56 protein-coding genes and 1 pseudogene (1 of these 57 only partly in view) are annotated in these 57,183 nt (G+C 52.9%); 23 read left to right on the top strand and 34 right to left on the bottom strand.

Annotated elements, in window-relative coordinates; genetic code table 11:
- Positions 1-50, top strand: partial view of a PEP-CTERM sorting domain-containing protein gene (locus tag ONV78_RS15895; protein WP_279504497.1) — the end only. The gene continues 688 nt to the left of window position 1, outside the view; only the last 50 of its 738 coding nucleotides appear in the window; its start codon lies off the left edge, out of view; its stop codon occupies positions 48-50.
- A gap of 127 nt (positions 51-177) precedes the next feature.
- On the opposite strand, the gene ONV78_RS15890 is transcribed toward ONV78_RS15895, so the two are convergent.
- A complete protein-coding gene (locus ONV78_RS15890; protein WP_216740444.1) occupies positions 178-663 on the bottom strand; it encodes a hypothetical protein in 486 nt (161 codons plus the stop codon).
- A gap of 207 nt (positions 664-870) precedes the next feature.
- Between ONV78_RS15890 and ONV78_RS15885 the strand changes: the two genes are divergently transcribed.
- Both ONV78_RS15885 and ONV78_RS15880 read left to right on the top strand, forming a co-directional pair.
- On the top strand, positions 871-1,338 hold the full coding sequence (locus ONV78_RS15885) for a copper chaperone PCu(A)C (RefSeq protein WP_279504495.1): 468 nt from the start codon (positions 871-873) through the stop codon (positions 1,336-1,338).
- A gap of 86 nt (positions 1,339-1,424) precedes the next feature.
- Positions 1,425-1,955: a hypothetical protein gene (locus ONV78_RS15880; protein ID WP_279504492.1), complete on the top strand. Its 531-nt coding sequence runs from the start codon at positions 1,425-1,427 to the stop codon at positions 1,953-1,955.
- A 3-nt stretch (positions 1,956-1,958) separates the two neighbouring features.
- On the opposite strand, the gene ONV78_RS15875 is transcribed toward ONV78_RS15880, so the two are convergent.
- The 3 genes from ONV78_RS15875 to ONV78_RS15865 all read right to left on the bottom strand — a co-directional run bounded on the left by ONV78_RS15875 (position 1,959) and on the right by ONV78_RS15865 (position 6,723).
- Positions 1,959-2,666, bottom strand: coding sequence for a Crp/Fnr family transcriptional regulator (locus tag ONV78_RS15875; protein ID WP_279504490.1), 708 nt, complete (start codon positions 2,664-2,666; stop codon positions 1,959-1,961).
- Positions 2,667-2,865: 199 nt separating this feature from the next.
- Positions 2,866-4,965: a trypsin-like serine protease gene (locus ONV78_RS15870; RefSeq protein ID WP_279504488.1), complete on the bottom strand. Its 2,100-nt coding sequence runs from the start codon at positions 4,963-4,965 to the stop codon at positions 2,866-2,868.
- 477 nt (positions 4,966-5,442) lie between these two features.
- Positions 5,443-6,723, bottom strand: coding sequence for a YncE family protein (locus tag ONV78_RS15865; RefSeq protein ID WP_279504487.1), 1,281 nt, complete (start codon positions 6,721-6,723; stop codon positions 5,443-5,445).
- 743 nt (positions 6,724-7,466) lie between these two features.
- Between ONV78_RS15865 and ONV78_RS15860 the strand changes: the two genes are divergently transcribed.
- Positions 7,467-8,093, top strand: coding sequence for a response regulator transcription factor (locus tag ONV78_RS15860; RefSeq protein ID WP_279504486.1), 627 nt, complete (start codon positions 7,467-7,469; stop codon positions 8,091-8,093).
- A gap of 47 nt (positions 8,094-8,140) precedes the next feature.
- On the opposite strand, the gene ONV78_RS15855 is transcribed toward ONV78_RS15860, so the two are convergent.
- Both ONV78_RS15855 and ONV78_RS15850 read right to left on the bottom strand, forming a co-directional pair.
- Positions 8,141-8,560: a hypothetical protein gene (locus tag ONV78_RS15855; RefSeq protein WP_279504484.1), complete on the bottom strand. Its 420-nt coding sequence runs from the start codon at positions 8,558-8,560 to the stop codon at positions 8,141-8,143.
- Positions 8,561-8,832: 272 nt separating this feature from the next.
- Complete coding sequence (locus tag ONV78_RS15850) at positions 8,833-9,459, bottom strand: protein phosphatase 2C domain-containing protein (protein ID WP_279504482.1); 627 nt, start codon at positions 9,457-9,459, stop codon at positions 8,833-8,835.
- Positions 9,460-9,663: 204 nt separating this feature from the next.
- Between ONV78_RS15850 and ONV78_RS15845 the strand changes: the two genes are divergently transcribed.
- Positions 9,664-10,125, top strand: a complete 462-nt coding sequence (locus ONV78_RS15845; RefSeq protein WP_279504481.1) for a pyridoxamine 5'-phosphate oxidase family protein — start codon at positions 9,664-9,666, stop codon at positions 10,123-10,125.
- Positions 10,126-10,158: 33 nt separating this feature from the next.
- Here ONV78_RS15845 and ONV78_RS15840 read toward each other — a convergent pair whose 3' ends face one another.
- The 11 genes from ONV78_RS15840 to ONV78_RS15790 form a co-directional block, all read right to left on the bottom strand.
- A complete protein-coding gene (locus ONV78_RS15840) occupies positions 10,159-10,467 on the bottom strand; it encodes a hypothetical protein (RefSeq protein ID WP_279504479.1) in 309 nt (102 codons plus the stop codon).
- Positions 10,464-11,174 (bottom strand): lysozyme inhibitor LprI family protein, encoded by a 711-nt coding sequence (locus ONV78_RS15835; protein WP_279504478.1) that lies wholly within the window; start codon positions 11,172-11,174, stop codon positions 10,464-10,466. The genes ONV78_RS15840 and ONV78_RS15835 overlap by 4 nt, the downstream gene beginning before the upstream one ends.
- On the bottom strand, positions 11,158-11,685 hold the full coding sequence (locus tag ONV78_RS15830; protein WP_347815418.1) for an NUDIX hydrolase: 528 nt from the start codon (positions 11,683-11,685) through the stop codon (positions 11,158-11,160). Before ONV78_RS15830 ends, ONV78_RS15835 begins: the two co-directional genes overlap by 17 nt.
- A 773-nt stretch (positions 11,686-12,458) precedes the next feature.
- Entirely contained in the window at positions 12,459-12,887 is a 429-nt protein-coding gene (locus tag ONV78_RS15825; RefSeq protein ID WP_279504476.1) for a cytochrome c, read from the bottom strand.
- A gap of 66 nt (positions 12,888-12,953) precedes the next feature.
- On the bottom strand, positions 12,954-13,364 hold the full coding sequence (locus ONV78_RS15820) for a hypothetical protein (protein WP_279504474.1): 411 nt from the start codon (positions 13,362-13,364) through the stop codon (positions 12,954-12,956).
- Between the two features lie 133 nt (positions 13,365-13,497).
- Positions 13,498-13,974 (bottom strand): cupredoxin family protein, encoded by a 477-nt coding sequence (locus ONV78_RS15815; protein ID WP_279504472.1) that lies wholly within the window; start codon positions 13,972-13,974, stop codon positions 13,498-13,500.
- Positions 13,975-14,069: 95 nt separating this feature from the next.
- A complete protein-coding gene (locus ONV78_RS15810; protein ID WP_279504470.1) occupies positions 14,070-17,204 on the bottom strand; it encodes an efflux RND transporter permease subunit in 3,135 nt (1,044 codons plus the stop codon).
- Complete coding sequence (locus tag ONV78_RS15805) at positions 17,201-18,829, bottom strand: efflux RND transporter periplasmic adaptor subunit (protein ID WP_279504467.1); 1,629 nt, start codon at positions 18,827-18,829, stop codon at positions 17,201-17,203. The genes ONV78_RS15810 and ONV78_RS15805 overlap by 4 nt, the downstream gene beginning before the upstream one ends.
- Positions 18,830-18,832: 3 nt before the next feature.
- Positions 18,833-20,113, bottom strand: a complete 1,281-nt coding sequence (locus ONV78_RS15800; protein WP_279504465.1) for a TolC family protein — start codon at positions 20,111-20,113, stop codon at positions 18,833-18,835.
- A gap of 120 nt (positions 20,114-20,233) precedes the next feature.
- Complete coding sequence (locus ONV78_RS15795; protein ID WP_279504463.1) at positions 20,234-20,686, bottom strand: hypothetical protein; 453 nt, start codon at positions 20,684-20,686, stop codon at positions 20,234-20,236.
- 362 nt (positions 20,687-21,048) lie between these two features.
- Entirely contained in the window at positions 21,049-22,605 is a 1,557-nt protein-coding gene (locus ONV78_RS15790) for a M20/M25/M40 family metallo-hydrolase (protein WP_279504462.1), read from the bottom strand.
- 768 nt (positions 22,606-23,373) lie between these two features.
- Between ONV78_RS15790 and ONV78_RS15785 the strand changes: the two genes are divergently transcribed.
- From ONV78_RS15785 to ONV78_RS15750, 8 genes and pseudogenes are all read left to right on the top strand, one after another.
- Positions 23,374-25,062 carry a reverse transcriptase domain-containing protein gene (locus tag ONV78_RS15785; RefSeq protein WP_279504460.1) on the top strand — a complete coding sequence of 563 codons (1,689 nt, stop codon included), beginning with the start codon at positions 23,374-23,376 and terminating at the stop codon, positions 25,060-25,062.
- A 186-nt stretch (positions 25,063-25,248) separates the two neighbouring features.
- Positions 25,249-25,509, top strand: a complete 261-nt coding sequence (locus ONV78_RS15780; protein ID WP_279504458.1) for a SymE family type I addiction module toxin — start codon at positions 25,249-25,251, stop codon at positions 25,507-25,509.
- Between the two features lie 190 nt (positions 25,510-25,699).
- Complete coding sequence (locus ONV78_RS15775) at positions 25,700-26,044, top strand: hypothetical protein (RefSeq protein ID WP_279504456.1); 345 nt, start codon at positions 25,700-25,702, stop codon at positions 26,042-26,044.
- A gap of 63 nt (positions 26,045-26,107) precedes the next feature.
- Entirely contained in the window at positions 26,108-26,356 is a 249-nt protein-coding gene (locus ONV78_RS15770; RefSeq protein WP_216739265.1) for a hypothetical protein, read from the top strand.
- Between the two features lie 200 nt (positions 26,357-26,556).
- Positions 26,557-26,841, top strand: a pseudogene (locus ONV78_RS15765) (5-carboxymethyl-2-hydroxymuconate Delta-isomerase); the annotation flags it as partial.
- A gap of 313 nt (positions 26,842-27,154) precedes the next feature.
- Complete coding sequence (locus ONV78_RS15760) at positions 27,155-28,054, top strand: hypothetical protein (RefSeq protein WP_279504454.1); 900 nt, start codon at positions 27,155-27,157, stop codon at positions 28,052-28,054.
- A 156-nt stretch (positions 28,055-28,210) separates the two neighbouring features.
- The gene (locus tag ONV78_RS15755; RefSeq protein WP_216739268.1) at positions 28,211-28,603 is read left to right on the top strand and encodes a DUF2750 domain-containing protein; all 393 of its coding nucleotides are present in this window, start codon (positions 28,211-28,213) and stop codon (positions 28,601-28,603) included.
- 170 nt (positions 28,604-28,773) lie between these two features.
- Entirely contained in the window at positions 28,774-29,847 is a 1,074-nt protein-coding gene (locus ONV78_RS15750) for an alpha/beta fold hydrolase (protein ID WP_279504452.1), read from the top strand.
- 18 nt (positions 29,848-29,865) lie between these two features.
- Here ONV78_RS15750 and ONV78_RS15745 read toward each other — a convergent pair whose 3' ends face one another.
- The gene (locus ONV78_RS15745; RefSeq protein WP_279504451.1) at positions 29,866-30,978 is read right to left on the bottom strand and encodes an AraC family transcriptional regulator; all 1,113 of its coding nucleotides are present in this window, start codon (positions 30,976-30,978) and stop codon (positions 29,866-29,868) included.
- 240 nt (positions 30,979-31,218) lie between these two features.
- Here ONV78_RS15745 and ONV78_RS15740 point away from each other — a divergent pair, with 240 nt between their 5' ends.
- Positions 31,219-31,749, top strand: coding sequence for a hypothetical protein (locus tag ONV78_RS15740; protein ID WP_279504449.1), 531 nt, complete (start codon positions 31,219-31,221; stop codon positions 31,747-31,749).
- A gap of 83 nt (positions 31,750-31,832) precedes the next feature.
- On the opposite strand, the gene ONV78_RS15735 is transcribed toward ONV78_RS15740, so the two are convergent.
- Both ONV78_RS15735 and ONV78_RS15730 read right to left on the bottom strand, forming a co-directional pair.
- Complete coding sequence (locus ONV78_RS15735; protein WP_279504447.1) at positions 31,833-32,450, bottom strand: hypothetical protein; 618 nt, start codon at positions 32,448-32,450, stop codon at positions 31,833-31,835.
- Between the two features lie 62 nt (positions 32,451-32,512).
- Positions 32,513-33,121: a hypothetical protein gene (locus ONV78_RS15730; RefSeq protein ID WP_279504445.1), complete on the bottom strand. Its 609-nt coding sequence runs from the start codon at positions 33,119-33,121 to the stop codon at positions 32,513-32,515.
- Between the two features lie 221 nt (positions 33,122-33,342).
- Between ONV78_RS15730 and ONV78_RS15725 the strand changes: the two genes are divergently transcribed.
- Both ONV78_RS15725 and ONV78_RS15720 read left to right on the top strand, forming a co-directional pair.
- Positions 33,343-33,897, top strand: coding sequence for an alpha/beta hydrolase (locus ONV78_RS15725; RefSeq protein ID WP_279504443.1), 555 nt, complete (start codon positions 33,343-33,345; stop codon positions 33,895-33,897).
- A gap of 156 nt (positions 33,898-34,053) precedes the next feature.
- Positions 34,054-34,764: a DNA helicase gene (locus ONV78_RS15720; protein WP_279504441.1), complete on the top strand. Its 711-nt coding sequence runs from the start codon at positions 34,054-34,056 to the stop codon at positions 34,762-34,764.
- A 53-nt stretch (positions 34,765-34,817) separates the two neighbouring features.
- On the opposite strand, the gene ONV78_RS15715 is transcribed toward ONV78_RS15720, so the two are convergent.
- The 7 genes from ONV78_RS15715 to ONV78_RS15685 all read right to left on the bottom strand — a co-directional run bounded on the left by ONV78_RS15715 (position 34,818) and on the right by ONV78_RS15685 (position 38,884).
- On the bottom strand, positions 34,818-35,144 hold the full coding sequence (locus tag ONV78_RS15715; protein WP_279504440.1) for a hypothetical protein: 327 nt from the start codon (positions 35,142-35,144) through the stop codon (positions 34,818-34,820).
- A 64-nt stretch (positions 35,145-35,208) separates the two neighbouring features.
- A complete protein-coding gene (locus ONV78_RS15710) occupies positions 35,209-36,075 on the bottom strand; it encodes a M24 family metallopeptidase (protein WP_279504437.1) in 867 nt (288 codons plus the stop codon).
- Positions 36,076-36,193: 118 nt separating this feature from the next.
- Positions 36,194-36,583 carry a hypothetical protein gene (locus ONV78_RS15705; protein ID WP_279504435.1) on the bottom strand — a complete coding sequence of 130 codons (390 nt, stop codon included), beginning with the start codon at positions 36,581-36,583 and terminating at the stop codon, positions 36,194-36,196.
- A 42-nt stretch (positions 36,584-36,625) separates the two neighbouring features.
- Positions 36,626-36,988, bottom strand: a complete 363-nt coding sequence (locus ONV78_RS15700; protein WP_279504433.1) for a hypothetical protein — start codon at positions 36,986-36,988, stop codon at positions 36,626-36,628.
- Between the two features lie 198 nt (positions 36,989-37,186).
- Positions 37,187-37,654 (bottom strand): hypothetical protein, encoded by a 468-nt coding sequence (locus tag ONV78_RS15695; protein ID WP_279504431.1) that lies wholly within the window; start codon positions 37,652-37,654, stop codon positions 37,187-37,189.
- A gap of 85 nt (positions 37,655-37,739) precedes the next feature.
- A complete protein-coding gene (locus ONV78_RS15690) occupies positions 37,740-38,561 on the bottom strand; it encodes a helix-turn-helix domain-containing protein (RefSeq protein ID WP_279504430.1) in 822 nt (273 codons plus the stop codon).
- A 47-nt stretch (positions 38,562-38,608) separates the two neighbouring features.
- Positions 38,609-38,884, bottom strand: a complete 276-nt coding sequence (locus tag ONV78_RS15685; RefSeq protein WP_279504428.1) for a hypothetical protein — start codon at positions 38,882-38,884, stop codon at positions 38,609-38,611.
- A 188-nt stretch (positions 38,885-39,072) separates the two neighbouring features.
- On the opposite strand from ONV78_RS15685, the gene rimJ reads away from it, so the two are divergent.
- Positions 39,073-39,648, top strand: coding sequence for a ribosomal protein S5-alanine N-acetyltransferase (rimJ, locus tag ONV78_RS15680; protein ID WP_279504426.1), 576 nt, complete (start codon positions 39,073-39,075; stop codon positions 39,646-39,648).
- A gap of 45 nt (positions 39,649-39,693) precedes the next feature.
- On the opposite strand, the gene ONV78_RS15675 is transcribed toward rimJ, so the two are convergent.
- Positions 39,694-40,284 carry a hypothetical protein gene (locus tag ONV78_RS15675; protein ID WP_279504423.1) on the bottom strand — a complete coding sequence of 197 codons (591 nt, stop codon included), beginning with the start codon at positions 40,282-40,284 and terminating at the stop codon, positions 39,694-39,696.
- Between the two features lie 378 nt (positions 40,285-40,662).
- On the opposite strand from ONV78_RS15675, the gene ONV78_RS15670 reads away from it, so the two are divergent.
- Together ONV78_RS15670 and ONV78_RS15665 are read left to right on the top strand one after the other, a co-directional pair.
- On the top strand, positions 40,663-41,322 hold the full coding sequence (locus tag ONV78_RS15670) for an SH3 domain-containing protein (RefSeq protein ID WP_279504421.1): 660 nt from the start codon (positions 40,663-40,665) through the stop codon (positions 41,320-41,322).
- A 156-nt stretch (positions 41,323-41,478) separates the two neighbouring features.
- Positions 41,479-42,522 carry a methyltransferase domain-containing protein gene (locus tag ONV78_RS15665; RefSeq protein ID WP_279504419.1) on the top strand — a complete coding sequence of 348 codons (1,044 nt, stop codon included), beginning with the start codon at positions 41,479-41,481 and terminating at the stop codon, positions 42,520-42,522.
- Positions 42,523-42,572: 50 nt separating this feature from the next.
- Here the strand turns inward: ONV78_RS15665 and ONV78_RS15660 are convergent, their stop codons facing one another.
- Positions 42,573-43,943 (bottom strand): hypothetical protein, encoded by a 1,371-nt coding sequence (locus ONV78_RS15660; RefSeq protein WP_279504417.1) that lies wholly within the window; start codon positions 43,941-43,943, stop codon positions 42,573-42,575.
- Between the two features lie 334 nt (positions 43,944-44,277).
- Here ONV78_RS15660 and ONV78_RS15655 point away from each other — a divergent pair, with 334 nt between their 5' ends.
- Complete coding sequence (locus tag ONV78_RS15655; RefSeq protein ID WP_279504415.1) at positions 44,278-44,901, top strand: glutathione S-transferase; 624 nt, start codon at positions 44,278-44,280, stop codon at positions 44,899-44,901.
- A gap of 61 nt (positions 44,902-44,962) precedes the next feature.
- Here ONV78_RS15655 and ONV78_RS15650 read toward each other — a convergent pair whose 3' ends face one another.
- Positions 44,963-48,385, bottom strand: coding sequence for a carbohydrate-binding domain-containing protein (locus ONV78_RS15650; RefSeq protein ID WP_279504413.1), 3,423 nt, complete (start codon positions 48,383-48,385; stop codon positions 44,963-44,965).
- Positions 48,386-48,542: 157 nt separating this feature from the next.
- Complete coding sequence (locus ONV78_RS15645) at positions 48,543-49,094, bottom strand: Mpo1-like protein (protein WP_279504411.1); 552 nt, start codon at positions 49,092-49,094, stop codon at positions 48,543-48,545.
- 309 nt (positions 49,095-49,403) lie between these two features.
- Between ONV78_RS15645 and ONV78_RS15640 the strand changes: the two genes are divergently transcribed.
- Entirely contained in the window at positions 49,404-49,643 is a 240-nt protein-coding gene (locus ONV78_RS15640) for a hypothetical protein (RefSeq protein ID WP_279504410.1), read from the top strand.
- A 30-nt stretch (positions 49,644-49,673) separates the two neighbouring features.
- Here ONV78_RS15640 and ONV78_RS15635 read toward each other — a convergent pair whose 3' ends face one another.
- The 3 genes from ONV78_RS15635 to ONV78_RS15625 form a co-directional block, all read right to left on the bottom strand.
- Positions 49,674-52,019, bottom strand: a complete 2,346-nt coding sequence (locus ONV78_RS15635; protein ID WP_279504408.1) for a S8 family serine peptidase — start codon at positions 52,017-52,019, stop codon at positions 49,674-49,676.
- Positions 52,020-52,296: 277 nt separating this feature from the next.
- Entirely contained in the window at positions 52,297-53,511 is a 1,215-nt protein-coding gene (locus tag ONV78_RS15630) for an HDOD domain-containing protein (RefSeq protein ID WP_279504407.1), read from the bottom strand.
- Between the two features lie 128 nt (positions 53,512-53,639).
- A complete protein-coding gene (locus ONV78_RS15625; RefSeq protein WP_279504405.1) occupies positions 53,640-54,587 on the bottom strand; it encodes a hypothetical protein in 948 nt (315 codons plus the stop codon).
- A 332-nt stretch (positions 54,588-54,919) separates the two neighbouring features.
- Here ONV78_RS15625 and ONV78_RS15620 point away from each other — a divergent pair, with 332 nt between their 5' ends.
- Together ONV78_RS15620 and ONV78_RS15615 are read left to right on the top strand one after the other, a co-directional pair.
- Positions 54,920-55,972: a glycosyltransferase family 4 protein gene (locus ONV78_RS15620; protein ID WP_279504404.1), complete on the top strand. Its 1,053-nt coding sequence runs from the start codon at positions 54,920-54,922 to the stop codon at positions 55,970-55,972.
- Positions 55,973-56,016: 44 nt separating this feature from the next.
- Positions 56,017-56,976 carry a diguanylate cyclase gene (locus tag ONV78_RS15615; protein ID WP_279504403.1) on the top strand — a complete coding sequence of 320 codons (960 nt, stop codon included), beginning with the start codon at positions 56,017-56,019 and terminating at the stop codon, positions 56,974-56,976.
- Positions 56,977-57,183 lie beyond the last annotated feature (207 nt).

The following is a 57,183-nucleotide window of genomic DNA, read 5'->3' as shown; positions in this document are numbered from 1 at the left end:
TGGGATTGGGGCTTGTCAGCTTAAGCCTATCCCGTCGTAAAAAAGCCTGATTTTTGCAAACTAGTACTATAAGTCGATAAGAACAGGGTGACAGGTGTAAGGCGCAGCGGAGAGTGTAGAGTTTTTTTACACTCTTGTTACACCCCTCCCGACTACAACCGAACAGGGACGTTTTACTTACTCCGTGACAAACTCCGACACCAGCGCCAGCGTGTCGCTCTCTCTGCCGATGAAAATCGTCGCCTTCCATAGCATACGTCCGGTAATGCACACGGGCAGGTATCCTTCCCCTTGATATGATCCGTCAGCCATCCGCGTTAGTTTGGTCTGGTTAAGCCCCATGTACATATCGGCGCCCTCAAAGTCGACACGGACCCGTTCCGCCTCTATGCCGTGTAGTTGGAGACGAATCGGAAATGCGCGCGCGGGATGAATCGGCTCATCGCCAAATGAAAAGCTTACATTGCCTGCATCGACCGGAAGGCTACACTGACCTCGTCCAGGCGTGCATTCAGTGACTTTCAAATACTGGATATTCTTGAATTGGTCGATATCGAGAGCGCCTGAGCTGGGAAGCCATTGCCGCACCAGACCTAACGACGCCAGAAACAACACCAGGGCGAGCAATACTGCTCCCCTCACCCAATAACGCTTGAACTGCAACGTCAAAACCTCATTCGCGCTGAAGATGGGAAGGATATGGCCGCGCAGTGTGCCTTTCCGATCAGAAATTGTCCAGCGACAATTTGACGCATAACTCCGCGTTAACGCTACATTTTCTCAGTGTGCGCCCTGTGTTAGGCTTGGGCCCTGATTGAATCCCCTAATTAATAATCGCCCTAGCCCCGTAACCGCACCTGATATCTCTCAATGATGATGAAAAAAAGCCTGATCCAAGCCCTTCTCGCCACCACCCTGATGACCTCGCCAGCGCTCGTCTATGCGCAGAATGAAAGCGCGCAGGCGGTTGAAACCAGTAACGCCTGGATTCGTTTTACGCCGGGAACCATACCCATGGCGGGCTACTTCACGCTCAACAATTCGTCCGCCGAGACTATCACCATAACCAGCGCCGAGAGCGCGGACTTCGGGCATGTCATGATGCATCAGACCGTCAACGACAGCGGTCAAATGAGTATGCAGCACATGGGGGAAGGCCTTGCAGTGACGGCGGGAAGCCACATCTCATTCGCCCCCGGCGGCATGCATCTGATGTTGATGCAGCGTCAGCGTCCGCTGAATCCCGGCGACCATGTCAACGTCACCCTGAATCTTGCCGATGGCGGCGCGGTTTCTGTGGAGTTTGAAGTCAAACCTATTTCCTACGAAGGCCCCTGACGCAACTCTGTTCTCCCGCCTTTCGCGCAAGCGTATGGGCGCATCCTTGTCTACACTGGAAAGGAATGCGAACAAGGGAGTTGGACATGCAGCGCCTCGCCATATGGGTTTTCGCCCTCGCTCTGCCCGGCTGTGCGGGACAGGGATACTCCAATGCACACGGCCCCCAAGTGGATGTAGCGGTGCATCCCGCCTGGTACGACGGCGAGCGCGTCTACTACATCACCACAGACGTCTCCGATCGGGATATGGCGGCGATGATGCAGGCCAATTATGCGCCCCGCTTGAAAGATGCGATTCCAGATTATCCCAAGCCGCCACAGGTTCGTACTGTGCTGGAAAGGGTCTACCGGGTTCGTAATTTCGACCAGCCCAGCATATTTCCCTCCGCGCCAGAGCCGCCAGGTTCGAAAAGCGTCAACATTCAATACAGTCCTTTGTGGCTGATGTATGAGGTAGTTTGGAAAGCCGGCGTCGCGCCTGTAGAGCTTAAATCCGAGGAACAGGTTTTCGTAGCGGAGAGCCAGGGAAAGCTGGAGATTCATCGCACCGACATCGTGGTGAACTGCCCTGTGGTGCATTACGAAAGCGAACGCATCGATCGCTATGAGTGGTGATTGCTATTCCAGCATGCCTGCCTGTGACTTCAACGCATCCATGTCCAGGATCTGGATTTCACCATAGGACGTGGCGATAAGCCCTTTCTGCTCCAGCTCTTTCAATATCTGGTTAACCGTCTGCCTGGACACCCCCAGCATCATGCCCAGTTGCTCCTGCTGTATATGTATCGCCCGTCGCGCCTGTCCGCTGAAGTCGCCATAACCCTCCGCCATCACCACCAATCTGCGCGCCAATCGCAGAGGCGCAGGCAGCAGAGTGGCGTCCTCCACCGCGCGAAACGCCAAGCGCAGTTTAAAACAAAGCAGCACACCGAAGTCCCGCCAGAAATGCGGCTTCGCCGCCAGTAGCGTTTCCAGACCTTTTTGCGGTAAGTGCAACAAGGTTGTGGGAGTTTCCGCCAAGGCGCTATGAGTGCGGTCAAGCCTGTCAAACAAGGCGATTTCTCCGAACCAGTTGGGGGGCTCCACAAACGCGAGAATCGCCTCCTTGCCATTTTCGTTAACGCCAGTGACCCTCAACGATCCTTTCACAACGGCGTAAATACCTGCAGGCTTATCACCGCGTCGAAACAGAAACTCCCCCGTTCGAAGCGCTTTAATTTGCGCCAGATTCAGCAGGTCTGTCTTTAAGTCTTCAGGAATAGCGCGAAACCAGGCTCCGCGGTTTAGCAGGTCGTAATACTCGTGGGTGGACAGCTTGTCAGGCATGGCGCAGCGCTTATTATTTTGGGTTGATGGCAATGAAATTTTGCGCGATTCAGGCTCAAATCTTACAAAACTTCGTTATCAATTGCGCGCTTATCGTTGGAAAGACTGCTGCAAAGGGCGGGTATTCAGGAAAGGAAAGGGAACAAGTGAAAAAGACCGCGCCGCAGGAGGGTCCGGGCGGCGCGGTGTGAAGGCTGGATTATTCTCCGCCGAACACGGAGGTCCAGTAATGCGGATAACTGGCCGAGGACGTGCTCACTTTCTTCGCGCCCATTTCGGTGTACTCCGCTCCCATGATATTGGAACAATGACCCGGGCTCTTCAGCCACCCAGCCATAACCTGCTGTGTAGACTCATAACCCGCGGCGATGTTCTCGCCTACGCGCCAGGAGTTATAGCCTTCCGCGCGAGTGCGATCGCCAACCTGCGAACCATCGGAACCGGTATGACTGAAGAAGTTGTTGTTTACCATATCTTCAGTGTGCTTGGTCGCCGCAGCTCCCAGCTTACAGTTCCATACCAATGGCTCTGCGGCCGGGAAGTAGGCTGAACCACAGTTACGGCCCTCGCTACGCGCCTGGTTATGCGCTTCCAGCAGGGCTTTTTGTGATTCGGTCAGCTCGCAATCGTCTGGATTAGTAGGATCTGTGGGATCAGTTGGGTCCGTCGGATCTGTAGGGTCGGTCGGGTCCGTTGGATCGGTTGGCTCACCTGGCTCGTTAGGATCATTAGGGTCATTTGGATCTGTCGGAAATCCAGGATCGTCCGGATCGATTGGATCAGTTGGGTCGGTCGGATCAGTTGGGTCCGTTGGATCAGTTGGGTCCGTTGGATCAGTTGGGTCCGTTGGATCAGTTGGGTCGGTTGGATCGGTTGGATCGGTTGGGTCGGTTGGATCGGTTGGATCGGTTGGATCGGTTGGATCGGTTGGATCGGTTGGATCTGTTGGATCTGTTGGATCTGTTGGATCTGTTGGATCTGTTGGATCTGTTGGGTCCGTTGGATCTGTTGGATCTGTCGGATCAGTTGGATCGGTCGGATCAGTTGGGTCCGTTGGATCGGTCGGATCAGTTGGATCTGTCGGATCAGTTGGGTCCGTTGGATCGGTCGAATCATCGTCATAAGAGGCGGTCAACGTCACGCCGCTATAGCGCAAATAACCGTGCAGCATGATGTGATACACGCCAGGTCTCACGACCAAGTCGTCACAGACCTCTTCATTGCCATTTTTGTAGGGACGGCAATCGTATTCGGTTAGCGTCGGATCTTCTTCCGCTCTGACGTACAGATCGACATCTCCGCGACCGCCTTCGATCTTGACGGAGAGATGCTCAGCGCCTTCAGGCACTTCGATAGTGTAATAAACCTTGCTGTCGGAAACGCCGTTCAAATCCTCAATCGGCTTACCGTTGCCCAGCACGTTATCGTCGTCGCCATCGCCGTCATCGGGACCGTCTGGATCATCCGGATCGCCGGGATCAGGCGTGTCGCCGCCGACATAAGAGGTTACCCAGTCCTTGAAGCTGGGCACAGCAGTGTATACGCCGTATTTTCCTGGTCTTGCGCAACCATCGCCCCAGCTTACGATACCCAGCTGACGGAACTCGCCGGCCTGGTTAACAAACAAAGGACCGCCGGAGTCGCCCTGACAGGAGTCTTTCCCGCCCTGCTCCAGCCCCGCGCAAAGGCTATAGTCATAAATCGCGTCGTCGCCGTAGGCCATACGACACTCATCGAGAGACACGACCGGCACATCCACTTTCTGCAGGATATCCGGGGAGCCACCATTTTCACGTAACGCGCCCCAGCCGATAACTGTCACGTCGCTGCCGGGCATAATGTCACTGGGGTCGCCCAGAGTAATGCGGGTGTACTTCTCATCCACTTTTTCCGACAGCTTCAGCAAGGCGATGTCGTTCTCCAGAGTCTGTTCATTAAACTCTGGGTGATTGATCACTTCCACCACTTGGATTTTCTGTGCGTCGCGCATGTCGTTCTGGTCGTGCAGACCGATGACGGCTTTGAAGCTTTCGGCAGAAATGCCAGCGGTACAGTGCGCCGCAGTGAGCACATAATAATCATCTATTACCGACGCGCCGCACCACTGGCCGCCGTTGTATTGCAGATACACCATAAAGGGAAATTCGCCCTCGGCGGCGTCTTCACCGCCGACGATCTTGGGCGTCAAATTGCGATATACGCTTAGATCTTCCGGCGCGCTTGGGTTCGCGTAGCTCGCGCCGCTAAAGGTGAGGCCGGCAATCATCCCTGCCAGCAGGTTCTTTTGAAACGGTTTCATAGTTCTATCAGTTCATTGGCGATTGGTGTTAATAACATCAGGCAGCTTCTTCTAGATTATTCTGACAACTGCTACCTGCTTGATTCTGAACGCTAATTTCGGGACACAAAGACGCTCCCGCAACAGCAAACCAAATCGGCGCCCAGCCTGACCAAGCTAACACGCTCACAAAGTGGCCTACAATTCGGACAGATATGCTAGGAACCAGGGCCTACTCGCAGCGTTTGAGAGAATACCGCCAGGGCTAGAAACGACAGGGGGTTCAGCCAGGGTCGATACAAATGAGACTAGACTCTAATGCATCGAATAAGCGGCGAAATCCGCTAAGAAAAAGGGATATGCAACTATGTGATTGTGTCTCGGGTTTTCACCGATAGGTGTTTGATGAAAAAGAGAAAATTGCTCGTTACGAACAATTGCCAGGGGAATGTTTGTAAAGACGCCGCACTGATGGCGGCGTCTGGTATGGAAAGCGGATTATCCCTGTACGGAGTCCAAGCTGTTCAACACGGATTGCGGAGCTTTCCCCATCCGGGAGCGTTGCGGGAACTCGCCGACGGGAATGCGGGCGGCTTCCTGAGTGGTAGTGTAGTCAAACACGCCCACCGTGCCCTCCACGCTATTGGAAACGAAGCAGTAGGCGCCATCAGAGCTGGTCGTCGCCCAATACGGAAGATCATAGCCATCCATAATGCGATCAGTGGCGAGGGTTTCCGTGGAAATGATCGCAACATAGTTATCGATGGTTCCCGCCAGACAGAGTTTCTTGCCATCGCCGGACAGCGCCAGACCATGATGCGCCGAGTTCTTCGGGAAATCGTCATAATTGGGATAGTTGGCTTTGCCGAATTCGCTGGCGGGCAATTCCACCGTATGAGTAATAGCACCCTGCTCCAGATCCACTTTCACAAATCCACGCAGATAGGAAAGCTGGGCGTACAAGGTTTTCTCATCCGGCGTAAACACATTGGGACGCACTCCCTGGGGAAACTTGATGGTGCGCAACAACTGCAGGGATTCCGCATCGACAATGCGTAATGAGCGCTCGCCTTTCATAAAGTTCAAGGCGTGAGGCAGCAATACGTTGCCGATACTGGTGTTGTAGATGCGCTTGCCGTCCGGGGAGAAATCGTTTTGATGAGGAAAGTCTCCCGTAGCGAATTCGCCTGTGCGTCTGCCGGTGACGGCGTCTATCAGAAAGGCTTTCTTGGATGTGGAATCGGAAACCACCAGCGTCCCGCCATCGGGAGAAAGCGCCGCATGATCCGCATGAAATCCCGGCACGGGATGCCGCCACAGCATGCGATGTCCCGGCGCGGTAAGATCAAATGCGGCCACGTCTCCCAGATAGCCCCGGGAGACATACAACACCGTCCCGTCCGGCGACAGAAAAACGTCGTCAACATTGCGTTCGCCGCCGTTTTCATTAATAAACGCATCGTACAGCAGCTTCAGAATGCCCATCTCGCTGATGCGTTCCTCTTTATCTTCCGTCACATTCACTGACCCCAGATTGAGAAAGGTGTATGGATCGATAAAGCTGACAGTCCCGCTTTGCGCATTCCCCACCAACAGCACATCCCGCATTTCCGGAGCGGCCGCTGGCGCCTCCGCACTCGCTACGCCAGAAACGCCCAACGCCAGCGCGAGGGCCGTCACGCTTAACACCAGTTTCTTGAATCGCCGCTTCAGGCCAAAACCGCGGATATTCCCCTTGGCGCTTACCGCCCTCATCAGACCCGTTTTATTCTTGCGCATCGTTTCAGCTCCTTGATCTTGTATGCTTTATTAGGTCTTTTCTGGTACGGCTCACTTCTCCAGCAATGATTTAAAAGAGCTCTTTCCCTGTCAGCGAAAACAACCACCGCCTGATATGAACAGGGTTCAAATAAGCTCAACCCGACTAACACTAACTGCACTCAACAGAGCGATACTGTCGCCTTTCCGACTTTTCTGTAGAGGGATAAGGTTCAGAAGCAATTGGAGCCCGATTGGTGATAACCCTCCGTCAACTCCGTAGAGGATGACTATTTGGGTAATCTGGTGTTTGACTATTAACTCTTGTTAATTCATATTATTTCCGGGATTTCAATCAACAGTGTCATCATGTATGCGAAGGGAAACGCTATGCTAACACGTCGAAAAATTACTCCACGTCTTGTTTCATCATTCATCCGCGTCAGTAGTAGTCCGTGACAGTGCATCTCGGCCATATTCGAACCCGACAATAGTATTCCAAATATCAAAGAGCACACAAAGCAACATCTACAAAACGATCAGCCGCATTAACGCTTTCTCTAAATAACCAAGATCATTACTCATAGAAAAAGTTTCTTATTTAGAGTTGTACAGAAGACGGAGATCTAATGAAGCTATCGTGCTCCTGGAAAATACGCCTGTAGACTGATCTAAGGAGGCGCCTCAATATAGATTGGACTGAATGGACAAAGGCATAACGCCGAAACCTTTGATTAACTTTATTCAGCTAATTATTTAAAAACATGAAAAATATAAAAATTTTAATAGCCGATGATCATCAAGTATTTCGGCAGGGGCTAATTTCTCTTATTAGTAATAACTCAGAAATAGAGATAGCGCATGATTGTGATAACGGCACAGAGGCATTGACCTTTATTGAGAACCTTAAACCAGACATTGCCATATTGGATATTTCCATGCCTGGGATGAATGGCCTTGAAGTTATGTCACATGTTTTGGCGGTAGGACTCAACACCCGAATTATTTTTCTCACTATGCATAAAGAAATCAAGATCATCGATCACGCGATGGTTCAAGGAGCATCAGGCTATTTACTTAAAGACGAAGCGTTTGAGCATCTTCTAAGTGCTATCGGTCTGGTTTCGCAGGGCAAAATATACCTTTCTATAGAGCTGAATAGCGAACTGGCCACTTATCGATTAAACCGGTCCCATGAAGGCTTAACCACAAGAGAAACGGAGATAATTCACTATATTTCCAATGGACTTTCTAATAAAGAAATTGCCAAAGAGCTACATATTTCACCAAGAACAGTCGACACACACAGGACTCGTCTCATGAGAAAACTTGGGCTACATCGAGCTACTGATTTAGTGCGATATGCTATCAAAGAAGGATTAGATATATAGAGTACCAAAAAGAAGCAGCCTGATTTAGGCTGCTCTTTTTAAGGATTCTATTCGGACTCTGGCTCTAACTCCATGCCATTTACACTTCCAAGCCTAGATATATAAAAACAACCAGTGATACTACCCGCATCGTTTCCAGTATTTTGCATAACCCCAGTGAAATTATTTACACCTGTATTTTTAGCTGCATAGACCGTATTGTATGTATTATTACTCTTATATTGAAAAATAAGCACATGATCAAGTTTAACTTTCTTCTCCAAATACCGGCCTGATCCACCCCCTGAAGTTGTGAACACGCCTTTACTTTCAGAGGCGTCGCTGGATTCTTCCGTAAACGTTAAAACTGACGCCTTATTAGTGCCATCGCACCCGTAATCATAAGCCAAGGTCCATTTTCCAGACATGTCCGCCATCGCGGATGAAGACAAAAAAGTCATAGCAATCATTGCAAATAATTTTTTCATAAGAAACTACTCCTTTAGCAGTTAAAGTGGCGATCTAACATTTAATTCACTCCCTTTAAGCTACAAGTGCTTTTTGAATTAAATGGCGCGACTTGAACTTTACCCTGTGAGTCAGACCTTGTATTTCGAGTGAATACTGTATTTAGTGTAAGGAAGACGCTCTAAGTATTAATCAGATACGTAGCTTCTTCGGAGTAACTATCACTTTATTTGACCGCTTTTAAAGGCCCGCTGAGATAACGAATTGAGCCTGGTTTATAGAAGGCTGACATTTACGACTGGCGGATCACAATAATCGATAAATCATCCGCCAATGCCCCACTTTTATTACGCGCCAAATCAGCGAACTGCGACGCCGTCGCGTTACTGGCGAAGTTCGCCAACTGTTTGATTTGCGCCAGCGAGGCGTAATTGAAAAAACCGTCGCTACCGACGACTAATACTCCCTGGAGAATCATCGGACCAAAGCCGATAGGAACCGCTTCGCCACTTCCTAGTAAAGGCTTGCGATGTTGCAGTTGCGTCAATTCATACATAAAGTCCGGGTGGAACAGCCAACATTGAGAGTCGCCGACACTGGCGCCAATCACTTCGCCGTTGGTGACTTTACCAATCACCGCCGTCGTCTCACCTAAGAGGGACATAGCCGCGATTTCCTGATCCCAACGCCGTAAATGACGCTCAAATTCATCTGGCGAATTCAATTCTTCTTCAAGCAGCCGAGTGAATGCGTTAGCCACATAGTCTGAAGCTTCTTTACCTCCAGCCAGGCCACCTGCCCCATCAGCGATGCAGAACCAGATGCAACCGTCTTTTTCGTGTACAAACAGCGTATCCTCGCCGTGTGAGGAATGGGCTTCAAGGTAGTGGGACAAGTCGCAGGGCGAGAATACATCCATGATGTCGTTATACTCGGGAATATGGTTGAATTTTATCGTTTTTTCACAGTGATAGTATAATCGCCGCCTAACAGGCGTTTCTCTTAAAGCTTGGCAATATCACGAGAAGCACAGCCCGCTCCTTCACCTTTTTTGCCGGCGACTGTTTGACTGCCTGACTGGAAATGAACAGCCGTCATTCCACTAACTTATATGGACTAACTTATGAAACTGGATATTCAGGAATACGCCAATAAAAGCGTACTTTGCTGGCTGGCTACATCAAGTCGTGAAGGAGAACCCAATGTCTCGCCGAAAGAGATTTTCCTCGCCCTGAATCCCACGACATTATTAATCGCCAACATCGCCTCTCCCATCAGTGAACGCAATATCCGCGCTAATCCCAGAGTTTGCGTCAGCTATATCGATGTCTTTGAGCAAAGAGGCTGCAAAATAAAAGGCGATGCGCGGGTAATCGAGCCTGCTGCTCCAGAATGGAATGACTATCTGAACCAACTTAAAACCTTGTCGGGAGAGAACTTCCCCATCAAGAATATCTTTGAGATCAGCATATCCAAGTCCACCAACATTCTCGCCCCAAGCTACCTGCTTTTTCCTGAGATAAAAGTTGAACAGCAGGTTGAAAGCGCGATGAAGACTTATGGCGTTGAGGTGAAGACGGGGTGAGTATCGGCTATCGCCAGAGAGCTTAACGGAGCGTTAGGCTCTATCACTCACAATTTCCCACTCCTTTTCAAAGCCCTGGAGGGTCAAATAACCACTGATGATCGTCATCAGCCTTTCCACCCAAAATGGAACGTTAGCATCGTAGAGTTTTCCACTCTCACCATCAGCAATGGACTGGTCCAGCATCCACCAGAAGAACTCCGCCAGTTCAGTTGCCTGCTCCGGCGTCGCCACCGATGCGGCGTTTTGTGAAAGGCCAACGATAAAGGGGTCGCCGTATCGCTGAGCATAATGCGCCATGACTTCCTGAGCTGGTTCATCCCGACCACTGAAATCTATCATTTCTCACCACTCAAAACCTGTAACGCTTTCGGCGACTCAATAGAGAAACGATCTTTTGCAATAAAGCCTCTGGAGCCGCAGTAATAAGTCCGGCAGGCGCCGTCGACATCCTCGAACACCAAGGACTCATCTTCCAGATAAATGCGGAACACACATTGGCCCACATCCAGGTCACGATATTCGTACACGCCGCTTTTCGCCTGCAATGCTTCGCCTTCAACGTTACAACTGTGACCATTCGCATGATTGGATTCATAAGCGAATTGCAGCACTCCGCCGTTATCGCTACTGACTTCCAGATAGTCGGGAACCTGCGGCGCATCTACCTCGCCCACCCGTTGGCGCTCATATCTGGCGCGGAATAAACCCGGCATGCCGCCTAACTTGCCCAGCAGCTCAATGCGTCGCTCATAGGCGTTGCGCAGGCAGTCTGCGTCTACACACAGGTTGCGCGCCTCTTTCAACCACAATGTCTGGCTGAATTTTATCTCTTTACCGAACTGAGACTCTCTGGCCTGCTTGTATGCAGCAGCCAGCTGTTCATCCAGGTTAGACAGGTTTTCGTCTTCGCATATCAGCGTTTCAACGCTGGACGACGCTTGAGCGCAATCAAAACCGGCCGCGGCGCCTATCGCGCCGTTAAAAAGCAGGAATGCCGCGCTGACGGAGACAAGCCCGTATCTGCGCAGCCTAGAAATCAATTTCATGTAAGCTGAATTTACCTTTATCCAAATCTTCAAAAAACCGCATCAATCCATATTTCACGGTATAGAAGCCAACCTCATCCCAAGGCAGATCATCTTTATTAAACAATTGCGTCTCGGAGGTCTCAGGACCATGAGGGCCGGTATCCTTCAACTCCGCCAGATACAGCATATACACCTGATTGGCGTGCGGTAGATTGGCCACCAGAAACAGATCCTGCATCGCCACGATAGCGCCGGATTCCTCCATGGTCTCCCGCTTTGCCGCGTCCCGAGTGCTTTCACCATTCTCCATAAATCCCGCCGGCACGGTCCACATCCCTAACCGCGGCTCAATGGCCCGCTTGCATAACAGCACTTTGTCGCCCTGATACACCAGACAGCCCGTCACGACTTTGGGATTTTGATAATGAACATATCCGCACTGATCGCAGATATGACGGGAATGACTATCGCCGGCGGGTGTGGCCAGACTGACCGATCCTCCACATTGACTGCAGTACTTAATATCCACTGAACTACACCTCTTGAAATGACTATTAAGTCACTTGAGACTGATCAATCCGCACCCAAAAATCAATCATCAGAACAACGTCGTCTCCGATTTACCCTGGCGGACGGCATTGTAGCGAGTGGAGGTCCGGCAAGCCCGTAGTTTAAATATATGAGTTTTGGTGATTTGATTACGTAGTTTGATTGCTTAATGGGTCGCGTCATTTGAGGCGAGTCACCGCAGTAGATTCATGCGACGTCTGCACGCTCGGCGTCAACGAACTTAGGTAACGTTCCCTCTCATACGCAACCAATAGAGCCCATAAACGCCATAGACACATGCGACGCCTATCAGAGGCGCAAGAAGTACTTTCGGATTTGAAAAATCAGTTTGGACCCATTTAGTGACGATGGGGATTGCGAGCACGGCAAATACGGAAATGCCTAATATGTGCACAGACACTGGCGGCCGGGAGTTTTTAAAATACTTCATTCTGCGCAGTAAACTACCGGCGCTAATGGCGAATATTCCCCAAAATACGAATATCAGCCCTAAATAAAACGCTTCTCTGGTGCTGTTAAGTCCAAAAACCGCCCCCGCTAATCCCAATACACTTATGACAACAAAAAATACCGCTAAATACATGTGCTACCGACCCACTTTCCCTTATCACTGTCTTCAAATTCAGCCGTAGCGTTTCCAGTTCAATACATCACCGCGCCAAGCTGCTATGGGGGCGGCATTGTAGCGATTAGCGGCTTCATAATCCCGCTGTTTATAAGAATTCCTGGGACCTAAATACGGTCGTCGATTTCTCGCCATTGTTGGTAGATATCGTCCGGCCACAGGCTTTGGAAATAGGCGACCAACGCCAGCTTCTGCTCCTGATTGAACTTGTCGCCAAAGGCCGGCATTACGCCTCCTACCGGCGCGCCACCGTTTTCGATCGTCGCTAACAGCGTTTCCATGGGATGGTGCCACGCATGCGCTGTTCCGTTCAGCGGTGGGGGCGGATAATGTCCATTGGCGTCCGGCTTCTTCCAATTCTCCGCCAGCCCTTGGGCGCGACGCCCATGACACATGCCGCAATTCGCTTCAAATAAGGTTTTTCCTGTTTCAGCCTGAGCTTTTGTGTACCAACGGCCGGTGTCTGTTTGGGGTTGCGTGCAAGCGGTTAGTAACAACAAGGCTAATAGGCTGATGACTTTTATTGCTTTTTTCACACTTTTCCCCATCGCGCCATTGATATAGCCCCGTGCTCATTTTTAATAAACGGCCAACTCACAACCTCATCTCTTCGCATAAACCTGCAAGGCGGAGAGGTAAACTATCTTGTCGAAGTAGAAAGGACCGGTTCTATTCATCCAGTCATTCTGACTGAAGCCTTGCTTCCAGTTTGATTCCCACCCAATGTCGCTCCATTTTATCCGGTCACCCAGATCTTCTACCTTTACCGTTACTGCGCCGCAACCCAAGTCCGCACAACAACCGCACAAATAGAGGGGAACGCGTCCTGACGCCAGACATGAAGGCATTCTCAGTAGTAGCTGCTTCGCATAATCACGGTCAACTTCAATAGCGCTGAAGTCGTCATTTATCCCTAGATGTTTCGCCAATCTGATATTGCCGATCTTGTAGTCAGCAAAGGATCTGACCTTGTCTCTAGAACCTGGGGCGCTATATATTTCCAGTGTGTGCATGATATGTATGACGTTACAGTTTGCTCAAAAACAGGTGCTTTCAGCTTATCATTTTTCGCCGCACGAGACTCGACTACCAAGCGTTAAGCCACGCATCCCTGCGCAGCTTCTGGCGATGTTATCGCGACAGGGATTATTTCACCGTCATGTCGCCGTGCATGCCTGCTTCATAGTGGCCGGGTAAGTTGCAGGCCATTTCGAAGGTTCCGGCGCTGGCGAAGGTCCAGACGATTTCGCGGCTTTCGCCGGGTTCCAGGGAGACGGAGGCGCCATCGTCGTGTTTCATGTCCGGCATGGCGCGCATCATTTCGCCGTGGGCGCGGTGTTCTTCTTCCGTACCCAACGAGAATTCATGACGCACTTGGCCGGCGTTGGTAATCACCAGTTTCACAGTTTCTCCCGCTTTGACTTCGATCGCCCCCGGCTCGAATTTCATGGCGTCAGTGGCCTTTATTTCAATGGTGCGGCTTACTTTGGCGGCGTCGCCAGGAGCGCCAGCCGGGGACGCTTTCGACTCGTGATGGTGGGAATGGTCGTGGCCGCCGGAAGCAGCGACTGTCACACTGGCGCTCATCAACAGCGCGCCGATCATCCAGTTTTTTAATAACATCTTTTTCTCTTCTTGCTTCGTTTTACTTAAGGATTTGTTCACTGTATTACTCGATCCAGTCGTCCCTGCGGACATGACATCAGAGATGTTAAGACTCATGCCGATCTTCCCGTTGGAAGCCCCGTTCGCTTCCAAAGAAAATACAACGCGGGTATCACCAGTAGCGCTAACGCTAATGTGCTCAGCATGCCGCCTATCATGGGGCCTGCGATGCGCTGCATGACTTCGGAACCGGTTCCCTCACCCAGCATGATGGGAATCAGCCCCACCACGATCGCCGCAACGGTCATCATAATCGGCCTGACGCGCATCCCCGCTCCCTGCATTACTGCGTTCAGCAGGTCTTCACGATTCAACGCCCGCCCCTCTTCAATCGCCTTCTCCCGCATCGCCGCAAAAGACTGATTCAGGTACACCAGCATCAACACGCCAATCTCCACCGCCACCCCCGCCAGGGCGATAAAGCCCACGCCAACGGCCACGGACAGGTTGTAATTGAGCAGGTACAACAGCCAAACGCCGCCCACCAGCGCAAACGGCAGCGTGCCCATAATGATCAAAACCTCAATGAAGTTGCGGAAGTTCATGTACAGCAGCACCACGATGATCATCAAGGTCAGCGGCGCCACCAAGGTCAGTTTTTCTTTGGCCCGCAGCATGTACTCATACTGGCCTGACCAGGCGATGGAATAGCCCGGAGGGACTTCCACCTGCTCCGCGACGACTTTCTGCGCCTCCGCCACATAGGAGCCCAGGTCGCGACCTTCAATGTCCACCAGAGTCCATCCGTTCAGGCGGGCGTTTTCGCTCTTGATCGCCGGAGGGCCGTCATCGATGTAGATGTCCGCCACGTCCGCAAGGGCAATGCGCTGTCCTGAGGCGGTGACGACCGGCAGCAGCTTCAACTGCTCCACGGAATCCCGGTAGGCTTGCGGATAGCGAATATTTACGGGAAAACGCTCCAGCCCTTCCACCGTTTCCGTCACATTCATGCCACCTACCGCCGCGCTGGTGACATCCTGAATGTCCGCTACCGACAAGCCATAGCGCGCGGCGTCGGCACGGCGGATATCCACTTTGACGTAGCGCCCGCCCGCCACTCTTTCTGAGTACACCGAGGCCGTTCCCGCCACTTTCGGCAACACCTGCTCCAGGCGCTTGCCGATCTTCTCTATTTCCTTCAGGTCCGGGCCGGAGACTTTCACGCCCACCGGAGTTTTGATGCCCGTGGACAGCATATCGATACGCGTCTTGATCGGCATAACCCAGGCGTTGGTGAGGCCGGGCAACTTCACCAGTCTATCCATCTCTTTACGCAGGCTTTCCGGCGTCATGCCGGCGCGCCATTCCTCACGGGGTTTCAGTTGAATAAAGGTCTCGATCATGGTGAGCGGCGCAGGGTCCGTCGCGGTGTCCGCCCGACCGATCTTGCCGAACACGGAAACCACTTCCGGCACAGTGCGAATCAGCTTGTCCGTGCGCTGCAGCACTTCCCTCGCCTCTTCGATGGACACGCCGGCGTAGGTGGTGGGCATGTACATCAGATCGCCTTCATCCAGCGGCGGCATGAACTCTGCGCCCAGCTTGTTCACTGGCCACAGCCCCACCGCCAGGATCACGATACTGAACAAAATCACCAGCAACGGATGCTTCAGAACGCCTTTGATGACGGGACGATACATCGCCGTCAGCAGACGATTCAGGGGGTTTTTATGCTCAGGCGTCACCTTGCCACGGATAAAATACCCCATCAGCACAGGAACCAGAGTGATCGCCAGTCCGGCCGCCGCCGCCATGGCGTAGGTTTTGGTGAACGCCAGAGGGGCGAACAACTTGCCTTCCTGCGCCTCCAACGTGAATACCGGCAGAAAGCTCATGGTGATGATCAACAGGGAAAAGAACAGCGGCGGCCCCACTTCCGATGCCGCGTCCGCGATGACTCGCCAGCGGTTTTCAGCGGTCAGCGGCGTGCGCTCCATGTGTTTGTGCACGTTCTCCACCATGACAATAGCGCCGTCCACCATAGCGCCAATGGCGATGGCGATGCCGCCCAGGGACATGATATTGGCGTTGATGCCCTGATGCTGCATGACGATAAAGGCCACCAGTATCCCGATAGGCAGACTGACGATGATCACCAGTGACGAGCGCAGGTGGAACAAGAACACCGCACAGATCAGCGTCACCACGATAAACTCTTCCAGCAGTTTCTCGTACAGGTTGTGCACCGCTCTTTCGATCAGGTGGGAACGATCGTAGGTGGGAATGACTTCCACGCCCTCAGGCAGGCCCTTCTTGAGCTCTTCCAGCCGTTCTTTCACTCCTTCTATGGTCTTTTGCGCGTTCTCGCCGAAACGCATGACAATTACGCCGCCGACCACTTCGCCTTCGCCGTCCAGTTCAGCAATACCGCGACGCATCTGCGGGCCGATGACAATATCCGCCACGTCTTCCAGCAGTAACGGCGTGCCATTGACATTCAGGCCCAGGGGAATCTTTTTCAACTCGTCGATACCCTGGATATAGCCGGTTACCCGCACCATATATTCCGCTTCCGCCATCTCAATGACCGAGGCGCCGCTCTCCCGGTTGCCCTTCTGAATCGCCGCCTTGATGTGCGCCAGAGGCACGCCGTAGGCGCGCAGACGATTCGGATCCACCTGCACCTGATACTGTTTGACCATGCCGCCCACAGTCGCCACTTCCGACACGCCAGGCACTGTTTGCAGCTCGAATTTCAGGAACCAGTCCTGAATCGCGCGTAATTGCCCAAGGTCGTGGCCACCGCTGCGATCCGCCAGCGCATAGGCATATACCCAACCCACCCCAGTGGCGTCCGGCCCCAGTTGGGGTTTGGCGGCGGCGGGCAGTTGTCCGGACACCTGACTCAGATACTCCAGCACACGCGAACGCGCCCAGTACAAATCAGTTCCGTCTCCAAATATCACGTAGACGTAGGAGTCCCCGAAAAACGAAAAGCCCCTCACCGTCTGCGCTCCCGGCACCGACAGCATGGCGGTGGTCAGCGGATAGGTCACTTGATCCTGCACGACCTGCGGCGCCTGCCCCGGGTAGGAAGTCTTGATGATGACCTGCACGTCAGACAGATCGGGGATGGCGTCGATGGGGGTATTGCGCAGAGAATGCCATCCCCAGCCCACCAGAATAAAGGTCGCCAGCATCACGAAAAATCGGTTGGCGACCGACCAGCGTATGACGGCGGCGATCATTGCGCGCCCTCCGCCGGCATGGCGCCATCATGGTCCATGTCGTGGTCCATCTGCATGTCTGCTTCCATTTCCGCTTGCATCTCAGCGTCCTTGGCTGCGTCTTTTGTATTCATAGTCTGAGCGGCTGGAGCGGCGGCGATGATATCCAGCGCAGTCACCTGGAAATCCGAAGGACTGTTGCGGGTGATTTCAAAACGCACGCGCTGACCGGGTTCAACTCCATCCAGCGGCAATCCTGCGACCGTCGTGAAATCCATGTCCATAGAAGGCCAGCTCCAGGCCTTCACCGGGTCGTGGGAGATATTCAGCATGCCGTGGCCCGCCATCACGCTGTTGATGGTTCCTGTCGCCCACACCGTACTTGGCGCTGTATCTTGTTGCGTGCTTTGGCTGGAGGATTCCAGCGCCGCCAACGCGACGTCGACCTTGGACTCCGAGTCGATCAGGAACTGTCCCGAGATCACCACTTGATCTCCCGCCTTCAGTCCTTCCAGCACTTGCACGCGATCGTCCGCTTCCACCCCCAGTTTCACGAACGCGGGACGGTAACGGCCGTCGCCTGCCGCCAACACCACACGATCATGACTGCCGGTGCGTATGACCGCTTCCCGTGGCACGGACAAGGCTTGCTCATCAATCTTCGCGCGCAGGGTGAGATTGGCGAACATATTCGGTTTCAGGGTCAGATCCGGGTTTGCAAACCGCACTCGCACCCGTAGAGTGCGTGTTTTGGCGTCCAGCACCGGATACAGGTAGTCCACTTTGCCTTCCCAGTCGCGCCCTGGCGCCGCCGCGACCTGCATCGTCACCGGCTGCCCCGCTTTCACCCAACCAGCCTGGCGCTCGAATACTTCAGCAATCACCCACACCTGCCCCAGACCGCCGATAGACATCACCTCCGTGGCGGGTTTGATAAACATGCCTTCCCGCACCATCAGGCTATCCACCACGCCACTCTGTTCCGCATAGACACTGATGCGCTGATCTACGCTACGTCGTTTTTCCAGACGGCTGACCTGAGCGGCATTGAGCCCAAGCGCCAGCAAGCGTTCGCTGGAGGCTTTCAGCAAAAGACGATTATTGCTGCGTAGCGCCGCCAGATATTCCTCCTGCGCATTCACCAGAGCGGGAGAATAGATTTCATAAAGCTTCTGGCCTTTGCTGACCGGGTCGCCGCTGGATTTCACATTGAGCGCTTCAATCCAGCCTTCCACGCGGCTGTGCACATGGGTCAGACGGTCTTCGTCAAACGCCACATAACCCACGGTATGAATCGGTAACGTTAGTTGCCCCTGCTCCACCTTGGCGACGCGCACGCCCAGATTGTGCTCCATGGTGGGGTTGATGGTGACGCCGCCATCGTCATTCTTGCCCTGGGCGTCTTCTTCATAGACCGGCACTAGATCCATACCCATGGGGGACTTGCCGGGTTTATCGCGGCGGTAATTGGGGTCCATGGGGGCTACCCAGTACAACGGCTGCTTCTCCCCGCCTGACTCGGCGGCGGCCATATCCCCCATCGCCCCAATGTCTCCCATCAGCGCAGTCAGCGCCGGATGCCGGCTGACGAACAGGCCAGCGACAAAGGCGACGACGATAAAAATTAAACTGATCACTAAACGCATGGGTCACTCCTTGAAAGACAGGCTATCGATGGGGGATTCCGCGGCGAAGAAGTAATCGAGTCTCGCCAGCGCCGCGCGGCCGTCGATATCAATGCGTAGATGCTCCAGCCTGAGCCTCTGTACGGTCAGGTAGGCGCGCATCACTTCCGCAAAATCCGCCGTATCCGACTGATAGGAAGATAACGCCGATTCAGCCTGGCTTAGCGCCTGAGGCGTGATCTGCTCCTTGTACAACCGACCGCGTTCCTGAGCCTGCCGCCAGCGGCTGAAGGCCACTTGCGCCTCCGCATCCAACATGCGCAGCATTTCCAGACGTCGACTGCGACTCGCTTCCTGATTGCGGGCGGCGGCTGCGACGCGGCGGTCCTGTCGCTGTCCAGTGAATAAGGGAAGTTGCACGCTTACCGCAGCGGAGAAAAAGTCTGCGCGCGCGGAGCCGTCCATGTTCTCGCCGTCGCGCCAGGCATAGCCGACGTCCACGCCCCAGGACGGCTTGTGGGACTGCTCGGCCAGCGCCGCATTGGTGGCGGACATATCCACTTCCGCATCCAGGGCTTTTACCGCGGGGTGCGCCAGCAAAACGTTTTCCAACGCGCCAACGTGAGGCGCATTTAACTCCGGCAACGCCGTGTTCAACTCTCGGCTCATCACTTCCGGGCCAACCCAGCGAGCCAGCCGCGCCCGCGCTTCGTCTTCTTTCTGGCGAGCGTTGATCAAACGGTCGTTGAGCTGACTCAATTCCAGGTCAGCGCGCAATACGTCCTGCTGTTTGCTGCGGCCGACGCTATACAGCGATTGCGTGACTTCCTGCAGTTGCTGAAACAGTCCTTCATCCTGGCGATAAACTTCCTGGGCCTGCTTCCAATACAATGACTCCAACCAGGCCAGACGCACTTCGCGGCGCACTTGATGGGCGCGGTCCTGGGCCATCCAGCGTTGCGCGACGGCATTCTGCTCACCGCGACGGCGGGACAGGGCCAAGGTGTCCCCCGCCGGGAATTTCTGTCCCAGCCCGACGCGGAACTGCGTCATGGGTTCCTGGTCTGTGGCGAAGGTGTCGGTAGGCAGGTTCAAGGCGCCCAGAGACAGGCTTGGGTCCGGCAATTGTCCATCCGCCACCGCCATGTCTTCACTGGCCAGGGATAACTGTTGCAGACGCGCGATATCCGCGTCTCTTTGCACCGCCAGGGTTTCCGCCTGCGACAGAGTCAGGCTCTGCGCGGACGCGGCGATGCTCCAACCCAACAGCAGGCTGGATAGAAACAGATTTTGCAACGGCTTCATGGGAAGCTCCAATCTCAATGATCATGCCGTGCGACGCAGCGACAGCCGGTCGCAGTTCCAGAGCCGGCGCGCGCGTATGCGCGGAACGATGCCGACTACGAGCTCAATTGAGTATGGGTGCTATTTAAGATAGGTACAGTGGATGTCCTGCAGGGAGGGAGGCTTGGTGTCGAGCTTGTGTTCGCGGTAGCGTGCGCGACACACCCGCGCCACGCGTGCGATCAATACCAGCCAGAAAATGAAAATGGCCGACGCCAGAATCAACTTCAATATTTGTGAAGGCTGTGCGCCGGTAGTGGAGTCATGCTCATCGCAGCAGTCCATGGATGACGCCCCATCGGAGGCCTGAGCCATCTGCTGGCCGGCGATGTCTTTGCCGGTCATGTCTTTTCCAGATAACGGCATAGCGCCGCCATGATGCTCATGCCCGCTTTGCAGCTGCGGTGCACCCTGAGACGTTCCGGCCACCGGCGTCGACGCGCCAGCGCAGGCGACAAAGCTAGCGCAAAGCAGCCACAGGGCCAGCAATGGCTTTATCAACCAGCGATATTGTTGCGGGAAACGGCTCAGCATGGGGTAAGAATGGATCTCTTTCTACTTTCTACTTTCTACTTTCTACTAACACTTACTAGCTTCATTCTGAGAGTCACAGGGACAAACTGGGGCTAATGTTACTCTTTATATGCGCTCTTATGTCAACTTAAAAACTTGATATATGGAGCAAAATTAATAGTGATGTCATCAAGCTGAACCCAGTTCTCAATTTCCGACAGGGATATGATGTGCAGGAAGAGATAATAAGCGGGCTCGGCTGAGGCCGGGAGCGAAAAGGAGACGCAACGGGGAAGATAAAAAAAGACAATGGCGAACCAAAAAGTGACCGCGGAGAAACAGCGTCCGCGGTCAGACGGCATGGAGCCGTCGCTGGGGTCAGGTTACTTCAAAGGAGTATAGGTCACTTTCAGGTTGTAGTTGGAGGTGGCGCTGCTGTATCCGCGCACCATCACATAGGCCTCCTCTTTTCCTGCCGGAACCTTGAGATCGCAGGTTTCGTCAGAGCCGCCTTTGTAAGGACGACAGTCGTAGTTGCGAGTGGTCGGCGCTGCGCCGAAACGCACATACAGGTCAGCGTCGTTAGTACCGCTCATCGCCGCGCTGAAGTCCGTGCCCGGCTCCACTTTGAACGGCCCATGATTATCCGCCTGGCTACGGCCGACGCTGCCGCTGAACTCTTCAGTCACTGGATCTTCAGGATCTGGATCAGGGTCAGGTCCGGGGTCATCGCTGAAGTTACCCTTCGCCAGTTCCGCCACATAAGCCGCCGCCAGTTTGCCGAAGCCCACCGCGTGGTTGGCGTTACCGCCGCTCTTGTCCAGGGTGTCCTGAGCGGAGTGAATGTGAGGGTTGGAGCCGTTGAAAGTGGACTCAAACGGGAACGACGCCGCGTAGCCCTGGTTGGTCCAGGAGGCGTGGTCGGAACAACCGTAGCCGCACTCGCTGTATCCCACGGTGACGGTCGGCTGATAGGTGGTGACCAGATCCGCCAGGAAGTCGTTCTGACCGGAGTTGGTGTAGTCCTGCATGATATAAATATCGCCGCTGGAGCCTTTGTAGTTGGTCATGTCCAACTGCAACACGCCCACCACGTTCTTGCCCTGGCTGCTGTAGGACTGAGCGATCGCCTGGGAGCCGCGCAGACCCACTTCCTCCGCCGCGTAGGCCATGAACGACACCGTGCGGTCCGGCTTATAACCCGCTTCCATCGCCGCCTTGATGACGGAAGTCAGCGTCGCAATGCCGGAGGCGTCGTCGTCCGCGCCAGGAGCGCGAGTGCCCTCGCCAGTGCCGAAGCCTGCAGTAGAGTCTTGATGCCCGCCGAGCACCACGATTTCATTGGGTTTGGTTTTGCCCTGAATCGTCAGGATAACGGACGGCTGACGCCAGCTATGATTGAAAAACTCCACTGTGACATCGCTGCGCGAACCAGCCAGCGTCTGCCACTTGTCTTTGATCCACTGAGCGCCCTGCAGGCCGGTCTGGGTGGTGTAATAACGATTGGTGAAGTTGGCCAGGCTCTCGATGGTGGAGCGGATATCAGATTCCTTCACCCTGCCCTGCATGGCTGCGACCACTTCCGCGTTATCAATGCTGTAGTCTACTATCCGTGGCGCGATGGCGGGCGCCATTAACGAATCATACAACGCCGCGCTCTGCGCGGACTCCTGAGAAGCATGCGCGATGAAACCGCCACAACGATTCAGCTCGTGGTGCATCATCTGTGAAATTTCAGGAATCCGATCTTCGCTCACTAGAAACGCGGACACGCCATTAGCGGTAAAAGTTCTCGCCCGGTTCGCCTCGATCACCTCCGGAAAATGCCGCTTAATGGCTGCAAAGCCGTCGGCGTCCGTGGTAATCCATACATCATCAGCAAGAGCGAGTTGCGACGCCGCCAGCAAAGCCGGTACGGTCAGTCGTAGGTACTTGTTCATTAAGTATCTCCATTACTTAGAAGCCATTCCTACCACTACAGCCGGTCAACCACGGTCAGCGGCGCCGCCGCAAGGAAAAGCAAACGTTTTATTAGGCCTATTTAGTAGTTATAGAGCCCGGGTTGTGCCCGGTCGCTCACGCCAGTGACCTGCCAGCCGGTAAGCCTGCGATCACTGATCAAAAAACACTCTAGTAACGGATCGTCAGTTTCACAATAGTCCCTACAACCTAAATTCAAAATTTGAGTTAAGAAACATGGATTAAGCTGATAACTATGGGCTTGCAAGGGTGTGACAAAATGTCGCGGGAGGCTAAGGAGAAAATATAGAAGGTGTGGCGGGTATTGGGAAAAGTGAGTGATGCAGACTTGTGAATGGAGCATATTCAATCATGCAAAATACGGCTTCAGCCTTTTGAAATATGGGTGCTATAGGCTCATTTCAAAACGCCAAAAATTATCGGCCAATATTACTTGCATAGACTCTGCCTATTTTTCCCCGTTCGCCCTGAGCCTGTCGAAGGGCTCTTAGTTCCACTTCTTTAATTATATATCCTCTGAACGTCAGATTCAGATACAGCTCAAGAATTGACGAAAGAAGTCTAATAGTTTATAAAGCAGAAGCTCGCTCCGGAATTAATCTTGGCGGTGTTAAATGCTGCTTATCGACAATAATGTTACTATAAATCGCTTACTTTCCAGTGGACTGATAAGTTTCCATGAAGGTTTCAAATGCGAAATGTGAAATTCGGAGCGAGCCCCCCTTCTCATGATATCAAAGGATACAACCCCTAGAGACTTAGCCATTTTACTAGGCACGTCTCTATCAAGCCTAACCCACACAATATACTCAAAGAAAATACATAACTATTACACTGAATTCAATATTAGTAAGAAGGGCGGCGGAACAAGAACAATAAAAGCACCATGCGAGCGACTAAAAAGGATACAAAATAGACTAAAGTCAGCCCTAGAGTGCATTTACACCCCCCACTCTGCAGCATCAGCCTTCATTGAAGGTAGAGGAATTATATATAACGCAAAAAAACATACAAAAAAAGCAGCTGTATTCAATATCGATCTTGAGAACTTTTACGATAGCATTCATTTCGGACGCGTAAGAGGTCTATTGATGGCCATGCCTTATTCATTAAGGCAGGATACTGCTCAAATAATTGCTCACATTTGTTGCGCTGATGGCACCCTCCCTCAAGGAGCTCCAACCTCTCCTGTAATATCAAACATGATCGCAAGGAAACTAGACAGAGAGCTTTCTCTTTTGGCCAAAAGCAATAAAGCTTTTTATACAAGGTATGCAGATGATATTACTTTTTCATTCACCTCATTGGATAAAAATGAAATTTATCTTCCATCAGACCCAGCTCAGCCAAGTAATGCTTTGGTAGATATAGTATCTCAGAATGGCTTTTCAATTAATAATAGAAAAACTCGACTACAGACACTAAAACAAAGACAAGTTGTCACAGGAATAAAAGTTAACAAAAAGACGAACATAGATCGAAGATACATTAGAACAACAAGAGCAATGATTCATTCCTTGCAGCTTGGAATCGAGGAAGCAAACCTCAAATATAAATCCAAGCATGAAAACAAGTCATCAAGAGTTGAAAATGTTGTATACGGAAGAATAAATTTTATCGGAATGATTAAAGGGGTAGATTCAGATGTATATCAGACATTAGCAAATAAATTCAATACCCTTGACTTACCAGCCAAGCTTAATACAGCCCCTAAAGAAAGTAACTCCAAGCTGGAAAGGCGACTACATTTTTCAAGTTACAAAGAAAAAGAAAGGCTTGAAAGTAGCGTATGGGTAGTATGCTTCGAAGGTATGGATGAGGATAAGTACGACGTTTTAGTACAGGGCTCTGCCTTTATGGTAAAAGGGCAAAGGCTCATCACTGCAACTCACATTTTCACAAAAGCAAGGAACCCAACGAGTTGTGTGGTCTATAGAATAAACAACAGGGCTAACAAGTTTTCAGCAAACATAGTCTACAGTTGCCCTAACTCTGATATTACTGAACTAAGTATTGTTTGTGATCCAACCAATTATTTTAGCTGGTTAAGCTTCTCTCGGGACTTAGAGCCTCATTCAGGCTATAAGCTCTCCATAATAGGCTTTCCGCAACTAGAAGTTGGACATGACTCGGTCTCAATCATTCCCTGCACTATTATCAACACACTGAATATAAGATCCTTTCGGCACGCAGAAGTCGATACATTTATCAGTGCAGGAAACAGTGGAGGGCCAGTCGTGAATGCCTATATGCAAGTAGTTGGCATGGTCGTTCGAGGTATAAGTGCAACTCATTTTGATGGAGAAACACACCTTGAAGGAAGGAATGCTTTCATATCCGCAAAACACTTTTTAGAAAGCAACTCCCAGTTACCGACTATAACAGATGCCTCTTTCGTACCAAAAAAAGACAATTAAAAACCTGTTGATTTAACCAGCATTCCAGTTAATGATAGGAGGGTATTTCCCACCTTAGAAACCAGTCGTTTCCAAAGGAAAATATAACTAAATATCTCGATTTGAATATATGAACTGAAGCGCTACCCCTGAGTGCTACCAACACCCAGAGGCAGCTAACCACAAAAGACTTTACAGGAGTCAATTATGGCTAAGCCGCATGATAAGCCAGAGCGCCGCTCGGCTAAAGGAAAATCTGCCCTTCCCCATCAGCGCCGTCTCAAGGTCCGCAAGGGTTATTACGATTATCATCTCTCCTCCAGCCGTTATGATTATGGCGGTTTCAAACCCGTTCCCTGGATGTTGATTAAGGGTTATTGGCTGGAACAAGCCGGGTTTGGGGTGGATACGGAGGTTGAAGTCAGCGTCAGTGAGGGCAGGATCATTTTCACTGCTGGGGCTGGTTAGTGGGTTTGGATTAGCGCTCTGGAAGGCCCTTCGACAGGCTCAGGGCGAACGGGGGTGTAGAATGGTCCGCTGGGGGGGCATCATGTATCAGGCGCTGGAAGTTCGTTAGACGGGCTGAATTGTGAAAACAATGGTGGCGACGAGTCGCAAGAATTGGCGTGGGGAAAGGTAGGGGTAGAACGGGGTATCGATGATGATTTTCTGGGTCATAGACACCAAGGTAACAACGCTGGAAGGATGTGGTCTCAGTGACGATGGTTCAACGTATAAATTCGGCCGTACTGTTGTTCCCGCCAGTACTGAAGAAGAGGCTGTTTCTGCATTGAAAGTGCATTTCGATCAAGGCCGGATTCAGCTGGAAGAAGTCATTTCTGTTGTCGCCTACGATGAAGGCGACTGGAGTAGTGATCGCCATCTCCTGAGCAAAGCCTATAAGCTCGCCAAAGTAACCAACGAAATCAGAAGCGCCGCCTTTATTTCTGAAAGATCTCGTGAATACACTGAGCGGGAGCAGCAGAGGCGGTTGGATGGCTAGACACAATAGCGCCACTTGCGAAAAGTACTACAAAATTAAAACTTCAGGAGATTTACAACCAGTATGAGCAGCTTAGTCAAACGGGTTAGCGTAGAGCTAACTGAAAGCCAAGCAAGGTACGCAATCCAGGCTCTCATTCACTATCAGGAAATGTGTCATCTGAGAGCTACCAATCCAGACGCGACAGAAGACGATGAGTTCTTCTATGCAAATGACCAAATGGGGGCAGCGATGGCGTTAAAAAGCATCCAAAAAGCCTCTATAGAGGTATTCGGTGAGCAAATATTAGAATTTGGCCACGACTCGCTGTAAAGTTCTCGCCGATATTTTTTCAGCGCATAATGCGCCTGAATCTGCGCTTGTCCCCATCCACTGTTTTGGGCTGCTCATGCTGTTTCTATTTGAGCGTCTGATGTAATCGTTAACCTATAAGGTGAAGTAAATATGCCGCATTTGACTTTGGAATATACCTCTAACTTGCGTGGCGCTGCTGATTTTCAGCGACTGTTCACACAGGAATGATGAGCACGGGTGAGTTTTCGTTGAATGACATTAAGTCGCGGGCGCATGAGACCACGGAGTATGTTATCGGGGACGGCGATATTGGGAAGTCTTTCGTTCATCTCAAGGTTGCGCTGCTTGCTGGCAGGAGTCAGGAGTTGAAGCAGTTGGTGGGTGATTTGTGTCTGCAGGCGCTTCGCGAGGCGTATCAGAAAGAGCTGACAAGCGACGACTGCCAGTTGTGCGTTGAACTGCTGGATATCCATCGGGAAAATTACTTTAAGGCGCTGGCCTAGTTAAGGACAGGGCCGACAGGGCGGCCAGCTATCGATGAACTTCCGCCCTGCTCCGTTCGCCCTGAGCCTGTCGAAGGGTGGATCTATATAACCGCGTTCCATTTACAATTGCGCCCTGTCTTCCCCCTGCTTAATTCTCCATGCTTCGCCTGGCCCACGATTCTCGCCTAAACTATGAGATTGCGTTCAAGTCGTCGTTATTTTTAGAGAACAATAATTAATGAGAATCCCCCTCGTCCTGTCGACTCTGGCTTTACTGAGCGTCGCTTTTATCCTGTTCCTGTATCAGTATCTGTTTGGCGCGGAAACGACCTTGCTGAATATCAGCTATGCCAATATGACCAACTCTCGCGTCCATATGCTCATAGAGGGCAAGCGCATATGGTATCCCTTTGGTGATTCCAGAACGATAGAACGACCTGCGTTCCTTTTGGATTATGACTTGGAATCGAAATCGCTCAGCCTATTCGAGCTGAAGCCTGATGATTATTTCTTTGACCACGCAAAAATCATGGACAACGGCAAACTGATTGCTCACTTCAAACTCACGAGAGTTCCACATAGCCCGCTCTATGGCGCTTGCGAGTTCCGTACAGTGCAGCTGAATACTTCCTCATATGTTTGGTCGCAAAAGCAGCGCTGCAAAGAGCAGGCAGGGAATGGATCGGCAACGGATAGCGGTAGTAGCGGTGAAGGCAAAACGGACATATCGCCATATATGCCTTTGCCAAGCCTGCTGAGCAACAGAAAAACGGACCAAGTTTCACCGTCGCTGTTTTTTAAAAAACCAGAAACTGCCGGCGACGCTTACCAAATCCTCGACGCCGATGGACAGGTCATCGCAGAGCGCAAGAGTCTGAGCGACGAGGACAAAGAACGGCTAATGACTGTCGGCCAATTGTTCGACTTCGACCCGAATGATCCCCTCTCACAAATGCCCGTCAATTACAGTAGTCGCGCGCTGGGCCAGTTACCCAACGGTGAGGTGTTGCTTGCGTTTGAATTTACCTGGGCGGCTGAAAAATCCATTGTGCTAATCGCCTGGGACTTGCAGACCAACAGGACGCGACTGGAAAACCGTATTTATTATGAGTCGCTGTTCTCGCCATCACAGTTCCAGGCGCGCCAGTTAGACTGGTGGTCGCAGGTTAAATACTTTGTGTCGCCAGAACGGCGGCCGATCGTACCGTTGCATGCAATACCCGCCACCTAACCAGTGCTCAATAGACAGCTGAAGTACAAGAAAGCGATAACCCAAACATTTACAGCGCAATCCGTTTCACACCGATGTATCCTAGGCGGAACTGGTCTGCGCGCAGCAGGCCCGCCCCTTGGGCGCCAGCATTCCGTTGATTAATTGAGAAAGTGCATGAATCAAGATCAGATTGAGCAAATACTGCAACTAACCTGCGATGAAAGATACGACTATTCACTGATGAACATGGTGGATAGCAAGGAGGTCTGGATTCTTATCAATGACGACAACCAGTTTTTGAAGCTGTTTTCGGAAGAAGAGGATTTTGAATACTTGCCGATCTGGCCTGCTGAGGAGTTCGCCAGAGAGTACGCCAATGACCTGGGCGAGAAGTTGACGCCCAAAAGCATCGCGCTCCCTCACTTCCTGAACAAATGGATTCCCGGGCTGCAACAGGATGGTCTGCACGTTAATGTCTTCCCCGCCCTGATGGATGATTCAAGCTGGATCATGCCACCGGACGAACTAAGGGACGAGTTGAAGAACGAGTTGTCCAATCAGATGTAGGACCCGTTTCGCGGTCCTCCCGAGCCCCTCCAAGGGGCTCTGCTTTCAAGTTCAATACCCACCGCAAAGCCAGATACAGCAAGCATTTCACGTCCTCGATCCTGTTTTAGGTCTCGCCATACGCTCTTCTCGCGCTTAATAAAGGCTCCTTGAATGAACGAGACCCAATCATGCACAAACCCGTATTTTTTAGCCTCTTTTTAGCCCTGCTCGCCAGCGCAAATCTCTTCGCCGAGCCTATTGGTTTTCGTGAAACGCAGGTGGCGGACGCCTCTGCGAATCGACCTTTGCACGTCAGCATTTGGTACCCTGCGCAAGCAGTAAAGGCACCCCAAGCAACAGAAGTATCGACAGTATCCATTGGCGAGAACCAGGCTTTTTTCGGCGCGCCAGCGATTCCCGACGCGAGCCCAACCCAAGGCGCTCACCCGCTAGTAGTGCTGTCCCATGGTTATGGCGGTAACTGGCGCAACCTGAACTGGCTGGCGGCGAAGTTGGCGGCACAGGGCTATGTGGTCGCCGCACCGGATCATCCGGGCACCACCACTTTCGACAGACGCCCAGCGGAAGCGGCGAGATTGTGGGAGCGTCCTCATGACCTCAGTCGGGTGATTGATCTCATATTGAACAACCCGAAGCTGGCGGGAGAGATCAATGCGGACAATATCGCCGCCATCGGCCACTCGCTTGGAGGCTGGACGGTTATGGCGCTGGCCGGCGCCCGCTTCGATCAGGCCCATTTCGCCACCGAGTGTCTGGCTCATCCCAATCCTCGCGTTTGCGGGTTAAGCGATGAGTTGGGCTTGAACTCTGAGGGCGCGGCCAAAGCGTCTCTTGAAGCCAGCATGCTGGATCATCGGGTGCGGGCGGTGGTTTCACTGGACCTTGGCCTTGCCCGTGGCTTTACGCCCGCCAGCCTGGCGGCGGCGCCAATACCCGTGCTGATATTCGGGGCGGGCGTGGATATTGGCGACTTACCCGCCAGGATGGAGTCCGGCTACCTTTCCGCCCATCTGCCTCCGGCGCGAAGCCAGTACGTCGAAATTCCCGACGCCGCCCACTTCAGCTTTATGCAACGCTGCAAGCCCGGTGCAATCGCATTATTGGAAGAAGAGGCTCCCGGCGATGGCATTATCTGCAAGGACGGCGATGGCCGCAGCAGAGAGGAGATTCACCAGCAGGTGGCAGGCCAGGTTATCGCCTTCCTGAAACAGGCTTTCACAGCAAAAGGCGCAGCGCAGTAGAACAAGAAAAATGCGTATTTATTCGCCAGATGCAACCGAGCGGCGATAGTCGCTCGGCGTCATATTGGCGACCCGCTGGAACTCACGATTGAAGTTCGATTTGGTTTGGAAACCCGCTTCAAAAATGATGCTGGTGACCGGAAGGTCTGTCTCCCGCAACAGCCTTTTCGCCTCTTCGATGCGATATTCATTCACGACCTGAGAAACATTGCGGCCGTATACCCGATTAATCGCCCCGGAAATCTGTCGGGAGGGAATCCCCGCTCGTCGCGCCAGACGATTCAGGTTCAGGTCCGGATCGCGAAACAGGTGTTGCTGACGCATTATCTGGTCAATGCGCTGAATGACCTGCTGGTCATCTTCGTCTGGCTCAGAGCTGGCCTCTGGGGACGTTACAGGCTCAATTGCTGGCTGAGGGACGCTCTCAACAAGGTTATCTGCGACTTCCTCCGGCGGAACGGAAACGCTCTCGCCAGCATGGCTAATGCTTTCCCCCTCACCTGCAGGAATACTTTTGCCGAACGCCACCACGCCATAGACAATCACCGGCAACAGCAACAACTGAACAACGGCGACAATCGTCGCGGCGTGAGCCCCCTGGTAAACATCAAAATCCCCGGCAATCAGCACATCGCTCACTGCGGAGATAATCAGCGTGCAACCTGCAATCCCGATCGCTTTTAGCGCCTGAGACGCATCGCTGAAACGAGTGGAGGGCAACACGTCCGGACCACGGGACGCCCTGCGTATCAATGCCGCGCCATAACCGAAATACAAACCCGCTAACAACAGGTCAATAGGCGGACGCCATAACGACCAGGTTGCAGAGAAAATCGTTATCACCACAACCGGCGCCAGATGGAGCCAATGCCTGGCGCGCAAAGAAGACGGGGCGCCGACAAAACAAAACCAGGCGATGACGGGCAACGTAGACGCCATGATGGGCTGGATAAAGCGAATAAAACGAATATCAAACGTCCAACGCAGTCCGCCAATAATCACCAGCACAATACAAGCCGCAGTGAAAACCAAAGCCGGACGCAACGCCGCTTCGTTCTGCCTGATCAGCCGAAAAAGCAGAATCGTCAGCAACAAGGCAATGACAAATGGAAGTGGAATAGCGGGCATCATGACGCTGAAAATCCGATATCAACAAGAAACGAAAAAGTGAGACGCAAAGGCCCCAACGACCGAGGCCTATGCTAGGGGCTGAGACGGGATTTCACAACCGCCACGAGCCCAACGACCTCCCTCTGGGAGCGCGGGCGGCCCGCCCGCAGAACCGCCCGAAACAGTCTTCCCAACGTATGAGTAGCATTAATCCCCCTTGCCCCTATAATGCCAAAAACACCAGATGTCCTTGGAAATATTATGCTCATAAAAGAACTCAACGCCCTAAAAGAAAACCAAGAGCTGGTTTCGATAGAAAGAAATTGCCACGATGAAGAGTTAACCGGCTTCATCCATACTGCGACGGAAGGTGTCATCATCATGAGCCTGTTTTCAAACGATGGCGACTACGAAGGCATCGCCATTTTTGAAACAGAACAAATCAGTGAAGTTTACTGGGGCAACAGAGAACACAAAGCGATCACCAGTCTGATCGACGCATCGCAAGAGATTAACTTTCCCGTAGTTGAAGGAAAAATATTCCCAGATATTCTTATCGAGCTAAACAGCGCCTACGAAAGCCTATGCCTGTATCAATCTCATTCGGAAGGACAGTTTAATGTGGGCAAAATTCTCGACCATGACAAAGACTGGCTAAAGCTTCACGCGTTCGCCGGTAAAAAAACGCTGTCGCCGCTGAATAAGTTGATTCCAATGGACGATATTTCCAGAATCGTCATCGACTCCCCCTATCAGAAGAAGATTGTGAATCTGCACAAGACTGCGGTGTGACAGGGAAACTGGGAGAGGCCCTGCTTTGGGCCTCATCTAGACCATATAAATTCCAACGTTTATAACTTCAAGAAAGCGCTCACTCAAACCAGCTGTATTTTGCTTTTTTTGCCTTGCAACGAACTGTCGGCAATTTCTACCAGCCCCTTCCAAGTTGACTTTTTACAGGACTCTAAGAAGTCTCTGGTTTCTTCTAGAGGCCAAAGATAAGCGACTGCCGCAATATAGCAGCGAGGCGTTATTATTGCCCCTTCGTGCTCCGTATACAGTTGTATTCCCGACGTGATTCTTCGAATATCCTCTCTGGCCGGGACTACCTTTTTCTTTAGCACTCCAGCGCAGGCGCCACATATTTGATGCACATTGCCTTTACGAATTGACGTGAACAGGAACTCAAGCCCCTCTTGTTCTGTACTTTGAAGAATGAAAATAGCGAGCCCTATTTCTTTATAAAGGATGGTGCTTTCATACTTTTCGTCGAGCAATTGATTGAGTATTGGCAGGGCTTCCGTGCAGTCAATGCCGGCTATCGTCTTGATCAGCTGGCATTGCGTTCGCCATGCCTTTTTCTTCCTAATTTCTTTTGTTAACGCGTGGATTAAGTAGGAACAATAGCCTTGCAGTTTATTCCTATAAATGGCTTCAGCAGCTTTTCTTAGTTTCGGAGAAGAGCCTGATTCTAAATCCTTTATATATTCCATTTCTCACCTGGGCGTTGATTCAAATGGGAGACTACGTCGCTTTAAATGATCCTGTAAATCTATTATTGGCGGTGAACAATCCACTGCCCTTCAGGAATATCAAAGCATTGCTCCCCCCAGGCTAATATGTGCTCAAAATCAGAGAACGCCTGCTCATAATACTTGCTTCCCTTCTCGTCATAGAAGAAAGCGTGAACTTTGACTCCGGGAATTTTCACCGCCTTAAGAACATGAGGCGGTTTCAAGGGTAATTTGGGGTAGTCGACACTGGTATGTCTCAACATCCGCTCGAAATCGAAGTAACGCTGATCCCGCGTCAAAGTTGCTTCTCCGAGCAACTGTATTTCCAGTTTCCGATGTGCGTCCAGACACTCAAAAAACACAGGAATCTGATATTCGCAATTTACTATCTGCTCTTTGATGATAGTCACCCAGGAAAACGGATAATCCTCTGGTAGCGAATACTTCTCCATTAAAAAACGCCTGAACTCGCCAGCAAAGTCGTACCAGCCAAACTCCTTTCTGGCCATACTGTAACCCACCAAAATACCGTTCAGCGTATCTATATCATTGGCGAACATCTGGTATCGATGCCGGATCAGGTCCAGAAGCTCAAGCGCTGTTTTTGCTTCGTGAAACGCGATTAGTTTACCTGGTTGATCATAGGACATAGGCGCTATAGTTCCTCGCTGATTAGGGCCGCCAATTATACCAAAATAATCCGCAGCTCTTTGCTTTTGAAAACTATTCTGTATGCCACCCCTAACCCCAAGAATTCATTCACTTATAGTGACACCACTCATCGAAAACGTTACATTCGCTCAGCTAAGGTTGCCTCATGGTAAACGATTAATTCAACGCGGCAGATTGAAAAATATAAAAGGATGAAAATATGCAGTTTGATAAGGTGAGCTGGCTTTTCCTGGCGGGGATAGGCAATTCTGGCGAGCAGCACTGGCAAAGGATGTGGGCGAATAAACTGACTAACTCTATCTGGCTGGAGCATTCAGAATGGGAAACGCCTCAGCGCGACCTGTGGGTTCAGGAACTGAACGAGGCGGTCGCTCAGCTCACCCAACCCACTGTAGTGGTATCGCATAGTCTGGGCTGCCTGTTGCTGCTTGAATGGGCCAGCATGCATCGTTGTGAGTACCTGGTGGGCGGTTTTCTTGTTGCGGTTCCCGACCCGATGAGCGACGTATTCCCCACTGAGGCGACAGGTTTTCGTAGGGGTTTTGAGCGCAACGCCCCGATGCCTTTAACCCTCATCGCCAGCCAGGACGACCCTTATGGCTCCATCGACTATGCACAGCGCTGCGCCCAGCAATGGGGAGCCGCCATCACCAATATTGGTCCCAAAGGGCACATTAACGCCAGCTCCAACCTGGGAGACTGGCGTGAGGGATTTGAGCTGCTGACAGGGTTTGTGGACGGCATTGAATATTAAGCGCGGTCTGTTAACATTTAAGCGCGCTCGACTCGCGCTTCCCCCCTTCACCGGGAAAGCACTTAAGTGCAGAGTTGTTCATCATCGCCTGTAACCTTTAATTGGGTTTGGAACAGAAGAAGGGAATGTTTAGAAACCCGCGATTAAAGGTTCAATATGAAACTTACCGCTCCCGTACATGTTCTAAAAGGCAAAGCTAAAGCCCTGAAACGCGCTCAGTCCCTCACCATGACTGAAGCCTTGGATCAAATAGCCAGGGCTGAGGGCTTTAGCTCCTGGAGTCTCCTGCAATCCAAGGTGAAAACCCTCACTCCCCAAACAACAGAAGAGCTTTTAGATTACCTGCATCCCGGCGACTTGCTATTGATCGGCGCCAGACCGGGCCTGGGTAAGACGACCTTGGCTCTGCAGCTTGTATTACAAGCCATTAAAGAGGGGCGACAATGCTTCTTTTTTTCATTGGAATATTCGAAAACTGCGCTCATTGAAAAACTCTCAACGCTGGATCGACAGTTCGAGCCTGATCATCCTTTACTAAAACTGGACATGTCTGACGAGATATCTTCGGATTACATAGTAAAGCAAACAAAGGACTGGGTTACCGAAGGATCACTGATCGCCGTGGATTATCTGCAACTGCTTGATCAAAACCGCAATAAGCCGCCTCTTCAGCAGCAGATCGAAGAATTGAAAAGCTACGCCAGAGCCAAAAAGTGCATCCTGGTTTTCATCTCGCAAATAGACAGACGCTTTGATGAAGATGAGCGAGCGATACCGACGATCAAGGATGTCAGGCTTCCTAACCCTTTGGACATGGGGCTATTCAATAAATCCGTATTTGTGAGAAACGGTCAGATATATACCTAACTGACGCATGTAAGACGGCAAGTCGCCCGAATGCGGGCGGCTTGTTTTTGGATTCAATCAACAAGTGCGGCAGGATCGTGGCGATACAGAAACGAAACGCCCGGCTCCCCAGGACGCCATCCCTCTGACAGCGCAGCTCGAATACAAGCCTTGATCATTTTTGGCGTAACAGACTCTGCGGGTCTCTCAAGCCAATTATCACACCTGGGAAACGGAAAGCTAATCGCCAATACCGCGCCAGGGTTATCCGCCAGCTGAACCCTGGCCAGCGCATCGGTAACAAATGCAGCTTGGGAATAGGTTGGTTTATGTCTGACTATCCAGCGATATTCCACCGAATCTACGATTATCTTTCTGGAGCCTTTCTTGGGGATCGCCATTAGCACGTCACTTGTCTGATAAGGTAATTACTTTGCGACATTATTAAGGCTTCCTGTGGAGCCGCTACATGTTTATGTCACTCAGGATTTCATGTCCATTCTCTGTAACCAGCACCATAGCGCTATACCCCACACATAATCCACCCTGCGCGCTACTCACTCCCCAGCCGTCACTTGAATGCTCAATCTTTGCCCTCTTCTCGGTGGCCATGACATGAATATTCAGAATCCGCCCGACTTGGACTTTTGGACCAGTATCGGGCCGACCGAAGCATAGGATTTGAGGGTCTTGAATCCTGTTTTTTCCCATTCCGTATCCACAATACTCCCTAACGACATGGCATCCAGCGCTCTCAACCGCAGATTGAATCGCAAATGAGATATCCCCCACTCTATTAGAAGACCATACTTTCTCAATGCCGCTGGACAATGCATCCAGCGCCGCATTGCATATATTCAGGCGCTGCTTTGATGCATCGCCCTTAACAAAGGTCCAAGTCTGAGAAGCGTAGGCGGACATGGAGGAGACTCCCAGCTCAAGCGTTACCACCGCCCCATCTGTAATGACTTCATCCGTAGGTGGGTGGTGAATAAGTTGGCTGTTAACCGAAACGCCGATGGCTGCCGGAAAGCCTCCATATCCAGCCATCGCGGGATAGAGTTGCAACTCATCAAGGCGCTCCAAGATATAGGACTGAATATCCTTTCCCGTCACTCGCTCCCTTTTCAACAACTCTTTAACAGACCGAAGTATGTCTGAAACTATTGGAGCTACTCTCCTGGATTCAGCAATAATGCTCTCGTCGCTAACGTTCTGGATCTGCTGATATGCATCTCTGTTAGCGGAGGCGTACCTCTCAACGACATCAAAAGACCTATCATTAACTTTCGGCTGACGGGCCCTAAAACGGGACAGGAGTTTATTAATCACGCTGAAGGTCCCCGCGATTTGTTGTAGGTCTTATAATTTCTATCTTCTATTGGACCACAGGGTAGAACAAAAAGACGCGGCTTGCTTAAACTTTAGGGCCCATTCGCTCCGTTACGACCTAAACAGAAATCCTCTTAAAATACGCCTCGCCCTTTCCCTCAACCTGCTTGATTTCAAAGCCGGTGCGTTCCAAATGGGCGCGTAATTTCAGGTTGGGATTGGCGCAGTGGATGGCGTGTACGACGCACTCTATGTGTTCGGCGTTTTTTATTTGCGCCGCTTTTTTCGCGATGCGGGTGATGGTGGGCAAGACGCCCTCGCCTCCGCCGTCAATTTGCGCCAACTCGACGGTCAGAATGCTTTCTGCGTATGCGAACTGCCCGAGTACGGATGCGGAGCCGATGTTAACCACCAGGGGTTTATCGGTCAGGATCAGGGCGTCAAATTCCGCTTCTGTCCAGCCGAGGATTTCCGCCAGTGATACGCCTTCTATCTGAATATCAGCCATTCGCCCTGTCTCCTCTCCGCTCAAGTCAACTCACAAATCAAACTAGGAAACTGTCTTGGCCTGCTGCTCAAGCCATTGCTTACGGCGCATGAAACGTGTCGCCTGCGCCTCTCTGAAGCGTTGTAGCTCCCGATTTTTTCTGGATAACACTTTCGCCAGCAAGCAATACGAAAGTGCGACGGCGGCTGTCACGCCATAACGGGTCAAATCCGTGACGGTGATCATCCAGACTGAAGCCAGCAACATCATGGAAAGCGTCACTAGAAGCGCGCCGATTCTTTCTCCAAAATACTGCTCGCCCCATTCTTTTTGAGTTTGAAACTCATCTTTGCGGGTAAAACGCTTTTCTGCGTTTCTCAAATCGATCTGGCCCGCCGCCAAATCGCTGTATGCGCTATCGCTCATTTACTACCTCGATAATCCGTGCGCGTAATGGGGCGGCGATTATATGTCATATTCGCGGCAACAGCCCAAGAATATGCAGTACTTCAGGCGCTCTATTTCAGTCCGTTTAGGCAAGTCTTTGGTCAGATTGATAAACTTCTTGCGCAGTAGGTCGAATATGGGCGTTCGTATTCGCCAGTGAGCGCATAGATAGCCAAGTTACAGATAATCAAAGTATCGCGTCCACCAGGTTATTGGCGAGATATCTCCAGCATTGACGCCATCGTAGGTGCAGTCCAGTTCGCTCACGGGTATGTAGACATATCCCTGAGCTTCAAGATAGGCGATGCAGCTTCGCAACTGTCGCTGCTCGTCGCTGTCGCACGCCCTTTCGTTGAGAAGCGTGAATAGCCCGCCGTAGTTGGAAAAACGCAAGGCGAAATGATAAATCACGGCCTGCAGCGCCCCGCTGGCGGCGTACGGCGTTTCCAGCTGATAGATATCAGCAAAAAATGAAGCATCCTGAGCGTTTGCGTCTAACTCAAGCTCCGCAGACATTATCTTTTCCAACGCCGCCTTATGTTTCTCAAGCCCCCTGACAGCGGACTCCCAATTAAAATCAGGGGGATACTCCCAACTCCCCCTGACGTCGGCGGATATAAGCAGCGTATGAATTCTGCTATTCATTTTGTTAGCCCTGAAGAACGTTCAACTGAGACGCGTCGAACAACAATGCTTTCCACTTGCAATGCCTCGCAAAAGCCTGGCTGACTTATTCAAAGTCGCCATATGCATCTATCGTTAAATTTTTGGCTTGCCGGTACGCATGAGGCGTATCGCCAATCAGTTTCTTAAAGTATCGAATGAGATGAGGCTGATCAGTAAAGCCAAATATGGCGGCCACATCCGCCCAGCTCATGGATTCGGTATTTTGCTGATATAGATACAACAGTAGCTCATCCAGTCGCACCATGATCTGATATTGTTTCGGCGTCAGTCCGGTCACCCGCACAAAAGCGCGCTGAACCGCCCGCAAAGAACGATATAACCCCGTCTCAAGCTCGGACGCTTTCGTGGTTGCAAGCAGTGTCAGTGCATCTCGCGCCAGCCGGCTATGCCGATCCTCCCTGATGCAGTGCGAATGCGACTTGAACCATGCGTCCAGATTCTGGCCTACGGTTACAGCGTCGGCGGCGGCGTTATTGAGAACGTCCTCTCTCAGCAGATCAGGCATTTCAGCCAGAAAACCCGGCGGATAGATGACGTCATCAATAGCGGCGAGACCATTGGCGATTGAATAGAGCGCGCCCGGCTTGAATTTAACCCCCAGGATGGCGAACGGTTCCGCCTGATGTAAAGTCATACTGCTGGTATTGGGAAGCTTCAGGTGCGTCCCTTTTCCAGAAAGCGCCCGCTCGCAAAGGCTATATGTATAGGACTGCTCCGGCGGGGCAATAATTAAATGGGCTTCTGGACAGGGATTCAGTTTGGGGCTGTCATGAGCGATATCGTCCTTGTCTTTGCGGAGAAACCAATAACACTCGATGTAGCGAGATACGAAGGCATCCTCTGGCTGGCGTTTCCAAGTTATCATCGTTATCCAACAGCGCAATTTAGAGCGGCTTATGAAAGCTCGCTGCGCTATACCCCACTGTAAAACCAGCGATAAGCCATAACAAAAAACAACAGCGTTGCGGCGATGCTCGCCCTGAAAATCTTATCGCCGTTCTCTTTCCCCTGAATCTTCAGCTGTGCCCCGTAGATCACCAGACCACCGAGAAAAACCTGAAAGAAAGACATGAAGTAGATGGATTCATCGCTAAGACCGGCATTCTCGCCGCTGAAGATTTTGATCAACAGGAGCGCCACTGCGATCACCGCCATTGCTGCGCCGGCAAACTGCGCGAGTCTGACCATGCCAGTTATCTCCCTATGAAAAATTGAGATGTGAAGCGCTACGCTCGGCCCACGGTGGCCGTAGATAAGGATTTTGAGCGAGTGCAATTTTCAGGGCGGTAATTTAACACTCCCCATGGGCTTTCTGCAGCCGTTATTAGGTAAACTAGGCAGCCGATTTATCTCTTTTTCATCTACGGAATAGAAGAATGCTCCCAGAATTACAGCTATTTCCCGGCGCAGGACTGCTGACAGAACGTCTTTCTCTTCGCTTGACCTCCCCTATTTACGCCCAAGGCGTGCTCGACTACTACACGCACAACAAAGCCCATTTGACGCCCTGGGAGCCCGCTCGGGATGACGATTTTTATACTTTCTCCGGACAAATGCAGCGACTGACGGACATGGCTCACGTCATGGAGCAAGGCTACGCAGTGAGTTTACTGATGTTCCCCCGACAATCTGACGACGTTATCGGCATCTGCAATTTCTCCAACATCGTACGCGGAGCCTTCCAGGCCTGTCATCTGGGCTTCGCAATCGCAGGCCAGGAGCAAGGCAAGGGATTGATGCAGGAGGCCTTGTCAGCGGGGATCTACTTCATGTTTCACCACTACGGACTCCACCGCATCATGGCCAACTACCGCCCGGAAAATCACCGCAGCGGCAAGCTATTAGCGTCCCTGGGCTTTGAGGTAGAAGGAAAAGCCCGATCCTATCTGAAGATAAACGGCGAGTGGACGGATCATGTTTTGACGTCGTTGATTAATGAGGCTATGACGTAGGACTCATATCAATGCCAAACACGTTAAGCCTGAATTCCAACAACCTCAGTTCTCCATCAGCCTGGATAAAAAAAGGTCAATATCCTGATTCATCAACTTATGCTCATCTGGGGACATTTCAATCGCAACGAAAAACGCTTCCCCACTTTTTTGGGTAACCAGATAAAACTCTTTGACATAGCTTGCATCGATATCCACAAACTTAGCGATCCCACTTTGCTCAATACCGTTTAAGCCAAGCCTGCTAATTTCCCTAAATACGGGCTCGCTTTTCTCTGTGGCCGCCACTAAAAACGAGTCCGAAAACCTATTGTATTGCGTAACCAGTTTCTGCAAATCAAAATTATTCTCTTCCTTTAAGTCCTGGACATTCTCAGCTGTGTATATCTCCACGTTTACAATGGCGTCATCCACGGCACCGAAAGACAAAAACCGAGTCCCCCAAGTTTGATAGGAATCCTCCGTCGCGCGCCAACCACCGGGGATAGTCATCGTAAGACCATCTTTGGTATACGTTTTTACTTCTGCAGGCTCTCCTCCACATGAGGCAACTATAAACAGCGCAGAAAACACTATAAATTTATGAACGCGATTAACAGCCTTTTCGGTCGTATTCGCTAAAGAAAAGAGCATCATTTTCCGCCTTGTCGCTATGGTCTGTTTGTCGTCATCATAAAAGGGCCTTGCCGAGCGATAAAATAGCTTTGTTCTGGATCACGAATGGCCTTCAGGCCTGTTCAGTAAACCTTGTCACAACTAGATCCTGGAAACGCCCTATGCACGAACTCGTCAAAGACTACTACAGCAAACAATTGTAAAGTCCTTCTGACTTGAAAACCTCCGCCTGTTGCATCGTCCAGCAGAGAACAAATTGCCATTTGTATCCACATCATGAAGCGTAATATGACGCCTCGGGGCGCCCCTAGTTACGCCACTCTCTTCTGTTTAGTACCATCCGACTGATTTATAAGAAAATAACTCTCGGTATTCCCCCTGGAGCCGCATTGTCTTGATATGAAAACGTACAAGCTCATCTTTCCGCTCTGTCTTACGCTTACCGCCTGCTCGACCGTCATTGCGACGGATTCGCCAACAGGCTGGGTACCGCCCGATCCAACCGCCTGTCAAATCGATGGCTGGGTCACAGAGACTCATCATGCTGGAGTGATGGTTAGAGCCGCGCCATCCGGGCAAGCTCCAGTCCTTGGGGTGTTACCTGCCCGCGTCGCCAACCAAGACAGCTTTGACTACGGTCCGGAGTTCGAAATTATCGGCTCTCACAACGGCTGGTTGAAAATCCAGAATGCTTGGGATGATCCAGCTCGCTCCAACTTACCTGAGCGTCCAACCTATTCAGGCATAGGATGGATACCAGGTGAACAGGCAGGCTTTGGAATTCAGTATGGATCTGGCTATCTACGGCCCGACCCTCAAAGCAAGCGACTAATTCATCTGGGGAGCGACTGGCTAACAGAGAGAGGACAAATTCATCGAGTAGTCGCTTGCAAAGACGAATGGGTATTGGTGGACTTCACCATCCTTAGTGATGAACGTTTTGATGCGCTTCTTCCTGATGACCAAATAAAAGGCCGCGCTTGGTTCAAAGGCGTTTGCGCCAACCAGGAGACAACCTGCGACGGTATCCCCGCGAATACAGAACAGGTTGAAAAATAGTACTTCTTCAGCAACATCCAAATCGAAATACAAACGTTGAGAGGCGTAATGAAGGCCGGCAGGCGATACCTTTGATCTAGATAACGAATAGACTTCTGGGTTAGCCTTCAGGCCTGTTCAGTTAATCTTGTTACGACTAGATCCAGGAAACGTCCCATGCACGAACTCGTCAAAGACTACTACGGCAAACAACTGCAAAGTTCCTCTGACCTGAAAACTTCCGCCTGTTGCGACGTCAGCAGTGTTCCCGCCTGGTTGAAGCCTTTATTGGCGCGGATTCATCCAGAGGTATCCGCCCGTTATTACGGGTGCGGGCTGGTGTGTCCGCCGTTGTTGGATGGTTGTCGGGTGTTGGATCTGGGCTGTGGTTCCGGGCGTGATGTGTATGCGCTGGCTCAGTTGGTGGGCCCCCATGGGCAGGTGGTCGGCGTGGATATGACGGATGAGCAGATGCAGGTCGCCCGATCTCATCAGGCCTGGCATGCAGAGCAGTTTGGATTCGATAACGTGCGCTTTTTGCAGGGTTATATTGAGAAACTGGACGAGCTGGATCTTGAGCCTGGGTCTTTTGACGTCATCGTCTCCAATTGCGTGATTAATCTGTCGCCGGATAAAACGTCTGTATTGCGTGGATTACACCGCCTGTTAAAGCCCGGCGGAGAGTTTTACTTCTCGGATGTTTACGCCGACAGACGGGTTCCCGACGCCCTGCGGGAAGACCCCACCCTCTATGGCGAGTGTCTGGGCGGCGCGCTGTACTGGAACGACTTCCTGCGACTGGCGCATCAGACCGGCTTCGCCGACCCGCGTATAGTGGAAGACAGGCCTTTGGCGATAACCGATGCGGATCTAGCGACGCGCATTGCCGCGATTGGGTTTTACTCCTCCACCTACAGGCTGTTCAAAATAGACGAACTGGAAACCGCTTGTGAGGATTACGGTCAGGCGGTTATTTACCAAGGAACCATTCCAGATCATCCCCATCAGTTTATGCTCGACAAACACCATGCGATTGAAACCGGCCGCGTATTCCCGGTCTGCGGCAATACCTGGCGCATGCTGAGCGACACGCGATTCGCCGATCACTTTCAGTTTATCGGGGACTTTAGCCGACACTATGGCATCTTTGAGGGATGCGGAACCGCAGCTCCCTTTGACGGCGCATCGCCCTCAGTCAGCGCAGACGCTCCCTGTTGTTAGCCTCTTGAGTGCGCGTTCGATCTGACGCGCACTCGCCTTTCAGATCCCGGCTACAGGTTCTCAATCTCGTACTGCAGGCTCGCCATGTAATCGCTCAAGCGGTAGGTCGAACCGCTGACATTACTGAACTGAGACGCCACATAGCGCGCCAGAGTCTGCTTGTTCTTTTCGCCGAATTGCAGATAGATCGTATTCAGGAAAGCGCTGTTGGGGAATTCGCGCAGGGCTTCATTGAGCGTGGGGATAAACGCCTTGTTTTCCCGCCCCAGCCCAACCACGTAACTGTTGGCGAACTTCTCCTTCTTGAGAATTTTCCAGCCGTATTCGTCCACTTCCTTCAGAGCGTCGCTCTTGCCCGCATTGGCGTATAAGAATCCCAGCAAGTCGTAATACAGCGGCTCTTGAGGGAACTGCGCCGCGTAGCTTTTCAGTTGCGCGCCATACCTGTCGAAAAGCTGGCTGGGCGTCGCCGCCTTCAACGTGGTCAATTGCGCGAAAATCTTGCGGATCAGCGTTGCGGAAACAGGCAATTGGTTATCTGGCGGAGAAATTTTCAGCGCCTGCAATCGTTGCAGCAGTTCCGCTTTCGAGAGCCGGTCGATATCCTGACACAAACGCAGTTGCGCAGCTTGCGGCGAGTTGGCGTCCGTCACCGTTCTGGCGATTAAAGCCCTGTCGAACGCCAGGTAATCTTCTTTCGGGCGCTGATTCCACCAGTCTATTTCCCAGTTCGAATCCAACGCCCACAGGTCGCACAGCTTATCCGCCGCTCCCGCCTCAATATCGCGAATAAACGCTTCCCGGCGCGCCTCCTGATGGCTATCGGAGAACAGCGTATACATGCCTTTTTCTATGGCGATATGGTGCTCGCTGAAGTCGGATTTACGCCAGGCGTTGAACGCCTTATCCACGTCCCCCTGCATCAGATAAGCATGGGTGATATACGCCCAGGCGATGGGATTCAGTCCCTCTGGTCTGGCCCTGACCAGTCTTTCGTAATAGCGCAGCGCACTCTGGAATTGGCTGTTGCGATGTTCATGCATGCCTCGCTCGTAGAGGATCATGGGGTTGTCCGGCTCCAGGCGTTCGGCGCGAATCATATAGCTGTAGCTGACGTTCGGATCAAGCTGGTAGAGCATGTTGCCGAGAATGAAATAGTCATAGACGGACTTGGCGTCGTCAGGGGTCAGGCTCTGCAGGCGATGTATCGCCTCACTGGCTTTCCCCTCGACAAAGAGCTGATGAAATTCTTCTCCATCAGAATAGGCGATATACACCGCCCCAGCCTTCTCCGCTTCCTGTTTAAACGTATCGAAATCAACCGCCTGCAGATCCGCGATCCACAGAACGTTGATGAGAAGAGAAAACCACCATGGACTGACAGAAGGTAAATGTTTGGACTCTTTTCTGGTATCTCTCATAGACAGCACCCGCCGATGGCATCGGCCTTGTTGATGATCCATGCAGAGACGTTTTGCAGTGGTCCGGAACGTCGCCTCACGCGTAGTAAAACTAACTCCAGGCTTTCCCGGCTATACCTTAATTATAGTGGAGGGAAAAAAGCCTGCCGGGCGCGGATTAACAAAATTTACACCGAAAACATCCAATGGTTATTTACCGCAATTTTTCAATCACTTAACATCGACGTCTGACTCACTCAGGGGCGTTTTCGCTCAGGCGGAGCCATCTCATGCAGCCTGCGCTGTCCCCTAAACGCTCTGCGTCAATCACACCCAGAGAACAGGACTTCATCCCATGATCAAACTGCACCACCTCAACAAATCCCGCTCCCGCCGCATCATCTGGCTGCTGGAGGAAATCGGTCAGCCTTACAGCGTGATTCCCTATCAGCGGGATAAAACCACGTCGCTGGCGCCACCGGAATTGACCCAGATTCACCCCTTGGGCAAATCCCCGGTGATCGAAGTGGACGACATTGTGCTGCCGGAATCCGGCGCGATTACAGAGTTCCTGATTGAACGCTACGCCGCGGACAAACTGTCCCCAGTCCGCGACAGCAAGTCATACGCGGAGTACCTGTACTGGATTCATTTCGCAGAAAGCTCGGCGATTCTGCCGTTACTACTGAAGCTGTTTCTCGATATGGACGGGACTGAAACCCGCTTCCTGCAGGGATATGCGCAGTCGGAAATCAGCAAGGTGATCGGACATCTGGAGCAGTCTCTGGAAGGCAAGGACTATCTGGTCGATAACCGGCTCACTGGCGCGGATATCATGATGTCTTTCATTCTGGATTTTATGCAGCGCAGCGGCGCGATGGCCAAGTATCCCAATATTCAGCGCTATCAGGGCGTGTTGGAGAAGCATGCCGGCTATCAGGCGGCGCTGGAGATTGAAGCCAAGTACGACGCGGCTTAGTACGTAACAGCCAGCGCACGCTATCCTCAGCGTGCGCTGGGCTACAAGGGAGAGAGCCTGCTTACTGCAAACGCAGTTCGCAAGCGATCGGATAATGATCGGAAGGCGGATAATCCCCTTCACGATATTTTTCTAAAGCACAGCCCACCGTGCTGACGCCGGACCCGACCACATGATCAAGCTGAGGTCCGGGCTGTACATTCCAGCCGTTGAACGTGCCGCCAGTGAAGAAACTGGACAACGGGGTCTGATTCACCAGGGTATTCACCGGCCCGCTGCCAAGTGACGCGTTAAGATCGCCCAACAGCACTGTCGGCATGCTCCAGTTCTGATTCACCTCACCCAGACGGTCTCTCAGGATATTGGCGGAGCCCTGCTGGGAATTGCCGTCTACACCCCAGTGGGTATTGATGAATACCAGCTCACGACCGTCGTCGTTGCGACGCATCTTCGCCCACTCCGCGCTGCGTGGGCCCCACACATCCGCCACCAGATCAATCAGGCCGCCGTCCACATAGGTGTAAAGGTCGGAGCGATAGAGAATCTGACGGTAGCTGGTGGCGCCCCAATTCGCGCCCAGGGTGTTTTTGATAAAGTCATACTGTCCGCCGGTTGGCTCCTGCAGGCCCAGTAAATCCGGGTTCTGGCGCTGAATCGTACGCACCACCTCGCCCTTGCGTTGGCTCCAGTTGCGTTCGCCCGGGTCGTTCGCCTGCTCCGTGCGAACGTTGAACGTCATCACGCGAACGCTGCCCCCCTCACCGCCGACAGGACAACCGCTGGCGTCAACCTGCGTTCCTGCTGGCGTATTCGGGCACTGATCCAGATTATCGGCGACGCCGTCATTGTCGCTGTCCGCATCGCTATGAGTGAGAATATTCAGCCAGTTCAGATTGAACTCGCCCACGCTCGCCTCCACCCGCACGCGATGCTCGCCCTGATCCACGGAGAAAGTTCCAATGGGAAGCGTGCGATAGGACTGCCAGCCTCCGGTATTGGCGACGGAGCCCTGTCCCACTTCCGTTTCATCCACCAGCACGCGGAAGCGACCGCCGCCCACGGCGGAGGCGACGCGGGCTGTCAGATCATACTCGCCAGCGCCCAGCGTCACGTTGTACTCCAGCCATTCAGAGCCGGCGATCCAGCCCACATTGTGGCCGCCGTCGATATCGCCGCTGACTTCGATGTCCACGTCGTCATTACGATGAGCGCCGCCCTGATTGCCGGGGGTAGTGTCGAAGTAGGCGTCATAATCTTCCGTCTGTACGGTGACATTTTCGGTTCGCACCACTGTACAACCGTTCTCGTCCACCTCGTCGCCGGCGGGCGTGCCCGGGCAAAGATCCCGCTCGTCCTTGACCCCATCGCCATCGCTGTCGATGACATCCATGGAACGAATTTCCATCCAGTTAAGATTCAGCTCGCCGCCATACAGCTCAACCCGCATTGTGTGCTGCCCGCGTTCGACACTGAAGCTGCCTACTTCTTGCGTCGCGAACTGCTGCCAGCCGCCAGTGGCGTCGACGGTTTTTGAACCAACCAGATCTCCGTCAATGAATACGGCGTATTTGCCATTGCCCACCAGGGAGGCGACGCGCGCGTCGAGACTGTACTGCCCCTGGCCCAGCGTGACGCTGTACTCCAGCCATTCGTTGGCGTCGGTCCAGCCGATGTTGTAGCCGCCGTCCACGTCAGAGGTAGTTTCAATATCGACATCGTCTTCACGGTAAGCGCCGCCGTTGTTGCCGGGGGTGGTGTCGTAGAAGGCGCTGTAGTCTTCCGCCTGCACTTTCACCTTGTCGGTCACGATGATCTGACAGCCCACTTCATCCACGTCTGCGCCCGCCGGCGTGTTGGGACACTGATCGATGCTGTCCTCCACGCCATCGCCGTCCGCATCCTGCTCCAGAGGGCAACCGTCCGCGCCGACTGGCGTACCCGCAGGCGTGCCGGGACACATGTCCTCATTGTCGTTGACGCCGTCGTTATCGCTGTCCACCACTACGGGACCGCCTCCGCCTGTCCAAAGAATATCGTCAATGGCGAAAGCGAAGTCCGCTCCCGGCAATTGACCGTCTTTGCTCAGAATAGCGAAAGGATATTGGATAGAGCGCAGGTCAATCAGCGGGCCGCGCAGCTCTGACACAGGGATGCTGACTTCGCCCCATTCTCCGTTACGGGTCAGGCCGTATTTATCTTCAAAAGCGGGGAAATCCAGCCAGTTCTGGTTGGTATGGGTGTCTGTCACGCCGATGCGGAAAGAAACGTCGGCGGGAATCTTGATGCGGAATTTCAGCTCGCCTTCGTCAAACTTGCTCAAATTGACCGGTTGCCGCGCCTGAATACCGCCGCCAAACCAAGTGTTGGCCTTGGCTTTCCAGGAGATGACTTTGTCGCCTTCATAAGGCGCTTCCGAGCCGCCAGACGTGGTTTGATCCCACACATAGATATCGGATGAAGAGCCGGCTTCCAGTTTGTTGGTGGTGGCGCTTTCATCGGTAAACACGCCAAAGGTTCCGGTTTCCGGGCCAGGACGGCCGAGTTTGACTTCGCCTTGTCCATCCAGCTCATACACGCGGATGTAGTCCACCAGCATTTTGCCCGGCAGCGGCGCGGACACCTGACCGTTGTCATGCGCGTCGGTGAAATTCCCACCCACCGCCAGATTCAACAGGAAATAGAACGGCGCCTGGAATTCTTCCGCCTCTCCGCCAATGGCGATTGGGTTATCGTACAGGTCATGCTCCTGGCCGTTATCCACGATGGCGAAGCGGATCTGAGACTCTGTCCAGTACAGACGATAAGTGACGAAGCGATTGCTCAACGGCGTCGGCGCCACATAGGCGTTGTCAGTGTTCCAGGCGGTGCTGGCGGCGCAGGAGGGATTTTCCGGCACGCAGGCTGAGTCCGCATAGAAAATCAGGTTGGAGCCGACGTAGTTGTTGATGGGGGCGCCATCGTGCCCGGCGTTCTTGCGTCCCGCCGCGCTGTGGCCCATTTCCATGATATCGATTTCACCTTTGGCCGGCCAATTGGCGGTGCTGGTCCCCAGCATCCAGGCCGCCGGCCACAAACCAACGCCGACTTCCGGCGCCTGCATGCGGATTTCGATCATGCCGTAGCGAACGGAGACGGCGTCTTTGGTGGTGATTTTGCCTGACGTAAAGGCTTTGCCGCCGATATCCTGGCGACGCGCTTCAATCACCAGCGCATGATTGCCCGGCTCTGCGGGAATCTCTTCAATAGACAGATTGTCCTTGGCATACCACTGCAATTCCTGGTTGCCCCAACCGCACAGGCTCGGACAGCCATCGCCCTCGTCGACATTCCAGACGGAAGGGTTCAACGAGTCAAAATCTTCTTCCCACAACAACGCGCCGACATCCGCCTGCGCCATGGCAGCGGACAGCGCCGACAACATAAACAGCCCGGCCCTGGCGGCGGAACGCCGTGGTGATTCCTTGTTGTCCTGTACAAACGCCATGATTACCCCCTTTGTAATTCTATGATTTCCGTTAATGAAAACGCTTTCATAAATTGCCTAAAAAAAAGCCCGGGGGCAATGGGCTTTTTGGGTTAATCCTTCACCAGTTACAAATCTGTGAGGGGGATATCAGTTTTTTGCTCAATGGGTGACCAGATCAAGATTCATGCAAACGCTTGCTGTCGGTATGGGTCGCGTTCATATCGCGTATCAGCGTCGGGCCGACTTTTTCTTCGATGGAAAGCAGAACTTCTCGCCGCAAACCGAAGTAGAAACAGGCTTCCGCCGCCACGAACAACGGCCCAATGATCAGGCCGCTCAGATCGTCCACAAATGCGGGTTTGCGCCCTTCATAATAATGGCCGACGAACTGAAACACCCAGCCCACCACAAACAACCCGATGCCCGCGCTCAACCACACCATCTGCGATTGCGCCGCCAGCGCAGCAGCGCCCCACAGTGTCAGGGCATACAAAACCGCCATCAACAGCGCAAAAGCGAAATCCAACATCAAATAAAAAACCAGCGAGGCGATCACCACAATCATCGCTGGCGTCGTTGCGATACCGAACAGCTCGAAGCTCGTCCGCGACAGCAGCGTAGCGATGGACAGCACTATCATGGGAATGCCGATAAAATGGGTGGCGATATTGCGGCGGTCACGGTGATAAGCCGCATACTGGGTCAAATGCTCGGACAGTGTTTTCATCCCGTTTCTCCCGTTATCAGACGCCAACGATAATACTCAGGCGTCCATGGTTTATTTTTATGGGTTTAACGAGGAGTATAGGTGAACGACAAGCCCTACTCTGTCGTGTAGATGACACGCCTTGGCGACGCCGGCTTTTTCACCGATCAGGAATTATTGAGTATAAGAATGCGACCTTTTTTGATTGTCAGTTTAACTGCGCTCGCCGCTACGCCAGCATGCGCGGAATCGTCCAAGCAGAATTTAAAGAGCGAGGCTGAGGCGTTTTGCGAAATCCATAATCCTAAGTATTGGCCTGACGTCGAGTCAATGAGTCTCGAACAGTACCGAACCAAGCTGGGTGATAAAATCTCTGAAGTAGTCAAATCCAAGGAATTCAGAGCCGCTTTGGCGCAGAGCGTCGATATGGGCCATGAAGCATTTAAAAAAAACTATCAGGGCAACATGTATGTATTCAGCCGCGATCAGGTCAGACGCGTCCTGAGCGATTCCTCCTGGGATTGCGAATACATGAAGTTTCATTACGGAGAGCCCGAAGCCGCCTATTAAGGCGGCTTGGCGATCACTGCGAACGCGCCATCAGTCAGGCGCGATATAGAGCTTGATGGCGCCATGGCGCAGCAGCGCTTTGTCGTCCAGACCTATCCGCGCCACCTGGATTTTCCAGGCGCCGGCGGCGTCTTCGTCATGGAAATCCGTGATGAAATGATCCGCCAGTTGCAGGTCGTAGTCATTGAAGCTGCCGTTTTTATCGTGCAGCACATACTCCGTGCCCGCCGGGGACAGCAGGGTGACTTTATAGCCGCCCAACCAGGCGCCGCTGATCGCCAGATCCACGGCAACGCCTTTGACTTTGCCCACCGCATGCTGAGGCAGCACGACTTCCGTGGTCTCGCCTTTGGGCAGAGTGACGTCTTCGGTCTGCAACGTGCGCTCGGTCAGCTCCGCAGCGACCAGCGGAAGCCCGCGCAAACGCAGGTCCCAGTGATTGAGCACGCCTTCCTGGAACGGGGAGGCGTCGATCACTTGCAGGAACCACAGCCCTTGCGAGGGAATATTGCGCATCTGCGGCAGTCGATACGAGCGCACCAGATCATCTTCCGTCAAGCCGCCCCGCTCCCGCAGACGAAAGCTCCGTCCGTCCGGCGACAGCAGGTTGACCAGCAAGTCGCCGCGCCAGGGATGAGAGATATCCAGACTCACTGCGGCGTCCCACAGCTCCAGATTCTCGGACACCAGCATCGGGCTCCATAGCCCACGGGAATTATGGTCAGGAATGGGCGTCGCTTCGCCGTTGGCGTAATCAAAGTCCCGCGTTCCTTGCGGCAGCACATTAACGGTGATGCGTTTGGCGCTTTTGAAGGGCTGGCTCGCCTTATCGCTTTCCACGCCTTTAAGCTCCACGAAATAGCGCCCCACCGGCGTCTCCGCACTGACGCTAAAAGTCATATCGCCGCTTTCATTCGCTTGCAAGGCCCGGGGAAGCTGTACGTAAACGCCAGCCTGAGGCTGCGAGACGGACAGATCCGCCATTCCGCTCCAGTCGAACAAAGGCTGCAAACGCGCCGTCAACGAACGCATCTCACCCTGGGGAATATCCACCACGTCCGTTTCCGGGGCGATGCGAAAGCCCGGCCGATCATCCGCCGACAATAGCGCTTTTTCCAGATTCAGGCGGCGCCCGTCGGGAATCTTGCCTTGCAGCGCCGCCACCTTGTCGGCGCCGTCCAGCAACGCCTGTTTCAGCGCTTGCGCGTCCAGGTTCGGATTATGCGCCGCCATCAGCCCCAAGGTTCCGGTGATCATCGGCGCGGCCATGGAGGTGCCACTGAGAGCGCCGTAGGCGTGATTGGGCAAGGTGGAGTAAATATCCGAACCCGGCGCCGAGATATGCACTTTTTCCAGGCCGTAATTGGAAAAGCCTGACAGCTCCCCTTCCCGATCCGTGCTGGCGACCGAAACAATGGCTGGGTTGTCGTAATTCGAGGGAAAGTGTCCGTAATGATCATTGTTGCGGCCGTCATTGCCGGCGGAGAACACCATCAGCACGCCTGCGGCTTCCACTCGTTGGATCGCCTCTTCCATCGCCTGCCCCGGCGCGCCGCCGCCCCAGCTGTTGTTGATCGCCGCCAGCGCTTCGCCGCGACGCTTGAGGTCCACCATGTAGTCCATGCACGCGATCGCGTCGGAGGTGTAACCGAAGCCATCCTCGTCGATGAAGGCGCAGGTAACCAGCGCGCCACGCCAGTTGACGCCGACGCCGCCCAGGCCGTTATCGCCCACCGCCGCCATGATGCCGGCGACATGGGTGCCGTGCTTGTTGGCGTCCATCGGATCGCCGCTACGGTTCACCACGTTGACGCCATAGATATCGTCCACGTAGCCATTACCGTCGTCGTCGCGGCCGTTATTGGGGATTTCGCCAGGGTTGATCCACAGGTTGTCCTGCAAATCTTCATGTCGATAGTCCACGCCGCTGTCAATCATGCCCAGCAGTACATGCGTGTCGCCGGTTTGCAGATTCCAAGCGTCCAACGCGTGAATGTCGTTGTTGCGATCGTCGACGTTGAACAAGGCCCATTGCTCAGTCAGCGCAGGGTCGTCCGGCGTTGCGTCCATACGCAATGGATAATCCGGCTCGGCGTAGGCCACGGTGGGGTCTGCGGCGAAGTGCGCCACCGCCGCCTCCGGCGTCATGCCATTCAGATCGTAACGCACCAGAGCGCCATCCCGGGTGACCGGATCAGCGGCGGTAACACCCGCCAACGGCGCAGCGCGCCGGACACCATGAGCCAGAGCGTCGCTTTTGTATTTCACCAGCACCGCCTTCACCGGCGGCGCTTCCGACGCCGCCCAGGCTCCGGATGACAGCGACAATAAACAGGGAAACAGCGCCACCCCGGCGCTGCAAAGATATTTACGCATATTGGATCTCCGACCAATCAATTAAATCCGATATTCCTTTCAGATCCGATTGCAGACGGCGCCATGACTCAATAAGAGTTCACAGCGTCATCGCGTCGATATTGTTAAATACCTTCTCATCAGCGTTTTCAGGCTTGGTGGGCGGATTATTTTTAAAGGAGTGAGCGCCCAGAACCGGGCAGTCTATCTGAGGGAGAAAATACTGTCTTGGGTAGAAAAGCAGGTGGCGCAGGGAGAAATCTGCTTGATCCCGCCGTGATGGCGGCGTCAGCAACGTCTATGTTTTCAGACTGGAACGCTCGTCCGCCCATACAATGCTGTCGCGGTACAGCTTACTGATAGCGGGGCCGTTCAAGCCCAGCTCTTCCAGCTGCGCCCAGGGAATATTCTGCATATCACAGCGTTCATACAGGCGCACGGTAATCAACGCCAGCCCGGCTTTGCCCTCGCCTCTAAGCAAAGCATCGATCACCATCGTGGAAAGCGGAAGTTTGCTGAGGATTTCCTCGATTGTGCGGTCAAAAAACGCATCCAGCGTGGAAAACAGGCCAATGGTGAAATAGGTGTCGCGCTTATCCGGTTCGATAGTCGCGGCAATCTGTTCGCACATACGGGCGCGAATCAGCGCAATGACAATCAGCGCTTTCGGTTTGTCTTCAATGCCGGACAGCGCCAGCAACATCACCCAGGCGCGCAGTTGCTCCAACCCCAGCAGCACCGCCGCCTTGTGAATGGAGTCAATCGGTTGCGGACGCCGGAACGAAATGGAGTTGATCAGTTGCAGCAGTTTGACGCTCAGGGGCGGATCGCTGGCGATGGTTTTCACAATCTGATCGAACGAGGCGTCCGGGTTCTGCACCATGGCGATCAAACGCAGCACCGCCAGCTTGCTCTGAGGCATTTTGCGACCGGTGACGATCTCCGGCTTGCTGAAGAAATACCCCTGAAACAGCTCGCATCCGTTATTGAGGCAGAATTCGAAGTCGTCATGCGTCTCGATTTTTTCCGCCAGCAAACGCACTTTCTTGCGTTTACGGATCTTGTCCACAAAGCCTTTAAACGCGCCCTTCTCAATCGCCGGAAACTCCAGTTTTACGATGGAGGCGTACTCTAGCAGCACTTCCTGTTTGCTATGCAGATCGTAGTCATCCAGGGCGATGGTGTAGCCACGCTTGGCCAGGCGCGCCACGGCCTCACAGATTTCCTTGGTGGGCTCGACGGACTCCAGAATCTCGATGACCAGCAGGTCTTTCGGAAATGGCGGCGGCTCCATCAACAACTGTTCAGTGAAGTTAACGAACGCCAGATGGCCGGAAGTAACTTCCTGAATGCTTTTTTCAGTAAACGCATTGAGCAGCACCACAGAAGTGGCTTTATCGCCATCCAGAATAGGACCAGCTGCCGGGTCATTGGAACGAAACAACAACTCATACCCCACTATTTCCAGCGATGCGTCGACGATAGGTTGGCGGGCGAGCAGTATCTGTTCCATGAGTGGTCGCGATTTATCCTCGGGGGGTATGTTTGGAATGTAGAAGTGGACGCTAGTTCCGTCAAGGGGGCGGTACGATCAGTTTTGTCTATGGAAACCTGTGCTTAAAACCCGCCCCGACGCCGTCGTCACCGTAGCTTCGCGCTTTGCAAATCCAGGTATCGCACTTGTTCGCCGGAGGCCAAATAGATCAGAATTTCGCGCATGCGCTCAGGGTTCAATCGCCTGCCGTCCACTGCGCGCAACGGGTCTAGAGAAAAGCAGTGTTGCGACCAGGCGGCGTCGATATCCTGCTCAAATGTCGCGCTGCTCTTGTAGTTGACCGAGTCCGCATCGCCAATACGCACAACCAGTCTCCCTTTCCCTGTTTCAGTATGGGTTCTTACGGTCAGACAGAGTTGCGAATACCCGCTCCAAGAGCGATCCGGATTGACGAATTCAAACCCAAACCAGCGCCCGGCTCCTGACCGCGCCCGAATAAACGCCTGCTTCCCGTTTTCCTCTTGCCCATTTCCTTCAGGCGCTTCCTGCAACAGCAAAATTTTCGGTGTTCCCAACCCGCGCCAGGAGTCTTGTGCCGTCGACGGCGACGCCATCGCCAATAATTCAGGAAACGCCAGACTCTGTCGCAACACCCACCAGAGCCCTGCCCCCCGCCAGCAAATCGCGCCCAGTATCAGGCCGATCGCCAGAATGCGTAACAACACCGCCCGCCCTGAACGCTTGCTAAAGCCAAGACCGCCCCACAGCCATCCCGCCATCAGGCCCGCCATGCCCATCAACACGTCCTCCAGGCTGCGGCTTCGTCCCACCAGAGGCTGCACCAGCTCCAGCATGACCAGCAAAGCGGTCAACGCCAGGATGCGCGCAAGCGGACGTCTCGCCAGCCAAGGGGCCAGCATGGGCGTAATCAGATAAAGAATGAACCCCGCCGGAAGGTGCGCGAGATTCATCAGCTCTCCCATAAAGCGCGGCCAGGGCCAGGACTTCACCGGCCAAAACGCGCCAGCCGCCAAGGCCGCTATGACCAGCAACGCGCCAGTGGTGGACCAGTAACGGGTCTGCTTTTCCGTCATGCTTTCGTTTCCTGATGAGTTTTGCCTATATGAGTTTTACCTGCATGTGTTTTACCTACATTAGCTTTACCTGCCGTAGCAGGTTTTATGCCCAAGTCCCATGCCCCGTCAGTACTGTATTTATCCGCCTTTAGCGATTTTGCATTGGCGGATTGCAATGCAAATCGGGAGCGGCCTTACCGAAACGCCATCTATTCAACGTAACTTCTCAGGCCTCAAATTTACGTCAGCCCCCTAAAACCCTTTTAAAAACAGCGCTTAATATCAGTACCGAGGCTTCTGGCTTGAATCTTGATTAGGTATGTACAAATACGTACCAGAAGGTGACAGCGATGCAACCGTTATATGCCAATCCAGAAAGCTCAATGACGCCGAAGACCGTCCTGCTGACCCTGGACAGCCGTGGCTACGGCGGCATAGAAACGCACATCTCGCACCTCGCCCCCGGCCTGCAGGCCCATGGCGTCAAGGTGATTTTAGCGTTGCTGGCGGACTACGGCGCCCATCCTCTGGAAAAGCAACTTTCCGCCAGCGGCGTCCCGACTGTGAAGCTAAAACGGGGCTTGCGGGAGCTGATTGACCTGCTGAAATCGACCTCCGCCGATGTCCTGCATACCCACGGCTATAAGGCGGGAGTCATGGGTCGTCTGGCCGGCGCCGCAACAGGCGCGCCTTGCGTCTCGACGTTCCACAACGGCGATCGCGGCGCAGGCAAGCTCTGGCTGTATACGTTGATTGATAAGCTAAGCGCGGGCCTCTCCACCAACATTTGCGTCAGTCGCGATATTCAACAAAGACTGCGTCCCTGGGCCAGCGAGCTGGTCAACAATTTTATCGACGCGCCGGAGCTGGACCTGCCCTGGGAGAACGAGCAAAAGCGAGTGCTGTTTGTAGGCAGACTGGAGAAAGAAAAAGGGCCTTCCCTTTTTCTCGATATCGCCGCCCGGCTGCCCGAGACGGAATTTCATATGTATGGCTCAGGCTCGCTGGAGCCTATGCTACGAGCAAATGCGCCAGCAAACCTGACGCTACACGGTAGCGAGCCGGATCAACAGAAAATCTGGCGTAACGCCGATGCGCTGTTGATCACGTCCAACACGGAAGGCCTGCCCTATGCGGCTCTGGAAGCCATGTCCCGCGGCGTTGCGGTTTTTTCCACCGCTGTCGGCGACCTGCCACAGCTGATAGATCATGGCGAAAACGGGTTTATTTGCGCCGGCGCCGCGGACGCCTTCGCTAACGTCATTGAAAGGTGGCGACTGCAAACGCCTTATGAGCGCCGTTGTCTGCGTATCGCCGCCGCCAATCGCGTCGCGCGTCAGTACAGCGCCACGGCCTGCATTCCCAAGTTGCTTTCCATTTACGAAAAAGCCTGCGCTGTTTAGAGCGCCACGATTATGAATACAACCACTCTGCTGAGGGCGTTTTTATGAAGTCGCCAACCGCGTCGAAGAAAGAGATCGAGAACTCAGGCCAACAATCCGGGATGCAAGTGCTGCTCGTGGACGATGACTTTTTCTTCCGCGAGTACATTTCCCTGCTGCTGGAAGAAGCTGGCCATAAGGTGCTGAAAGCCGCCAGCGCTGAGGAAGGGTTACACATCCTGAAAACCCATCCCTGCTCAATCATCCTCACCGACTGGATGATGCCCGCGTTCTCAGGCCTGGATTTTTGCATACAGGTGCGACGCTGGGAGCAAGGCTATCACTACATCATCCTGTTGACCGGCAAGGAAACCTCTGCGGAAGTGGTGGAAGGGCTCAGCGCCGGCGCCGACGACTTCATCAAAAAATCCGCTTCCCCCAGCGAAGTGATGGCGCGAGTTAAATGCGGCGCGCGCATCATTCAACAACATCGCAAGCTGGAAGAGCAAAAAGAGAGAATCGCCCAGTTGGCGGAACGCGACCCGTTAACCAACGTCTATAACCGGCACTTTCTGTACACCAAACTCCCTGGGGAGATTAGACGCTCCAAACGCTATCACATCGAGCTATCGGTGATCATGACCGACATCGACTACTTCAAACGCATCAACGACGGCCACGGCCACCTGATCGGCGATCGCGCCCTCAAGTTCTTCGCGCGCACCCTATCGGAAAACCTGCGCCAGAACGTTGACTGGGTATGTCGCTATGGCGGCGAAGAATTCGTCATCGTCCTGCCCAACACAGAACTGGAAAAAGGCGTCCGCACCGCAGAAAAACTGCGCACCATTCTCGAACGCTCCGTGATGACCACCGAAAACGGCGAACTCAACTTCACCGCCAGCTTCGGCGTCGCCGCCCTCAGCTCCCTGAAAGGCGTCTACGAAATGGAATCCCTGCTACAACTGGCGGACGAACGCCTTTATGAGAGCAAAAACAAAGGGCGTAATTGTGTTTCTTATTGAGTTTAAGACGGGGCAGGAAATCGTGGGGGTGAGGCTTTTTATAGGAAGATTGGAGCGATTAACCCTGGGGAAACGGCAGGCTCGGCAGGTCGGAAAAGCGCAGCTCCTTCCAACACTCAGAGTCTCACAGCCAGGACAAGAAAAAACATGAAATTTATTGTAATGCCGCTACTCAGCGCTATATCAGGAGCCTATTTCGAACGCCAC

This window comes from Hahella sp. CR1 (genome assembly GCF_029813005.1).
Lineage (GTDB): Bacteria > Pseudomonadota > Gammaproteobacteria > Pseudomonadales > Oleiphilaceae > Hahella.
Note: the sequence above shows the minus strand (reverse complement) of the source record. Positions and strands in the feature narration are given on the sequence as shown.

Bases quoted from the DNA above. Each gene is read 5' to 3' on its own strand.
- ONV78_RS15670 (WP_279504421.1), top strand. From the start codon at position 40,663: ATGAAAACGTACAAGCTCATCTTTCCGCTCTGTCTTACGCTTACCGCC.
- ONV78_RS15775 (WP_279504456.1), top strand. From the start codon at position 25,700: ATGATGATTTTCTGGGTCATAGACACCAAGGTAACAACGCTGGAAGGA.
- ONV78_RS15615 (WP_279504403.1), top strand. From the start codon at position 56,017: ATGAAGTCGCCAACCGCGTCGAAGAAAGAGATCGAGAACTCAGGCCAA.
- ONV78_RS15865 (WP_279504487.1), bottom strand. From the start codon at position 6,723: ATGCGCAAGAATAAAACGGGTCTGATGAGGGCGGTAAGCGCCAAGGGG.
- ONV78_RS15885 (WP_279504495.1), top strand. From the start codon at position 871: ATGATGATGAAAAAAAGCCTGATCCAAGCCCTTCTCGCCACCACCCTG.
- ONV78_RS15660 (WP_279504417.1), bottom strand. From the start codon at position 43,943: ATGAGAGATACCAGAAAAGAGTCCAAACATTTACCTTCTGTCAGTCCA.
- ONV78_RS15700 (WP_279504433.1), bottom strand. From the start codon at position 36,988: ATGAGCGATAGCGCATACAGCGATTTGGCGGCGGGCCAGATCGATTTG.
- ONV78_RS15815 (WP_279504472.1), bottom strand. From the start codon at position 13,974: ATGTTATTAAAAAACTGGATGATCGGCGCGCTGTTGATGAGCGCCAGT.
- ONV78_RS15650 (WP_279504413.1), bottom strand. From the start codon at position 48,385: ATGGCGTTTGTACAGGACAACAAGGAATCACCACGGCGTTCCGCCGCC.
- ONV78_RS15735 (WP_279504447.1), bottom strand. From the start codon at position 32,450: ATGGAATATATAAAGGATTTAGAATCAGGCTCTTCTCCGAAACTAAGA.
- ONV78_RS15805 (WP_279504467.1), bottom strand. From the start codon at position 18,829: ATGCGTTTAGTGATCAGTTTAATTTTTATCGTCGTCGCCTTTGTCGCT.
- ONV78_RS15730 (WP_279504445.1), bottom strand. From the start codon at position 33,121: ATGTCCTATGATCAACCAGGTAAACTAATCGCGTTTCACGAAGCAAAA.
- ONV78_RS15625 (WP_279504405.1), bottom strand. From the start codon at position 54,587: ATGACGGAAAAGCAGACCCGTTACTGGTCCACCACTGGCGCGTTGCTG.
- ONV78_RS15880 (WP_279504492.1), top strand. From the start codon at position 1,425: ATGCAGCGCCTCGCCATATGGGTTTTCGCCCTCGCTCTGCCCGGCTGT.
- ONV78_RS15675 (WP_279504423.1), bottom strand. From the start codon at position 40,284: ATGATGCTCTTTTCTTTAGCGAATACGACCGAAAAGGCTGTTAATCGC.
- ONV78_RS15635 (WP_279504408.1), bottom strand. From the start codon at position 52,019: ATGCGTAAATATCTTTGCAGCGCCGGGGTGGCGCTGTTTCCCTGTTTA.
- ONV78_RS15875 (WP_279504490.1), bottom strand. From the start codon at position 2,666: ATGCCTGACAAGCTGTCCACCCACGAGTATTACGACCTGCTAAACCGC.
- ONV78_RS15740 (WP_279504449.1), top strand. From the start codon at position 31,219: ATGCTCATAAAAGAACTCAACGCCCTAAAAGAAAACCAAGAGCTGGTT.
- ONV78_RS15870 (WP_279504488.1), bottom strand. From the start codon at position 4,965: ATGAAACCGTTTCAAAAGAACCTGCTGGCAGGGATGATTGCCGGCCTC.
- ONV78_RS15845 (WP_279504481.1), top strand. From the start codon at position 9,664: ATGAAACTGGATATTCAGGAATACGCCAATAAAAGCGTACTTTGCTGG.
- ONV78_RS15850 (WP_279504482.1), bottom strand. From the start codon at position 9,459: ATGGATGTATTCTCGCCCTGCGACTTGTCCCACTACCTTGAAGCCCAT.
- ONV78_RS15820 (WP_279504474.1), bottom strand. From the start codon at position 13,364: ATGCACACACTGGAAATATATAGCGCCCCAGGTTCTAGAGACAAGGTC.
- ONV78_RS15860 (WP_279504486.1), top strand. From the start codon at position 7,467: ATGAAAAATATAAAAATTTTAATAGCCGATGATCATCAAGTATTTCGG.
- ONV78_RS15645 (WP_279504411.1), bottom strand. From the start codon at position 49,094: ATGAAAACACTGTCCGAGCATTTGACCCAGTATGCGGCTTATCACCGT.
- ONV78_RS15705 (WP_279504435.1), bottom strand. From the start codon at position 36,583: ATGGCTGATATTCAGATAGAAGGCGTATCACTGGCGGAAATCCTCGGC.
- ONV78_RS15810 (WP_279504470.1), bottom strand. From the start codon at position 17,204: ATGATCGCCGCCGTCATACGCTGGTCGGTCGCCAACCGATTTTTCGTG.
- ONV78_RS15655 (WP_279504415.1), top strand. From the start codon at position 44,278: ATGATCAAACTGCACCACCTCAACAAATCCCGCTCCCGCCGCATCATC.
- ONV78_RS15640 (WP_279504410.1), top strand. From the start codon at position 49,404: ATGAGTCTCGAACAGTACCGAACCAAGCTGGGTGATAAAATCTCTGAA.
- ONV78_RS15745 (WP_279504451.1), bottom strand. From the start codon at position 30,978: ATGATGCCCGCTATTCCACTTCCATTTGTCATTGCCTTGTTGCTGACG.
- ONV78_RS15755 (WP_216739268.1), top strand. From the start codon at position 28,211: ATGAATCAAGATCAGATTGAGCAAATACTGCAACTAACCTGCGATGAA.
- ONV78_RS15715 (WP_279504440.1), bottom strand. From the start codon at position 35,144: ATGGCGATCCCCAAGAAAGGCTCCAGAAAGATAATCGTAGATTCGGTG.
- ONV78_RS15695 (WP_279504431.1), bottom strand. From the start codon at position 37,654: ATGAATAGCAGAATTCATACGCTGCTTATATCCGCCGACGTCAGGGGG.
- ONV78_RS15780 (WP_279504458.1), top strand. From the start codon at position 25,249: ATGGCTAAGCCGCATGATAAGCCAGAGCGCCGCTCGGCTAAAGGAAAA.
- ONV78_RS15840 (WP_279504479.1), bottom strand. From the start codon at position 10,467: ATGATAGATTTCAGTGGTCGGGATGAACCAGCTCAGGAAGTCATGGCG.
- ONV78_RS15790 (WP_279504462.1), bottom strand. From the start codon at position 22,605: ATGAACAAGTACCTACGACTGACCGTACCGGCTTTGCTGGCGGCGTCG.
- ONV78_RS15785 (WP_279504460.1), top strand. From the start codon at position 23,374: ATGATATCAAAGGATACAACCCCTAGAGACTTAGCCATTTTACTAGGC.
- ONV78_RS15630 (WP_279504407.1), bottom strand. From the start codon at position 53,511: ATGGAACAGATACTGCTCGCCCGCCAACCTATCGTCGACGCATCGCTG.
- ONV78_RS15620 (WP_279504404.1), top strand. From the start codon at position 54,920: ATGCAACCGTTATATGCCAATCCAGAAAGCTCAATGACGCCGAAGACC.
- ONV78_RS15855 (WP_279504484.1), bottom strand. From the start codon at position 8,560: ATGAAAAAATTATTTGCAATGATTGCTATGACTTTTTTGTCTTCATCC.
- ONV78_RS15770 (WP_216739265.1), top strand. From the start codon at position 26,108: ATGAGCAGCTTAGTCAAACGGGTTAGCGTAGAGCTAACTGAAAGCCAA.
- ONV78_RS15725 (WP_279504443.1), top strand. From the start codon at position 33,343: ATGCAGTTTGATAAGGTGAGCTGGCTTTTCCTGGCGGGGATAGGCAAT.
- ONV78_RS15685 (WP_279504428.1), bottom strand. From the start codon at position 38,884: ATGGTCAGACTCGCGCAGTTTGCCGGCGCAGCAATGGCGGTGATCGCA.
- ONV78_RS15690 (WP_279504430.1), bottom strand. From the start codon at position 38,561: ATGATAACTTGGAAACGCCAGCCAGAGGATGCCTTCGTATCTCGCTAC.
- ONV78_RS15750 (WP_279504452.1), top strand. From the start codon at position 28,774: ATGCACAAACCCGTATTTTTTAGCCTCTTTTTAGCCCTGCTCGCCAGC.
- ONV78_RS15665 (WP_279504419.1), top strand. From the start codon at position 41,479: ATGCACGAACTCGTCAAAGACTACTACGGCAAACAACTGCAAAGTTCC.
- ONV78_RS15720 (WP_279504441.1), top strand. From the start codon at position 34,054: ATGAAACTTACCGCTCCCGTACATGTTCTAAAAGGCAAAGCTAAAGCC.
- ONV78_RS15835 (WP_279504478.1), bottom strand. From the start codon at position 11,174: ATGAAATTGATTTCTAGGCTGCGCAGATACGGGCTTGTCTCCGTCAGC.
- ONV78_RS15795 (WP_279504463.1), bottom strand. From the start codon at position 20,686: ATGCTGAGCCGTTTCCCGCAACAATATCGCTGGTTGATAAAGCCATTG.
- rimJ (WP_279504426.1), top strand. From the start codon at position 39,073: ATGCTCCCAGAATTACAGCTATTTCCCGGCGCAGGACTGCTGACAGAA.
- ONV78_RS15800 (WP_279504465.1), bottom strand. From the start codon at position 20,113: ATGAAGCCGTTGCAAAATCTGTTTCTATCCAGCCTGCTGTTGGGTTGG.